We start from the raw sequence: 52,819 nt of genomic DNA, 5'->3' as shown, positions 1-52,819 counted from the left end.
GGGCTGCCCCGCCGCGACGCTCGTCCGGGATGCGGCGCTCACCGGTTGATCCCCAGGTCCGCGTAGACGGTGTCGGCGAGCTCGGCGGCGGAGATGCTGGAGTCGATGTAGCCGGTGAGCTTGAAGTCCTCGATACCCGGCTCGATGGCCTCGCGGAAGGCGGTGGCCGAGGCCTCCCAGCCGTAGGTCTCCAGCACCTGCTCCACCAGGGACTGATCGGCGGCCACGTAGTTGTTGTCGACCTCGAGCTTGGCGATCTCCTTGCGGTTGGCCTCGGAGGCGGCCAGGTAGTCCGAGCCCTTCAGCCACGCCTCGGTCAGTGCCTTGGCGTCGTCGGGTCGGTTGGCGACGAAGTCGCCGTTCAGGGCCACCGAGCAGCAGAAGGGCTCGGACTCGTTGGACTCGATCACGTGGGCGGTGCCGTTGAATACGGGCAGCAGCGGGGCCGGGTCGGAGCCCATGATGGCGTCGACGTCGCCGTTGGTCAGGCGAGTGCCCAGGGAGTCCTCGTCGATGGTGGTCCAGGTGATGTCGCCGTGCTCGGGGTCCACGTCGATACCGGCCTTGGCCAGGCCGATCGAGAAGTAGGCGAAGGCCGAGGAGGACAGTGAGGGAACGCCGATGGTGGCGCCCCTCAGGTCCGCGTAGGAGGAGATCGGGGAGTCGTTGTTGACCACGAGTTCCAGGCAGCCGGAGTGGAAGCCCGCGGTCAGCTTGGCGTTGATGCCGTTGTAGATGGGCTCCAGCCAGGAGAAGAAGATGCCGGGGGCGCCGATGTACTTCCCGGCGCTGAGGGCGTCCTTGGTGTCCTCGGTGCGCTGGGTGCGGGCGAGGGTGACGTTCAGGCCGGCGTCGTCGAAGTAGCCCTGGTGGTAGGCGGCGTACAGCGGGGCGGCGCAGATGTCGCCGCCGATGACCAGCGGCAGCTCCTCGGCGGCGCCGACGACGCCGGAGTTGGTGCGCCGCAGGGTCAGCCAGGCAGCCCCGCCGGCCACGGCCGCGGCGGCGAGTCCGCCGACGGTGAGCAAACGCCGCCGGGTAAGGCGCGAGGTTTTGGAGGACTCCGCGGCGTCGGTGTCGTCTGCGGCGAGGATGTCGGCGGCGTTCTCGGCGGTGACGTCGCCGGCCTGGGGATCAGGGGTGCCGCCGACCTGGGGTTCGGGGGGCGAGTCGGGCGTGTGCTCGGGGTTGTTGACGGGGTTGGAGGGAGTGGACATGGAGGTTCTCCTCAAGGCGCATCGACGTGATCGTTGCGCGGCTGCGGACGGAAATGGCGTTGTCCGAAAGGGAGGATCGCTGTCAGGCACAGGCGGACGGCGGCAGCAATGGCTCGTCCCAAGGTTTCCGCGGCGCTCGATCCAGGTCGGGTATGCGCCCCGGCGGGGCTCCGAATGGTGCAGAAGTCGCGCGGAGTTGAGTTGGGGTTGAGTCGGGCTAGCGGCGGGCGTCGCGCCTCACGGACAGGGTCAGCGTGCCTGACAGCACCGACACATGCACACCTGACACATGACCGCGAGCGCCTGGGCGCTGCCAGCGGTCCGGGTCATCAGGTGAGTGTCAGCCATGGCCCGGACGCTAGCCCTCGCGATCCGAGCCGTGCAAACTGTCGGGCCGAACTCCGGCCGATCTCACACCAGCGCGACCAGGGCGACGGCCAGGACCACGCCGTAGGCCAGCTCGTACAGACCGGCGTCGCGCAGCGCGGGGATCAGCGCCCGGCCGGTGGCCCCGGCCAGCACCGGCCGCAGCGTGCGAGCAGCCATGGCGGTAAGCACCACGAGCAGCACCGCGACGAGGGCGAGCAGCCTCCACACCGAGCCAGGCTCCGCTGCCCCCGCAGTCAGGTCGGCGCGCGCCCAGACCGGCACGAGGACGGCCATCACCACCGGGGTACACACCATGACGACGAAGGCCCGCCGCGCGCCGCGCTCCCCCAGGCGCACCGCCAGTGTGCGCTTGCCGTGCTGCGGATCGGTGTCGATGTCCCGCAGATTGTTGACCATCAGCAGGGAGCAGGCGATCAGGCCGATCCCGCTCGCGGCCAGCCACACCCACCCGGGCACGCTCCCGGTCTGCACGTACACGGTGCCGCCGGTGGCCATGAGCCCGAAGAAGATGAATACGAAGACCTCGCCGAGTCCCATGTAGCCGTACGGGTGGGAGCCGCCGGTGTAGAACCAGGCGGCCGCGACCGCGGCGGCGCCGGCTGCCACCAACCACCACTGACCGGAGAGCGCCACGAGGGCCAGTCCGAACAGCGCGCCAAGGCCGAAACACCCGAAGGCCGCGTACTTCACGCGGCGCGGAGCGACCTGGCCGGAGGCGGTGAGCCGGGGCGGACCGGTGCGGTCATCATCGGTGCCGCGCACGCCATCGGAGTAGTCGTTGGCCAGGTTGGAGCCGATCTGCAGCGCCAGGGCCACGCCCGCGGCCAGCAGGGTGCGCACCAGCGAGAAACCGCCCAGGGCCGCGGCGGCACCGGCGCCGAGAATGACCGGGGCGACGGCAGCGGGCAGTGTGCGCAGGCGCACGACCTCCATCCAACTGGTGGCGGCCGGGCCCGTGGGGCTCTGACCACCGCGCCGTGTGGATCGGTTGCCTTCCGACGCCTGCCGCTCGCTCATGGTTTCCTTTCTCCGGTACGGGCAGAGCCTACTCGCAGAGCAAAGTGTCACAATCTGCACCACTTTCCCGCGCGGACCGCTCGCGCCACACCAGGAAACCCCGTAATCACGCGGGTCAAGCGGTGATCTGCACCTACAGGGACGGCGAAAGTGGTGCATTTCGTGTCACCGCGTCGGCCAATCCGGGGCATCGCCTTGCCGCAGGGGGTGCTCGAAGTCCTCGTGCTCGAAGCATGGATGCGGACCTCTGAGAGACTCGCATTACCTCCCGTTCCCGATTCGTGATTTTGTGGGCGGTCGGTTAGGGTGAAGCGCCGCAAACCATTCGGAGGTCCTCTCATGACCAGTGGTCCCCTGCCAGACCAGCAGTCCCCGTACACGAACAACGGCGGACGGCCGCGCAGCTATGACGTGCCGACCTGGCGCAAGGCCGCCTACTACGGCGGGGCCGTGCTCCAGGGCGTGGGACTGATCATGTTCTTCAGCGTCTTCTTTATCGGCTTCAGCGCCTTCTCCGGGTTCGGTACTTCGGACACGGGCCAAGACATCGGCCGCATGTTCCGGTCCTTCCCCGTCTCACTCGTCGGTTTCATCCTGATCGGGATCGGCCAGTGGATCCGACGCGTCGGCAAGGAGGGTCTGGCCGGCTCCGGCGTGGTGCTGTCGCCCCAGGGAGAGGCCCGCGACGCCGAACCGTGGAAGCGCTCGGAAGGCGCCCAGGATCAGATGCGGCTGGAGGAGGTTCCTACCCTGCAGACCGCACTCGGCGGCTCTTCCAAGGCGGCGGGCGCCCCGGCCGAGGTGGTCCGGCTGCGCTGCCGCTCCTGCGGATACCTGGAGACCGAGGACGCCACCTTCTGCTCCCACTGCGGCCAACCGATCTGAGATCGCTCGAGGTCGGCACGCAACTCTGCCCGCAAGCACACCGTCCGGTCCGGCCGCGCCCGCTACGAGTCAGAGCCCGGGCCTGACTCCGTGGCAACGAGTCACTGGTCATAATCCCGGCCCGCCCCTACGGTGGGGGCATGAGCGAGCACACCGACTCCCCCACGAACACCAATCCCTACCTCGGCCTGCTGGAGGCCTCACTGGATCGCTCCCGCGAGCGCTTCGACCGCGCCCTGAACGGGGTCACCGTGGAACAGGCGAACACTCAACCCACCCCGGAGCTCGCTCCGCGCATCGACTCCCTCAGCTGGCTGGCCTGGCACACCGCCCGCGAGATCGACATGCAGATCTCCGCCCTGGCGGGCACCGAAATGCTGTGGACCGCCGCCGGCTTCAAGGAACGGTTCGCTCTGCCGCTGCCGGACGACACCGAGGACTGGCGCCACACACCGGCTCAGGCCGCGCTCGTGCGCGTGGCCGACCTGACGGTTCTGACCGACTACCTCGACGCCGCCTACTCCCTGGCGCGCGACTACCTGCGTTCTCTGTCGCCGCAGGCGCTTGAAGAGGTCATTGACCGGGCCTGGACGCCGCCGGTCACTCGCGGGGTGCGGCTGGCCTCGATCATCGACGACGCCGCCCAGCACTCCGGGCAGGCCGTCTACACCCACAGGCTCCTGGGCCTGCCCGGCTGACCAGTTCCCGCGGCCCCGATGGGGACGGCCCGAACCGGCACTAGCTGCACGCCGCCCGGCCCACGGGTCAGTCCACGACCTCACCGCGGCGGATCACGGTCACCGGGCGCAGGTCCGCGTCGGTGACCACGACGTCGGCCCATAGGCCGGGTTCCAGTGCGCCGATGGAGTCGTCACCGAGGATCTCAGCGCCCTGGCAGGAGGCGGCGAAGACCGCGTCGACCAGGTCAACCCCGCCGCGCCAAGTGGTGCGCACGACGTCGAGCAGGTGCGCCGTGCTGCCGGCCAGCGCCCCGCCCTCGGTCAGGCGGGCCACCCCGCCGGAAACCGTGACGGCCTGGGAGCCGAGCACGTAGTCGCCGTCGGGCACGCCGGCGGCGGCGAGCGCGTCGGTGATCAGCACGACGTTCTCCCGCCCCAGCGTCTCGAACATGTCGCGCACGATGGCGGGGTCCAGGTGGACGCCGTCGCCGATCAGCTCCACGATGCACTCCCCGCCCGCGGCGGCGGCGAGGAACTCCGGCACGGGTCCGGGCTTGCGGTGGTGCATGGGGCGCATGCCGTTGAACAGGTGGGTGGCGGTGGCGCGGGCGGAGCGGACCGGAGCGCCGGCCTCAGCGCGTGCGGCGATACGGGCGGAGGCGTCGGCCAGGGCGGCGCGCACCGGGGCGGCCTCGGCATCGGTGTGCCCGAAGGAGGGCAACGCGCCGCCGTCGATCAGCGCGGCGACCACGCCGTCGTCGCCGGTGATGTACGGCTTCTCGGGGGCGATCGTCATGGTGGCCACGTGTCCGCGGCCGAGTGCGATCAGCTCGCGGGCGAGGGCGGCATCGGGGTCCGTGATGTAGGTGGGGTCCTGGGCGCCGCAGCGCTCGACGGACACGAATGGTCCCTCGAAGTGGATCCCGGCGAGCTCCCCGGCGTCGCACAGGTCGGCCAGTACTCGCGTGCGCGCCTTGAGCACCTCCGGGGCGGCGGTGACGCAGGAGGCGACCAGGCTGGTGGTGCCGTGCCGGCGGTGCTCGCGGACGGCGGTCATGGCCTGGGCAGGGGTTTCCGCGTTGGGGAAGGACTCGCCGCCGCCGCCGTGGCAGTGCACGTCCACCAGGCCGGGCAGCAGGTAGCCGCCCGCCGGTGCGCTGCGGGCGGTGGCGAGCAGGTCCGCCCAGCCCGCCCGCGCGGCCTCCGTGGCCGGACCCACCCAGGCGATGTGGCGTTCGGCGAGGACGACGATGCCGTCGTCGATGATCTGCATCGGGGTGACGACCCGGCCGCGCAGCGCCGAGGGGGCAACCGGTGCCGCGGCGGAGCCCGCGGAGGCCGAGGTGGAGCACGGATTGGAGGAGGCCGACGCGGAGTCGGCGGGCATGGCGGCGTTGCTCATGCCGTGAGTCTATCGCATAAACCACGCAGACATCAGACGTCTGCTGTCTCGCGGGGTTGGTGCGGATGAGACGGCCACATCCGGGCCACTCAGTGGCTCAGACGCCGCTCCACACGCCGCACCGCCCGGTCCACCGCGGCCTCCAGCCGGGCCGAGCGGCGGGCGCCGTCGGCCCACAGCAGCCCCTCCCCCACGGGCCGCACGGCCACCACCCGTCCGCGGTCCACCAGCAGCGGGCGGAACATGCCGTTACTCGCCGGGCAGATCAGCCGCTCCCCGGCGGCGTCGGTCAGGCACAACCGGTCCTTGTAGCCCACATGCAGCTCATCGAAGGAGGGCAGGAACAGCGTGCGGGCGACGGCGCGCCGATTCGCCTCCAGCAGCTCGGGCAGGTCGGCGCGCAGGTAGAGCACGTCGCGCCCGGACGTCACCCCGACACCCGCATCGAGCAGCCGTACGCTCCCCCGCAGCCCGCCCTCGGTCCGAGCGCGCACCAGCGGCACGCGGGCCGTGGCCGGGTCCACCGGGTAGTCGGCGGCGTTCGTGATCTCGACGGCGTCCTCCAGGGCCCGGGCGGCCTCGGCCTGCGGCAGGGTGGTCCAGCGGGCGAGGTCGGCGGCGCTCACCGGCCCGTGGCTGGTGGCGTAGCGGCGGGCGATCTCCGCCAAGGCGGCGCGGTGTCCGGCGGCGCCGTGAGCGGCTCCCCCGCTGCCGCCGGGGCCGGTGTCTGCGCCGGGCAGGTCACGGGCGTCCATGATCAGGTGCTCGTTGCCGCGCCGGGGCCCCTGTACCAGCAGCCCCTCACGCTGCAACCGCACCAGCAGGTGTCGCCGCCGCCAGGAACCGCTGGCGGCCGGGTCGGAATCGAGCAGGCCGGCATCCTGCCAGGCCCTGATCAGCCGGGTGCGGGCAACCGGCCCCTCCCGGCCGATGAGCCCCAACGCGGCATCGGCGGCGCGCCCCAGGACGGCGTCGTCAATCCCCAGACGCGCCTCGGTCTGTCGCGTCCAGGCGTCCGAGCGGTGCATGAGTGCCTCGCGCAGCCAGTGGTGGTCGGCGGCGGTGGTGATGTGGATCGTGCCGCGCATCGGCCAGGAGCGCACCAGGCGCCCGGAGGCGAAGGCGGCGTCGACTGCCGAGCCCGTGGCGCCGTCGGCCCGCAGAATCAGCGCGTGCGGTACGGCGGAGGGCTGCTGCCCCTGCACGGCGAGTTGACGGCGCACCGCCTCGACTACGTCGGGGGCGATGGTGGCGGGGACGAGCCCCTGGGCGAGGATGCGCAGGTAGGACATCTCGCGCGGGGCTGCGGAGCGGGTGGCGGGCATGGACAGATGCTAAGCGCCCGGCGAGGGTGCGGCACGACGGGGAGGGAACGCCGCACGCGCCGTGACTCGGGCCCGGTCCCGCGCCGCCGGGCTACGCCGCCCCGTCAGAACAGCCGGGAGGAGGGATCGTCCAGGCCGCGCATGGCGTCGTAGTCCAGCACCACGCAGCGGATACCGCGGTCCTCGGCCAGCACGCGCGCCTGCGGCTTGATCTGCTGGGCGGCGAACACCCCGCGCACCGGGGTCAGCAACGGGTCGCGGTCGAGCATGTCCAGGTAGCGGGTCAGCTGCTCGACGCCGTCAATGCCGCCCACGCGCTTGACCTCCACGGCGACGGCGGCGCCGGCCCCGTCACGCACGAGCAGGTCGACCGGGCCGATGGGGGTGGGGTACTCGCGGCGCACCAGGCGGAAGCCGGGGCCGAGCAACTCCACCTGCTCTGCGAGCAGCTCCTGCAGGTGGGCCTCGACCCCGTCCTTGGTCAGCCCGGGGTCGACGCCGAGCTCCACACTGGTATCTGAGACGATCTCGAACAGGCGGATGACCAGGCGGTCGTCGGTCTTGGCGGCGGTCACCTCCCAGCGAGCGGTGACGCCGGCCTCGGCGTCCTCCTCGTCCGGGGCGACCTCCGCCAGGCGGGCGGGCGGGCTCATCCAGTTCAGTGGCTTGTAGGAGCCGCCGTCGGAGTGGACCAGTACCGAGCCGTCGGCCTTGACCATGATCAGGCGGGTGGCCCGGGGCAGGTGGGCGTCCAGACGGCCGGAGTAGTCCACGGAGCAGGAAGCGATGACGACGCGCACCCCGGCAGCCTACCCGCTTCCCCCTCACCGAGGTCGGTTGAAGTTACGCGCCGAGATCGGTTGTACTTACGCGCCGAGATCGGTTGAAGTTACGCGCCGAGATCGGTTGAAGTTACGCGCCGAGATCGGTTGTACTTACGCGCCGAGGTCGGTTGAAGTTACGTGCCGAGGTCGGTTGATATGACACGGCGCATCCGGCTCAGTTCGCCCCGCCCGCGGACAGCGGCCCGTAGTACCAGGAGGCGGTGACGCCGCCGTCGGCCAGCACGTCCGTGCCGTTGATGTAGCCGGCCTCCGGCCCCATGAGGAAAGCGGCCAGCGCGGCGATCTCATCGGGCGTGCCGGCGCGCCCGGCCGGGGAGAGCTCGAGCTGCTTGCGGTAGCCGGCGCCGCGCGGCCCCTCGAGCTCGTCGCGCGCCAGCGGCGTGATGACGATGCCGGGACTGATCGCATTGATACGCGCGCCGCGCTCCCCCCAGGTGACGGCGTTCGCCCGCACGCGCAGGCCGTTGGCCCGCTTGGACATCTGGTAGGCGTGCAGCGTGGAGGTGATGGCGCCGTCGGCGAGCAGCGGCAGGTCGAGCAGCTTGTCGACGGGGGTGGTCGCCAGCAGGGCGTCCTGCTCACGGGTGAGCGCGGGCATGCGGTAGCCGGACTGGCTGGAGATGACGACGCCGGAGCCGCCCGGGGCGATCACCTTGCCGAACTCCTCCAGGGCGACGGCGAAGCCGTACAGGTCTACCCGCAGGATGGTGGGGATGTCGGCCTGCGACGGCGAGACTCCTCCGGCGAGGATCACGCGGCTGACCGATCCGAGCGTGGCGGCGTGCTCCGCCAGGGCCCGGATGGAGGCGGGGTCGGCCAGGTTCGTCGTCGTTGCCTCGGCGCTGTAACCGGCGTCGAGGAGTTGCTCGCGGACCTTCTGCGCGTTCTCGAGCCGCAGGTCGGCGACGACGATGTGACCGCCGTTCGTGACGCGCCGGGCGATGGCGGTGCCGATGGCTCCGGCGCCGAGCAGGACAGTAACGGGACGTTTTGTGCTCATGAAAGCGATTGTCCGCCTCGGCGCGCCCTCGAGGCAGGCCGTGTCACAGGGGGTCCGAGGGACCCTCCCTATCCTCGTGCGCGGACCGTCCGCTCTGGCGCCGCTGCGCCGTACGTCATCTCTTCCAGATTGGCTACAGCCTGATCGACCACTTCGAGTACCTCGGGCAGCAGTCGTTCACACTGTGATATGGTTGGCGCAGTGTCGGGCTCCAGCAGTTGACGGATTGTGCGGGCCAACACGGCGGCCGGGTCGATCACCGCAGAGTCCGCGCGCTCCGTCACCTTGCCTACGACGAAACCGGTCATCACGGCGTTGAAGACGTAGGCCTGTTCGTGCGCATCAGTATCACTGCGCACAAGTCCCTCCCGGCGCATCAGAGGCAGCACACGCACACACAGTTCCATCGGCATGGATCGTTCCAGGAGCTCTCGAGAACCCCGGTGCGCGGCGAGGACTCGACGCAGGTATAAGTCGGAGGCAATGAGTTCAACCACTTCATGGCGCCAAGAGTCCAGCAGCAGCACCGCCAGACGGGACAGGCGCAACCGCTCGGGATCGTGCACCACCTCGGCGCGCACGGATCGGATCCACACCACCAGCTCGTGGGCGAGCAGCGCCAGCAGCAACTTCTCCTTGCTGGGCCAGTACAGGTAGGCCGTCCCCTTGCCGACGCCGGCCGCTCGGGCGATCTCGGCGACGGTGGTCTTCTGGGGGCCGTGCTGATCGACGAGTTCCGCGGCGGCCGTGAGGATCCGCTCGGGGAGGGCAGAAGCGGCGGTCGGCACCCCGACGTCGGATGCGTGCCGGGTATTGCGCATGGGGCGATCATATTGCCGCTGGATGCCTCGACTGTCCGGCCCCCAGGACCGGTTCGGTGAAGTTGAGCCTTCGGGCGCCCGGCGCCGCCCAGCGAGCCCACTTCGCCGTCAACCAAGGTTGCCGTTGGGTCCCTCCGCCGGTGCGGGTTAAGGGATTGATGGTTCGGCCATCGCCGACATCCGGGTGACGACGCCGGCCGAACCGTCCACCTCGATCAGTTCGCCGTCGCTAATCCGCGCGGTGGCGCCGTTGACTCCGAGCACGGCGGGTATGCCGTACTCCCGGGCGATGATCGCAGCGTGCGACAGAGGCCCTCCCGCGTCCGCGACGACGCCGGCGGCCAGCGAGAACAGCGGTGTCCACGACGGGTCGGTGAATGGGCACACCAGTACCTCCCCGGCGTTCAAGCGCCCGAAGTCCCGCGGCTCGATGATCACCCGCGCGCGCCCGCGTACCCTGCCCGCCGCGGACGGAAACCCGCGCAGCGCCAATCGGTCTGCAGGTCGAGAGCCGACCGACTCAACCGCGTCTGTTGCGCCGCAACTGCGCAGCCAGGCCTCCCGGGCCCGCGCACGGGCGTTCTTGCGTCGATTGACCAGGTTTGTCAGCCCCACCTCCGTGGGATGAGCCAACGCCCGACGCATCTCGCCGTCGTAGAGCAGGACCACATCCTCCGCCTCTTCCAGCACACCGCCGGCCACCAGCCTGCCGGCGATCTCATCCATGACCCGGCGGGCCTGGAAGAAGAACTCCTCGATCAGGTAGAGGGTGCCCTCCCGTCCGACGTGCAGGGCGCGCTGCCGCGCCACGGATCGGTGCCAGCAGCCACGCAGCGGCGCAGGCAACCGGGCCGTCACGTCCTGCATCACGGCGGGCCGGGACGGAGGCTCAATCTCCGTCCGCTCGCGGGCCGAGGCGTTCATTCCGCGCAGTTGCACCGCGATGAGCCCGATCAGGTCCTCGGGACGCTCACGCCATGATCTGGCGGAGAACGCGAGATAGGGCGAGCCGGCTCGCGCACCGTAGTCATCGAGGAACTGGTGCAGTTCGGCGAGAAGTTTGCGTCCCGCAGGCGTGGCGTCGAGCCCGTTCAGGAAAGGTCGCGGCCCGTCCTGAAGCAGCCTCCGCTCCAGTCCGAGTGAACGCATCCGCTCGGCGAGGCGGGAGATTCCCGCGTTAGCCGCAGCGGTTGCATAGGACAGATCCCCGTAGAGGTCCTCCTCCTGCACACCGTCTCCCAGGCCCGCCATCGCCGCCAGCCGCATGGTGACCGCCCGGTTCACGGCGAGAGGCACGAGATAGTTGCGGTAGCGGTCGTGCAGGACGTGGGCGGCGGCGTCGACCGCTTGATCCAGAAGTCGCAGGAGCGTTGCCGAATCGGCTTCGGCGCGTCGATCGATGCACCGGGTGAGACGACTAAGGCGTCTGCGGACGGCGGCCTCCTCTTGGCGCCAACGCATGGGATCGTGGCGCAGGCTGCGCCCCACGACGGCGGGCAGGCGCGTGAGCCCCCACAGACTCTGCGGCGGCAGGGACGCATGCAGGCGTATGACGCCGTCGGCGTCGCCTTTAAGCAGTGCCTCCGGGGCGGGAGGATTGAAGCCGGCGCGGGACAGCAGCGCCGCTACGGCCTCGACGAGCCTGTGCGCGGCGCGCAAGTCGAGGGGGTAGGGGCAGGGCAGGTGCTCAGCCACGTCCGCCCGGATCAACTCCTCCGCTCGGGCGCGCATGGATTGCGGTCCGGCAGGCGGTGCGGCGGAGCCGGCCCGGCCGGCGAAGGCGGTGACCGGCCTGGCCTGGAGGAGCGCGACCTCGCCGTCGCACAGCGCCCACTCGACGTCCTGCGCGCACCCGTAGTACTCCTCCAGGCGCATACCGATATCGAGCAGGCGGAGCAGTTGATCGTCGTCGAGGCACAGTCGGTTGCGCTCCGCCGGAGGGACCTGAGTGGTGACAACGCCCTGCGGGCCCTGGTCCATCCGAGTCTCCTTGGACCCCATGGTTCGGCTGAGGATTCGCGGCGGGCTGGCACTCAGCCTGAAGACATCGGGCACCGCGTGACCGGAGACCACGCTCTCCCCGAGCCCATACGAGGCGCTCACCACCGCCGCATCCGCTGCCCCGGAGACCGGGTCGCGGGTGAATAGCACGCCGGAGACTGCGGGATCCACCATCCTTTGGACGACGACGGCAATGGGCGCCGCCTCCGTGATCTCCCGGCGGCGGCGGTACTCGGCGGCCCGCTCGTTGAAGGCGGATGCCCAGCAGGTGCGTACGGCATCGAGCAGTGCGGCCGCGCCCGACACGCCCAGGACAGTGTCGTGCTGCCCGGCCAGGCTGGTTTCGCGGCCGTCCTCATCGGCGCCCGAGGAGCGCACCGCGACTGCGGGCCGTCCCAGACGGCCATAGGCGTCAAGCAGGGCGGACTCAAACCCGGGAGGAAGTGGCAGCGGGTGCATGCCATTCGTCTGCCCATCAACTGCACTCGACCGGCTGGCGGCTAGGAATGCCTCGGTGGTGACGCAGAAGCCGTCGGGGACGGGCAGACCGAGCCGCCGACACTGCGCCAGGGACGCGCCCTTGCCGCCCGTCAGCGAGCGATTAGAGGCTTCGGCGTCGTCGAGCCAGAGAATCATGGCGCCTCCATTCAGCGGTCGGGGCGCGGGGTACACCACAACCAATTCTGACCGGCTGACCAAACCGCGTCAATCGGTCAGTCAAAAGGGCGGTGCCATACCCGTTCACGAACCGTACTGGTGGCCCCACCAACCGCATGAACCGACTTCGGCACGTAACTTCAACCGATCTCGGTACGTAACTTCAACCGATCTCGGCGAAGGTGGGGGAGCTAGAAGAGGGTGGGCTGGGAGGGGGCCGCCGATTCGATCCAGGCAACCAGCGCGGAGTGGGAGTCCTCCACCATGGCCAGCTCGAAGCGCTCGCCGCGGTAGCGGCAGGGCACGTCCACGACGTGCCCGCCCTCACCGCGGTGGTGCACCGGGCCCAGCTCGAGGTCTTCGCGCAGCAGCCGCTGACGCGGCCGCAGCGATAACGACACCAGCCGATGCCACTCCAGGTCGTCGTCGCCGAAGATGGCGATACCGCTGATCCAGTGCCGCCCGCCGGTGGGACGCAGTGCGCACTCGAAGGCGCCGACGCGCCCCGCCAGATGACGCAGCCGCGTGAGGAACAGGCCGGCGAGGATGATCACCACCAGCGCTATCGCACCGACAATCCCCCACACCGGCATGCTCATGATCAGTCCCGTATACCCACGCCGGGGATGACAATGGTCTCGGCGATCACGTCCGTGACCTGGGCGCTGGACTTGGTGGCCTCCGCCCCGGCCACGTCGGCCGCCACGGTGACCACATCGCCGTCGACCGAACAGAAGCCGCCGGCCACCGGCACCGCGACCGGCTCGCCGTCGACCGGCGTGATGCGCACGTTGCCGCGTCCGAGCACCGCCAGGATCGGCTGGCGCCCGGGCAGTACGCCGAGCTCGCCGTCGGGCAGCGGGACCGAGACCCGAGTGGCTGCGCCGACCCAGGCCTCGCCCCCGAACCGGGAGACCACCTCCACACTCAGGCTGTGCTCGCCGGGCATATCAGGCGTCCGCCATTTCGGCCGCGCGGCGCTCGAGGTCGTCGATGCCGCCAATGTTGAAGAAGGCCTGTTCGGGCAGGTGGTCGTACTCGCCCTCGGTGATGCGGCGGAAGGCCTCGATGGTCTCCGCCAGCGGCACCGTGGAACCGGGCACACCCGTGAACTTCTCCGCCATGTAGGTGTTCTGGGACAGGAACTGCTCGATGCGCCGGGCCCGGCCCACCGTCACCCGGTCCTCCTCGCTGAGCTCGTCCACACCAAGGATGGCGATGATGTCCTGCAGCTCCCGGTTCTTCTGCAGAATCGACTTCACGCGGGTGGCGACGTCGTAGTGCTCCTGCCCCACGTACTGGGGGGCGAGCAGCCGGGAGGTGGAGGCCAGCGGGTCCACCGCCGGGTAGATGCCGCGGGAGGCGATGTCGCGCGACAGCTCCGTGGTGGCGTCCAGGTGGGCGAAGGTGGTGGCCGGGGCGGGGTCGGTGTAGTCGTCGGCGGGCACGTAGATCGCCTGCAGGGAGGTGATGGAGTGGCCGCCGGCGGAGGTGATGCGCTCCTGCAGCTGTCCCATCTCATCGGCCAGGTTCGGCTGGTAGCCCACGGCCGACGGCATGCGGCCCAGCAGGGTGGAGACCTCGGAGCCGGCCTGGGTGAAGCGGAAGATGTTGTCGATGAACAGCAGCACGTCCTGGTGCTGCACGTCGCGGAAGTACTCCGCCATGGTCAGCGCGCTCAGGGCCACGCGCAGACGCGTGCCCGGCGGCTCGTCCATCTGTCCGAACACCAGCGCGGTCTTGTCGAACACGCCGGCCTCGTCCATCTCCCCGATCAGGTCGTTGCCCTCACGGGTGCGCTCGCCGACACCGGCGAACACGGACACGCCACCGTGGTTCTGGGCGACGCGCTGAATCATCTCCTGGATCAGGACCGTCTTGCCGACGCCGGCGCCGCCGAACAGGCCGATCTTGCCGCCCTGCACGTAGGGGGTCAGCAGGTCGATGACCTTGATGCCGGTCTCGAACATCTGCTCCTTGGCCTCGAGCTGCTCGAAGGCCGGCGGCTGGCGGTGGATGGGCCAGCGCTCCTTGATCTCCAGGTGCTCACCCGGTTCAAGGTTGAGCACCTCGCCGGTGACGTTGAAGACGTGCCCGAGGGTGACGTCCCCTACGGGCACGGAGATGGGGGCGCCGGTGTCGCGCACCTCGGTGCCGCGCACCAGGCCGTCGGTGGGCTTGAGCGAGACGGTGCGCACGATGTTGTCGCCCAGGTGCTGGGCCACCTCGAGGGTGATCTCGTGGGTCTCGTCGCCCTCACCGGTGGAGTTCACGGTCACCTTCAGGGCGTTGTACATCGCGGGGATCGCGTCCGGCGGGAACTCGACGTCGACGACGGCGCCGATGATCCGGGTGACGTGCCCGATGGCGGGGATGGTCCCTTGGGGGGTCGTGTCGGTCATGATGCGTTCTTCCGTGTCCGTTCTGCCAGAAGCTACTGGGGTTGGTTGACTGTGATCGAGTGGGGCGGCCGTTATTGCGAGCCGAGGGCGTCGGCGCCCGAGACGATCTCGGTGATCTCCTGGGTGATGTCGCCCTGGCGGGCGGCATTGGCCAGGCGGGTGTAGGTCGCGATGAGGTCCTCGGCGTTCGAGGTGGCCGTGTGCATGGCCTGCTGCCGGCTGGCCAGCTCGGAGGCGGCCGCCTGCAGCAGGGCGTTGCGGATGCGGCTGCGCACATAGCGGGTGAGCAGGGCGTCCAGCACGGCGTCGGCGCTGGGCGAGAACTCATACAGGGGCTGGGCGCCGGTCCGCTCGGCCCGCACCCGCTCGACGTCGGCGGCCAGGTCCTCGCGGCTGAGTTCGCCGGGCCCGTCGACGTCGACGACGGTCAGCGGCAGCATGCGGCGCACCTCGGGCACCTGGGAGACCATCGACACGAAGCGGGTGAAGACGATGTGCACCTCGGCCACGCCCCCGGCCTCCACGCTGGACAGGAAGTAGTCCAGCATGACGGTGGCCACCTCCTCGATGGAGGTGTCGCTGGGGCGGTCGGACTCGCCGGTCCAGGAGAACTCCACGGGCCGCCCGCGGAAGGCGAAGTAGGCGCTCGCGCGGCGCCCGTAGGTGAACAGGACGGGCTCCTTGCCGTCCTCCATCAGCTGCTCGATCAGCCGCTCGGTCTCACGCAGGATGGTGGCGGAGTAGGCGCCGGCCATGCCGCGGTCGGAGGTGAGCACCAGGACGGCCACCCGATTGGTGTCCTCCCGCTCCCGGGTCAGCGGGTGGTCCAAGACGGCGTGGGTGCCGACGGCGGCAACCGCCTGACTCAGGGCGTGGTCGTAGGGGCCGGCCTCCTGGGCGTTGTGGCGTGCGGAACCGATCCGGGAGGAGGCGATCAGCTCCATGGCCCGGAAGACCTTCTGCAGCGTCTCGGTGGACCGGATGCGCTGCTTGTAGATGCGCTGGTTCCCTGCCACGGCGGTCAGCTCCTCTTGACCACGATCTGCTCGGCGGTGTGCTCCGCGGGCACCTCTTCCTCGGGCGCCTCGACCTCGCCGGACAGCATGCGCCCGCCGGACAGGTAGGTGGTGCGGAAGGACTCCACGGCCTGGCGCAACGCCGCCTCGGTGTCGTCGTCGAGCTGGCCGGTGTCCCGGATGGTGTCCAGGATGGAGGTGTTGCGGCGCAGGTAGTCCAGCAGCGCGCGCTCGAAGGGCAGCACGTCGGCGACGGGGAGGTCGTCGAGGTAACCGTTGGTGCCCGCCCACACGCTGGCGACCTGCTCCTGCACCGGGTAGGGGGTGAACTGGGGCTGCTTGAGCAGCTCCATGAGCCGCTCGCCGCGGGTCAGCTGCTGACGAGTGGCCGAGTCCAGGTCGGAGGCGAACATGGCGAAGGCCTGCATGGAGCGGTACTGGGCCAGCGTGATCTTGAGCGTGCCGGCGACCTTCTTCATCGCCTTGATCTGCGCGTCACCACCGACGCGGGACACCGAGATGCCCACGTCGACGGCGGGGCGCTGGTCGGCGTTGAACAGGTCGGACTGCAGGAAGATCTGCCCGTCGGTGATGGAGATGACGTTGGTGGGGATGTAGGCGGAGACGTCGTTGGCCTTCGTCTCGATGATCGGCAGGCCGGTCATGGAGCCGCCCCCCAGCTCGTCGGACAGCTTGGCGCAGCGCTCCAGCAGCCGGGAGTGGAGGTAGAAGACGTCACCGGGGTAGGCCTCGCGGCCCGGCGGACGGCGCAGCAGCAGCGATACGGCGCGGTAGGCCTCCGCCTGCTTGGACAGGTCGTCGAAGACGATCAGCACGTGCTTGCCGCCGTACATCCAGTGCTGTCCGATCGCCGAGCCGGTGTAGGGCGACAGGTACTTGAATCCGGCCGGGTCGGAGGCCGGGGAGGCGACGATGGTGGTGTACTCCAGGGCGCCGCGCTCCTCCAGGGTGGCGCGCACCGAGGCGATGGTGGAGCCCTTCTGGCCGGTGGCCACGTAGATGCAGCGCACCTGCTGGTTCGGGTCGCCGGTCTCCCAGGCGGCCTTCTGGTTCAGGATCGTGTCCAGGGCGATGGCGGTCTTGCCCGTCTTGCGGTCGCCGATGATCAGCTGCCGCTGTCCGCGACCGATCGGAATCATGGAGTCGATGGCCTTCAGGCCGGTCTGCAGCGGCTCGTGCACGGACTTGCGGGCCATCACGCCGGGGGCCTGCAACTCCAGGGCGCGGCGTCCCTCGGCGGCGATCTCACCGAGCCCGTCGATGGGCCGGCCCAGCGGATCGACGACGCGCCCGAGGAAGCCGTCCCCCACCGGTACCGAGAGCACCTCACCGGTGCGGTGCACGACCTGTCCCTCGTCGATGTCGGAGTAGTCGCCCAGGATCACCACGCCGATCTGGCGCTCGTCCAGGTTCATGGCCAGTCCGGCGGTGCCGTCCTCGAAGGTGAGCAGCTCGTTGGCCATGGCCCCGGGCAGGCCCTCCACGTGGGCGATGCCGTCGGCGGCGAAGACCACGTGCCCGATCTCGTCGGCGGCGACTTCCGCCGGCCGGTAGGAATCGACGAACTCGTCCAGGGCGGAGCGAACGTCCTCCGCGGCGATGGTCATATCAGCCATCTGTCGTCTCCTTCGCTGTGGCTGGCTGCGTTATCGCAGCGGTTCGTTTGGCTTGTATGTGGCGTCGGCGCCGGGAGGCGGTCATCCGGTCAGTGCGGTGCGCAGCCCGGCGAGCGAGTGGCGCACGGTGGAGTCCATGACGAGGTCGCGCACCATGACCCGCACGCCGCCGATGACCTCCGGATCGACCTGCAGGTTGAGTTCGACGTCGTATCCCAGCCGCCGGGCCAGGATGTCGCGCAGCCGGGTCTGCTGCCGGGTGGTCAGCGGCACGGCCGTGACGACGTCGGCGATCACCCGGTTCTGCATGGCGGCGGCCAGCTCGGTGACGCGGCGCAGGTTGTAGGGCACCCCGCCGACGGCGACCTCCGGCTGGTGTCGCACGCACCAGACCACCAGGGTCATGGCGGGGTGGGAGATGCGAGAGGCGAACAGCCGCTGGGCCAGGCGCACACGAGCCTCGGTACTGGTGCGGCGGGCCGGCTCGAGCGCCTGCCGGATCTCCCGGTTGGCGGCGACCTGGCGGGAGACGGCGAAGACCTCCTGCTCGACGTCGTCGAGGGTGCCACCCGCCCGGGCGCCGGCCAGAATCGACTGGATGCCCAGGTCGTGCAGCGCACTGATCAGGTCGACGGGCCGGGACCAGCGGCCCCGCGCCATGCCCTGCAGCAGTTCCACCACGCGCGCGTCCACACGTCCTGTGAACAGGCGGGCGGCCAGCGCGGCCTTGTGCTCCGGCTCGCGATTGGGGTCCGTCAGGGGGCCGCGCAGCGGGTTGGAGGCGATCGCGTGGGCCATGGTGAGGATCTGTTCGCCGAGTTCCTGCCCCTGCGCACCGGCGGCGGCCAGGACCGGCGCCCAGGCCTCCTCGGCTTGGGCGCGGGTGGTGGCGGTTCCGGCTTTCACCGGACCGACCCCGCTCTGGCGGACCAGGCCGGGCTCACCGGCGCGTTCTCGAGTTCGTCAAGGAAGCGGTCGATGACGCGACCGGACAGCTCCGTGTCTGACAGGTGCTCACCGACGAGCTTCTCCGCCAGGTCCGTGGCCAGCAGGCCGACGTCGGAGCGCAGCGAGATCTGGGCGGCCTGCTTGTCCGCCTGGATCTGCCGCTCGGCGGCCTCCATGGCGCGGCCGGCCTCGCCGGCGGCCTCGGCACGGGCGTCGGCAATGATCTTGTCCGCCTCCGCCTGAGCGTTCTCGCGGATCTTGGCGGCCTCCAGGCGGGCGTCCTCCACAAGCCGGGCCGCACGGGCCTCGGCCCCGGACTGCTCCTCCTTGGCCTTCTCCGTCAGGGCCAGTCCCTCCTCGATCTTCGCGGTGCGCTCGTCGAGCACCGCGTTGAATCGCGGCAGGGCGTACTTGATCAGGACGACGGCGATGATCAGGAAGCAGATCGTGCCCCAAACCAGGTCTGCCAGGTGCGGCACGAATAGGAAGATCCCTTCCGGGGTCCCGGCCGCCGGCAGCACGACGGTACCGACAGACATGCTGGTCACTCCGTAACGATCACTAGAAGATGAAGCCGGCGACGAAGCCGAGCAGGCCGAGGGCCTCGATCAGGGCGGCACCGATGAACATGTTGGTGCGCAGCACGCCGGCGACCTCGGGCTGCCGGGCGGTGGACTCCTGGGTCTTGGCCACGACCATGCCGATGCCGAGGGCGGGACCGACGGTCGCCAGGGCGTAGCCGATCGTCGCGATAGAACCGGTGATTCCCATGGGGTTTCTCCTCAGTGTTGGTAGGTGGGTGGGTTGTTCGGGGGTGGGTCAGTGCAGGTGCACCGACGATTCGATGTAGACGGCGGACAGCAGGGCGAAGATGTAGGCCTGCAGCGCGGCGATGAACGTCTCGAACAGGATGAAGACGATACCCGCCGCCAGAGTGACCACGCCAACGGCCTTCAGCTGCGCCGACGCGTACACGAAAAGTGCGTTGGTGGCCAGGAACCACAGCGACAGCAGCAGGTGCCCGGAGATCATGTTCGCCATGAGTCGGACGGTCAGCGTGAACGGGCGCATCACGAAGGTGGACAGGAACTCGACCGGGACGATCAGGGGATACAGGAAGCCGGGCACGCCCGCCGGCACCAGCGAGCGCAGGGTGAACTTCCCGACCCCGTTCGTGCGCACACCCGCGTAAATGAAGGCGATGTAGGAGACGATGGCGAAGACCAGCGGCATGCCCACCACGCCGGTGGAGGCGATCTGCAGGCCGGGGATCACGCCCGAGAGGTTCAGGAAGAACACGCCCAGGAAGATCGTGGTGATGATCGGGGTGTAGCGCTTGCCGTATTTCTCGCCGAGGATCTCCACCGCAATGTTCTTGCGGACGAACTCCAGCAGCATCTCCAGCACGTTCTGCATCCGCCCGGGCACCACCTTGGCGCGGGACGCGCCAATGCCGAACAGGGCCACCAGCACCAGCGTCATGATGATGCGCACCAGCATGACCCGGTTGAGCTCGAAGGGCGTGCCCAGGAAGGCGAAGGCCTCGGGATAGAAGTCGTCGATCGAGGGGGGCTCGAAGCCGCCCTCGTCCGCTGCCGGGACGATCGCGGCCAGACCGGATGCGAGGATCGCGCTCGTTGTCACCGGACCTCCTCAGGAACGATTGCGGACTGCGGGATGTTACCGCGGCGCACCGCAGCGGCAGCGCCCGATGGCATCTGCCACCGCATCCAGCGCCGACACCTGGCGGTCATGGTACTCCCCTCATGGGGCAGTGACCCTACCCCGCTTCGGCGCCGATCGCACGCCCGTACCGCCGAATTCCGTTGCATGGCGGTCGAGGAGCACGCCTCCCGGATGCAGGTGACGGTGCCGGGCACGCTTCGGCACGCCGACGCGCCTGAGTCTCTAAGTCTCATCATCCGAGTCGTTGCCTGCCTCGGGACGCCCGGAGGGCGCATGGCTGCCGGAGCCGAGCGAGACGACCTCGACGGCGGTCACCCCCAGCAGCACCGCGGCGAAGGCGCAGAAGAACCAGCCCGGCGCCAGCGCATCGCGGTGCGCTCCGAGCAACAGCACCACGCCGATCACCACGAGGATCTTAGCGGCGAAGGAGACCATTACCCCGGCGGAGGCCAACATGGGGAAGCGGTCCCAGGGGATGAGCAGGGCGATTACGGTGACGGCGGTCAGCAGAACCCCGGTCAGGGCACCCCACGCCGCCCCGACCCAGGCACCGCCACCAGCCAGGGCGCCGGCAATCAACGCGACTGCGGCAATCACACCGCCCACCCAGGCGACGCGCACCGCGGTGCGGCGGAACAGCGACTGCTGCGACATCCGTTGCGAAGTGGACTGCATCTGGCTCGGCCCCCGCCTCCGCTTCAACGTCGCTCCCCCCTGCCGCGTCGGGGGCGGGCGTGGCGGGCGCCCAGGTGACGCGTCCAGGCGATGCGGACGCCGGGCATCAGGTCCGCCGTCACCACCAGGGCGAGGGCCACACCGACGGCGGCGCCCGCCAGGACCCAGCGCAGGGGGAAGAAGGCCATGGCCGCCACGGAGTACGCGGCGACGGCGGCCCACACGTACATCACCAGCACGGCGCGGCGGTGGGAGTGGCCGGCGGCGAGCAGACGATGGTGCATGTGCATGCGGTCGGGGTGGAAGGGGCTGTGGCCGGCGCGGGTGCGGCGCACGATCGCCATGATCATGTCCATCAGCGGCAGCAGCAGCACCGCCAGGGGGATGAGCACCGGCAGGAACACGGGCACCGCCGTCGGGCCCCCGAGCGTGCCCGGGTCAATCTGCCCAGTGATGATGATGGTGCCGGCGGCACTGATCAGCCCCAGCTGCATGGAGCCGGAGTCGCCCATGAAGATGGTGGCGGGATGAAAGTTGTGGGGCAGGAATCCCAGGCAGATGCCGATCAGGGCCGCCATCACGGTGGCCGCCAGGGAGGTGTAGGACTCCGGGGAGGTGTGGCGGGTCAGCACGTAGACGTACAGGAAGAAGGCGGAGGCGCCGATGCCGATGATGCCGGCGGCCAGCCCGTCCAGGCCGTCGACGAAGTTGACGGCGTTGATGACCGCCAGGACCACGATGATGGTCGAGAACAGGGACAGCCGCGAGGAGCCGATGGTCAGCCCGCCGACGGGGAAGGTGATCAGCTGCACGCCCTGCCACGCCATGACGCCGGCGGCCAGCACCTGCCCCACGAGCTTCGTCATCCAGTCCAGCTCCCACAGGTCGTCGATAACCCCGAGGACGCACACCAGGCCGGCCCCCAGCACCACCGCCCAGGCCGAGGAGTCGATGACGCGGGACAGGTAGGGCACCTGGGAGGCGACCACCATCGCGGTGGCGAAGCCGGCGAACATGGCCACACCCCCCAGCCGCGGGATCGGCTTGGAGTGCACATCCCGCGCCCGTACCGGGGTGAGGGCACCACTGACCAGGGCGAGGTGACGCACGATCGGCACGGCCACATAGGTGACGGCCGCCGCGACCAGCAGCACGAGCAGATAGACCCTCATGCGCCCACGCCCTCCAATTGCGCGCGGGTGATGACACCCTCCCGCAGCACCGCGGGGGCCTGCGCGGCCGTCCCGGCCAGGGAGACGATGGTGGAGGGTACCGAGCCTGGGGTGGGGCCGCCGTCGAGCAGGAGTATGTCCGCGGTTGCGGGCCCGCCTGCGGCAGCGTCCCCGGCGTCGACGACGCGCCCCGGGAAGGCGGCGCGCACTCCGGCGGCGTCGGTGGCCGGGGGCCGTCCCGTGGCATTAGCGCTGGTGACGGCCATGGGGCCGGTGGCGTGCAGCAGGGCCAGGGCCAGAGGGTGGTCGGGCATGCGCACGGCGATCGTGCCGCCGGTCTCCCCAAGGTCCCAGCCGAGGCTCGGCGCGGCGTCGAGTACGAGGGTGAGCGCTCCGGGCCAGAAGGTCTCCATGAGGGCACGGGCCCCCTCCGGGACGTGGGCGACGACGCCGTCGAGCTGGGACACGCCGGCGATCAGCACGGGCGGCGGCATGCTGCGGCCACGGCCCTTGGCGGCCAGCAGGCGGGAGACGGCGTCCGCGTCGTCGGCGCGCACGCCCAGGCCGTAGACGGTGTCGGTGGGCAGTGCCAGTAGTCCGCCGGCGGCGACGTGTGCGGCGGCCCTGGCGATCTGCTCGGGCATCGAGTCCGAAGGGGCCTGCTGGGTCACGGCCGTCATCTTCGCACGATTCACCCCGTCACGCGCGCACGCACCGTAATGCGTGTGGACGTTGCGTCCAAGCGGTCACCCACCCAAGCATCTCGGTAACGTTCAGCGCTTGGCCGAGTGCCTGTCCGCGGTCAACGCCGCATACCAGATCAGGGCAATGCCGAGAATCGACTGGAGCACGAATACTACGCACGGGAACATGAACGGAACGATTTCAGGCAATAACGCCTGAATCAGGAACAGCACCGCGCAGTCGAAGAATATGAAGCCCATCAGCAGGGTGGCGTTCGCGGAGGCAGACTGGATCTGATACCAGTCCTCCTCGGAGCGGTAGGCGCGAGGGATGCGCACGCCCGCGAAGGAGTTCGGTTTGAGGGTGCCTCGTTTCATCTTGGCGCCGATGATGGTGATCAAGAGTCCGCCTATGGCGCATGCAACCGCCAACAGCACGCTTGCCAGGAAATCCGCCATGTCCTCACCTCTTCCGCTCAGGGCACGGCATTGCGGTACGGACCACAGTTTACCGTCCGCCGGGTCGCCTACACGATGCGGCGGGCGGCGGCCCAGCGGGTTAGCTCATTGCGGTTGGACAGCTGCAGCTTGCGCAATACGGCGGACACGTGGGTCTCCACCGTCTTGACGGAGATGAACAGCTCTGCGGCGCACTCCTTGTAGGTGTAGCCGCGGGCGATCAGGCGCATGACCTCGCGCTCGCGGGCGGAGAGCCGATCCAGTTCGGAGTCGGCCACCGCGACCTCCCCCGCCCCGGCCCCGAAGGCGTCCAGCACGAAGCCGGCGAGCCGCGGGGAGAAGGCGGCGTCCCCCGCGGCGACGCGCCGCACCGCCTGCGCCAGGTCGGTTGAGGAGATGGCCTTGGTGACGTAGCCGCGAGCGCCGGCACGGATCACGCCCACGACGTCCTCGGAGGCGTCGGATACCGACAGGGCCAGGAAGCGGGTGGCGGGCACGTCCCGGCAGGCGGTGACGACCTCGGCCCCTCCCCCGCCGTTGCCGCCGGGCAGGTGCACGTCCAGCAGGACCACGTCGGGGGTCAGGGCGTGAACGGCGGCGATGGCGCCCTCGACGTCGTCGGCCTCGGCGATCACCTCCAGGTCCGGGGCGTCGGCGGCGAGCTCGGCGCGCACGCCGGCGCGCACCAGGGCATGGTCGTCGACGACGAGGATACGCAGCGGGGGCTGTTCGGGCTGATCGGAGGCGGGCGGCTGGGTCACGGGGAACTCCTGGTTCTGGATGGGAGTGGGCGGCTGCGTTCTGGACGAGGGCGGGCGACGACGTGGGCCGTCAGTGCGGGGAGGCCGGCCCGGCCGAGGCTCCGGACGCGGGCGACGGCGAGGCGGGCGTGGCCGGGCCGACCGGTGTGGCCAGGGACAGGTGTACCTCGGTGCCGCTCTCGCGGCAGCGCACGGTGGCGTGGCCGCCATGGCGTTCCATGCGCCCGATGATCGACTCCTTCACGCCGTGACGGTCGGGGGCGACCTCCGCCAGGTCGAAGCCGGCACCACGGTCGCGGACGAACACGTCCAGGTGGTCGGCGGCGATCTCGGCGTAGGCGCTCACCGGCGGGGCGCCGTGACGCACGGCGTTGGACAGCGCCTCCCGGGCGGCGGCGACCACGACCTCCGTTGCCGCGTCCGGGGGCCGGTCCCCCACGGTCACGAGCTCAACCTCGACGCCGTGGCGATCCTCGATCTCGGCCGCCAGCTCGCGCAGGACGTCGGCGGTGGAGGTGGCGGCCTCGGGGCGGTCGGTGTACAGCCAGGCGCGCAGTTCGCGCTCCTGGGAGCGGGCCAGACGCGCCACCGTCTCGGGATCGTCGGCGCACTTGCGGATCAGGGTGAGGGTTTGCAGCACGGAGTCGTGCAGGTGGGCGGCGATGTCGGCGCGCTCGGCCTCACGGGCCTCGGCGGCACGGGTGTCCGACAGGGCGCGGTTGGTGCGCAGCCACAGGGGCGCCAGAACCAGGCCGATGCCCGCCACCAGGGCGCCGCCGGTCAGGGCGCCTTTGACCAGCTCACGCGGCGGGACGTCGTCGCCGATCAGCAGCAGGACGCCGGCCGCCGCCAGCAGTACGCCCCCGGCCAGACGCACGATGGTGCCGGAGTCCCGTTCCGGGCCGGTGACGGCGTCGGCCTGGGACCAGGCCAGGGCGGCGCCGGAGGCGATCAGAATCAGCGGTAGCAGCAGGCCGGCGCCACCGGTGAACACGCCCTCCCGCCAGGCGGCAATCATGGCGGCGGCCAGCAGTAGGGAGCCGCCGCCGACCAGGCCGCGCAGCCTGGGCGTCAGCAGCGGGCGGTCGGCGGTGCGGCCCGTCAACCGGGCGGCCAGTCGGGCTCGCGCGGGAGGCAGCGGTGCCGGGCGAAGGGGGTTGCCGGTGGGCACGAAGGCCCACAGCAGCAGGTACAGCAGGACGCCGGCGCCGCTCATGGTCGCCGCCAGCACCATGGCCAGCCGCACGACGCCGACCGGCAGCCCCAGGTGAACGGCCATCCCCGCGCATACGCCGGCGACGACCCGCGACGGGCACGGCGCTGCGGCCCGGTAGGGCGGGCGCAGCAGCGGGGGATGACCGGGCGACGGCGTCCCCGTGCCGGCGCCCACCGGAGCAGCGGTCGGCGTCGGCCGCTGCTGCGAGGGCGCGGACGCAGACCGGTCCCCGAATGCGGAGGGCGCGCCGGAGGCGGTCTGGGTCATGCCCCCATGTTGGCACGCCGAACCGTCCTCCAGGCAGCTCCGTTAACGGAATTCAGGGACCTCGGGGGCCGGAATCGGGGGCGACTCAGGGGAGCCCCCCATCGCGTCGGAGCCGCCGGGGCGCCGAGGATGGGGCCATGAGTGAAGTGCCCCCTCCCGAGCCGTCCGCCGAGCAGCCGCAAGACCGGGCGCCCAGCCCCGGTGCCGGACAACCCGAGCCCTCCGGTGGGCCGGTGCCTCCGCCGGGTGCCGTACCCACGGGCGACATGCCGCCGGGCGCTGTGCCACCTGGGACTGTGCCGCCGCAGGGAGCCTTCCCGCCCGACGCCGGCGCGCCCGTGTCCCCGCACCGGCCGGCATCGGCGGGGTTCTTCGAGTCTCTGCGCCGCACCGGCCTGGTGCGCACCAATGAGCGCTGGATCGGTGGCGTCGCCGGCGGGGTCGCCCGCCGCCTCGGCCTGGATCCCACCCTGGTGCGTTGCATCTGGCTGGTGTTGACCATCTTCAGCGGCATCGGGCTGGTGCTGTACGGCCTGGGCTGGGCGCTCATGCCCGAGGAGTCCGACGGCCGCATCCACCTGGAGCAGGCTGTCGGCGGCGACTTCGACGCCGGACTCGCCGGAGCGCTGGCCACCTTCATCGCCGGCTGGGTGCTGCTCGACCACGGCCTGGTCCCCTCCTGGTACATCACCGGCCTGGCCGAATCGGACCTGTACAACGGGTTCTGGCCCGTGGTGTGGACCTGCCTGGTGGTGGGGCTGGTGTATTGGGCCTACCGCGTCTTCCAGCGACGACAGCACCAAAAGCCGCCGACTCCGGGCGCCCCGGGCTCACCGACGCCGGGCGCCGGCATGCCCTACGCCGCTCCACCGGCAGCGGGGCCGCAGGTGAGGACGCCGCCCCCAGCGCCACACGCCACCCCCTACGCCGCTGCCGCGCAGGCAGCCGGTGGGAAAGACGGCGCCGTGCGCGCAGACGCGGGGCACAACGCACCCGCGGGCATGCCCGGCCCGACGGCGTCGGGTCCCACTCGCCCCATGCCCGCACAGGCCGGTGCCGGCCACGCCGCGACCAGGCCGACGGCCGCGCCCGGCGCACCGGCGTCGGCGGCACCCCGGCCGGCCTACGTCGCTCCCCGTCCCGTCCGGCCGGTGCGGCCCCGTCGTCCCGGGCCGGGTCGACGCCTGGGGCTGGCGATTATGGGCATTGCCTGCTGCTGCATCGCCGTGATCGTGATGATCTGTTCGACCGGCGGCATGGGGCCGCTGGCGGCGGGCTTCGCCATGGTCGGCACCGTCACCGCGCTGCTGGGAGCGGGCGTCATCATCAGTGCCCTGCGTGGGCGCCGCGGCGGCTGGATGACCGCCACGGGCTGGCTCGCCGTGATGGTGGCCGTGCCCGTGCTGGCGATCGGCACCAGCATGCCAGAGGGCGCCCTGAGCGCACGCAGCACCACCCACGGTGGCACCACCAACACCGTCACGTTGACCTGGGCCGACCTGGAGCCGCAGCTGACCGCTGGCGACGGCAACGCGACCGTGGTGCTGGGCGATTACGCCGCCGGGCGAGTCGTCCTCGACCTGACCGACATGCCCGCCGACGCGGAGCCGCACACGCGGGCGTCGCTCAGCATCGGCGCCGGCGCCGTCACGATCCGCACGGTCACGGGGCAGAGCCTCGTAGTGGACTCCACAGTGGGGCTCGGCACCACGTACGCCGACACGACAAGCGACTGGCTGGTAGACGGCGAAGCCATCAGCAATTACGGCGGCTGGCAGCAGAACCGCTACACGGCCGATGGCGCCCCTGTGACCTATTACCACTCCGAGCGCTGGCATCCCAGTGAACAGGTCTCGCTCGAATCTCCAGCCGCGCAGGAGGCCAACACCGTCATTACCTTGGGCATCGAAGTAGGCGTCGGAACCGTGAACATCGATGAGCGACCCGACCAGGTGACCTGGTACGGCGTCCAGGACGACACGGCGTGGATCGTGGAGTTCTGGGTCGATGAGCACGGCAAGTCGCACGAGTCCCTCCCCGTCACCGACATGACGCACGCGGCGATTGACACTGACACCGCCACGACGTGCGCCGAGGCCGTCACCATCGCCCTGGATGATGCCTCCGACGAGGTCTCCGATTCAGAAGATACGGACGAGGCGGATACCAATGACTGGGAGGACCAGGAGTCGTGGTACGGCGACTGGTATGACGTCTCCAACTTGACGGGTGCAGGCCGCGAGGCCTGGGACAACTGCGTGAGTGAGGCCCTGGAGGCCGGGGCCGCCGCCGACGGGCAGGCCGAGGCGTCAGCCCCGGCCTCGGCGCAGCCTTCCGATGAGCCGTCGGCCGGGCCCTCGACCTCGTCGTCGGCCGCGGAGCCCACGCCTACCCCGACTCACTGACCTGCGGCCGGATGTTTAAGGAGAAGACCATGAACGAGAACACGAGTGAGATCACCACAGACCCGGATGACCGGCCCGCGGAGGTCGCGGACACCACCGACGCTGGGCGTAACGAGTCCGGCGTCGCCCCGGACGCGAGCCCGGAGGAGTCGACCCGCAAGCTGGACGCCACCACCCCCGACGAGCCCCCTACCGCCCCGCTGCCCCTGACGGCGCCGGACTCGCCCGACCCGGCGACCACCTGGCAGCTGCCGGCCGGTAAACCGCCCGAGTCCCCCGCCGCGCGGCCGCCTCACGACCTGCCGCCGCTCACCCCGGAGCGCGATGTCTGGAGCGCGCCGCGCAAGGGCACGCCCAACCAGGGCGCCGACGCGCAGCAGAAGAACGGCGCGAACACCGCCTCGGCCCCGGCCGCCCCGCGGGGCGTGCGGGCCAGCACCCTGGTGTGGGGACTGATTCTGCTGGTGCTGGGCGGGCTGTTGCTCGCCGTCGCCGTGGGCGTGGAAGTCGATCCGGTCACCGCGCTGATTGTGCTGCTGGCAGGAATCGGCGTCGCGCTGCTCATCATCGCGCTGCTGCCACACCGCAAGGCGGACGGACAGCAGTAACGGTCAGTCACGGTCAGTAGGCCTGGCAGGTGGGGCACCAGAACAGGCGCCGCCCGCCAACCTCCCGCTCGGCGATGCGAGTGCCGCAGCGCAGGCAGGGCCGCAGCGCGCGGTGGTAGACGTACCAGCGCCCGGCCTCCGCGTCGCCCTCGGGTAACGGCTCGGGCGCCTCCGCGGCGTCGACCGTGGTGATGAAACCTGTGGCGACCCCGTATTCCATGAGCGGCACCAGGTCGTCCCAAATCTCCTGCAGCCGCTTGGCGCTGATCCGCTTGCCCTGTCGGAATGGGGACAGCCCCACCCGGAACAGGACCTCGGCGCGGTAGATATTGCCAACCCCGGCCAGAATCGATTGATCCATGAGTAACTCGCCGATGGTGCGCTTGCGGCGGCGAACACCGGTGATGAAGTCCTTGGGGTCGGCATCCGGGCGCAGCGGGTCCGGCCCCAGGCGACGGCGCACCGCGGCCACGCCGTCGGCATCCAGCAACTCGCAGGCGGTCGGGCCGGTCAGGTCCGCCACCCCATGCTCCCCGGCGAGCCGCAGCCGGACGGCACCGCGTGGCTCGGGCGGGGTCCACTGTCCGGACGCGGCGGGAGCCGGCTCCCGCCCGTCTAGGCCGGACAACGCGGAACCGCCGCCGTGGGCGAGGGCGTGCTCGCCCCGCTCCCCCACTCTGCGGCGGGGCGCGCCAATGGAATGGGGCGCGGTGAAGGAGCTGTCGCCGGCGAAGGTCCACGAGCCGTACAGGCCCAGATGGATGCGCACCCAGGTCACGTCCGGGGCGTCCTGGGGCAGGTCGGGAGCCGGGGCGAAGGGCAGGAACAACTGCTTGCCGTGCGCCTGCGCGCCCAGGAGTATCTGCCCGTTCAGGCGGGCGGCTCCGGCGGCGAAGCGCCCCTGCGGCGAGGACACCTCCAGGCGCTGGCCGCCGTACAACTCGGTGAGGGCGTCGGCGAGGCGGTGGACGGTGTGACCTTCGGGCATACCGGGAACGCTACACGCTGGTTAAGGCGCCGCAGCGGTTGGTCTCAATCCTGGGGATGGCTGCGGCGCGCCTCGTAGGCGGCCATCTGGTCGATACGGTTCTGGTGGCGCTGGTCGCCGCTGAAGGGCTCGGCGATGAAGGCGTCCAGGATCCGCACCGCCTCGTCGGTGCTGTGCATGCGGGCGCCCAGCCCGGCCACATTGGCGTCGTTGTGCTGACGGGCGAGCCGCGCGACCTCCTCGTTCCACACGAGCGCGGCGCGCACGCCGTCGACGAGGTTGGCGGCGATCTGCTCGCCATTGCCGGAGCCGCCGAGTACCACGCCCAGGCTGCCCGGGTCGGCCACCACCGCCTCGGCGCAGGCGATGCAGAACTCCGGGTAGTCGTCCATGCGGTCGTAGACGTAGCAGCCGTGGTCGACGACCTCGTGTCCGGCCTGTCGCCAGTGGTCCACGAGAATGCCCTTGAGCTCGAATCCGGCGTGGTCGGTACCGATGTGAATGCGCATAAGGAGATTGTGCCCCACGCGAACAGCTCCGACGCCCTCAGCTAGCGAATACGGGCGGATGTGCAACCGCGGGCTAGCGTTGCGCCATGACTGAACCGACTGCTTCCCCCGCCAGCGCCGACGCCCCGACGGCGCCCGCCGACTCCGACGCCGCCGTACTGGCGGGCGTGTACGAGATCGCCGCCGCCGACGCCTCCGTGCGGCCGCAGGACGACCTGTACCGCCACGTCAACGGGAGCTGGCTGAGCAACACGCGGATCCCCGCCGACCGCCCGGCCACCGGCTCCTTCCTGGTGCTGCGCGACGCCGCCGAGGCCGCCTGCCGCGACATTCTCCAGGAGTTGGCGGACGCCCCGCACGACGACGTTCCCACCACCTCCGCGGGCAAGCTCGGCGCCCTGTACGCCGCCTTCCTCGATGAGGAGCACGTCGAGCAGCTCGGTGCCGGCCCGTTGGCACCCGAGCTGGAACCGGTCCTTGCGGCGGCGGACAAGGAGGCGCTTGCCCGTGCCCTGGGCGCGCACCTGGCCGCAGGTTTTGTCGGGCCGGTAGCCATCGACGTCGAGGTCGACCTGAACGACCCGGACCGCTACACCACCTGGATGGCTCAGTCGGGCTTGGGCCTGCCGGACGAGTCCTACTACCGGGAGGAGAACCGCGCCGAGATCCGCCAGGCGTACGTAGCCCACGTGGCGCGCATGCTGGAGCTGGCGGGTCTGCCGGAGCAGTTGGGGGCCGGCGCGGACGCGCTCGCCGGGCGCATCATGGCGTTGGAGACGGCGTTGGCCAAGGGGCACTGGGATGTGGTGGCCTGCCGCGACATTGAGAAGATCAACAACCCCACGACCTGGGATGACCTGGCGGCTTCCGCACCCGCCTTCCCCTGGCGGGTCTGGCGCGAGGGCGTGGCCGAGGCCGTCGCGGCCGCGGGTGCGCCGTTGGGGACCCTGCTGGGGCACACGATCGTCGAGCAGCCCGACTACCTGGCGCACCTGGCGCAGGTGTGGCAGGACACGCCGCTGGCGGACCTGCGCGCCTGGGCGGCCTGGCATGTGGTGCACGGCCGCGCCACCCTGCTGTCGAAGGACTTCGTGGAGGAGAACTTCGACTTCTACTCCCACAGGCTGCAGGGCGTGGACGAGCTGCGGGCCCGCTGGAAGCGCGGAGTGGGTCTGATCGAGGGAACGTTGGGGGAGGCGCTGGGCGAGCTGTACGTGGCCCGGCACTTCCCGCCCGCCCACAAGGCGCGCATGGAGCAGCTGGTCGCCCGCCTGATCGAGGCCTACCGCCAGTCGATCTCCGCCCTGGACTGGATGAGCCCGGCCACGCGCGAGCGCGCCCTGGAGAAGCTGTCCCTGTTCACGCCGAAGATCGGCTACCCGAGCAAGTGGCGCGACTACGCCGCCGTCACGGTCACGCCCGGCGACGTCGTCGGCTCGGTGCGCTCGGTTGAGGCCTTCGAGCTGGCCCGCGCCCTGCGCAAACTGGGCGGCCCGGTGGACCGGGACGAATGGCACATGACCCCGCAGACGGTCAACGCCTACTACAACCCGACCATGAATGAGATCGTCTTCCCGGCGGCGATCCTGCAGCCGCCCTTCTTCGACCCGGACGCCGACGACGCCATCAACTACGCCGGCATCGGCGCCGTGATCGGTCACGAGATCGGCCATGGCTTCGACGACCAGGGCTCCACCTTCGACGGGCACGGCAAGGTGACCGACTGGTGGACCCAGGCCGACCGGGAGGCCTTCGAGGCCCGCACCCATGCGCTGATTGCCCAGTACGACGCCTACCGTCCGGCGGCGCTGGTGGCGCGGGCGCAGGCCGAGGGCAAGGACGGTGACACCGTCCCCCATGTCAACGGGGAGCTCACGATCGGGGAGAACATCGGCGACCTGGGCGGCTTGGGCATCGCTCTGAAGGCCTATGCGCTGGCCCTGGCCGACGCCGGCATCGGTTCGGTGGCCGAGGCGCCGGTGATCGACGGTCTCACCGGCCTGGAGCGCTTCTTCTACTCCTGGGCCCGCATTTGGCGCAACAAGAGCCGGGACGACTACGCCGAGCTGCTGCTGACGATCGACCCGCACTCCCCCGCGGAGTTCCGCTGCAACGGAATTGTGCGCAACGTGGACGCCTTCTACGAGGCCTTCAACGTCACCGATCACGATGCGCTGTGGCTCCCGCCCGAGGAGCGCGTGAGCATCTGGTGAGGCGCCGGGCCGGGCGAGGCGGCGTGAGGCGAAGTCAGCCGGCCTGGCGGGGCGGTCCCGCTGGCGCGGGCCCGAGATGGGCGGCTGTCCGCGCATTGGGGCGGGCCAACCCCCGCAGGCGCGGGGGTGCCCCTACTTGGACCGCCCTCTTCCAGTTGGACCCCTGTTCCCCCGTTGGACCGCCGTAGCCGCCGGTTACAGCGGTCCAACGGGGCGCGGGAGGTCCAACGGGGCGCGGGCGGTCCAACGGGCCGGTGCCAGCCCCACAGGGGCAAGCCCCCGCCACCCGCCGGCCAACCACACGCCCAAACGCGAAGCGCCAGACTGGCCGGGCCCTAGGTCCCAGCCTTGAGGCTGATGTGACACACGTGATGTCGCACAAAACCCGAATCACAAATAGATCACACAAAAGGCGCTTGTCTTCAAACCGAGATCAAGGAAGGCTGAGCTCAGTCCGGTGCCACCCCGCGCCGCACCACGTCTATCCCACCTGGAGGATCCATGCGTCTCGGACGCTCCATCACCACCATCGGCGCCGCCGCGCTCGTTGCCGCCGGCGTCGTCGTATCGACTCCGGCATTCGCCTACACCACCGATTCCGGCTTCACGCTCGACGCACCCGACAGCCGCGTCGTCGACCCCAACTCGTCCATCACCGTGACCGGCTCCGGCTGCGGCAACTCGGAGAACCCGGGCGCCGTGGCCGTCGCCCTCACCAACGACGTGAACGGCTCCACCTACTCCACGCCCGTGACGGTTGAGGCCGGTACCGACGGCACCTGGACCGCCACCGTGGACCTGTCCACCGCCGTCGCCGAGGTAGGCGGCAACCCCAACGAAGACCCCTGGTACCTGGCCGCTCAGTGCACCACCTACAACGGCGACACGAGCGACACGGCCGGCGAGCAGATCATCCTGGACGGTACCGACTTCACCGGCAAGTACACGCTCAGTGGTGAAGCCGGCTCCCAGACCTTCGCGATCACGGCCTCGGGCCTGACCCCGGGCGAGACCGCCACCGCCACCCTGATCCGCCAGGCCGACGCCGATTCTGCCGACGCCACCCCCGTGGCCACCATCGGCTCCGGCGCCGTTGACGCCGATGGCAACTTCAACGGCACCTTCCCCGCCCCCTCCGTCCCCGACGGAACCTACGTGATGCGACTGACCGGCTCCCGCTACGGCGAGGGCGGCGACTCCACCTCCCTGATCACCGTCACGAACGGTGCGTACAACCTCTCCGCCCGCGACGACAGCTCCGACGACACCGAGATCGCCCAGAACGACCCCACCACGACGACGGCGGACAACACCTCCGCCACCGTTGCGGTCGCCGCCGTTCCGGCCAAGGCCTCCGACAAGGAACTGGCCAAGACCGGTGGCGAGGGCCTAGCCCCGGTCATCCTCGCGGCCGGCCTGATCGCCTCCGGCGCCGTGCTGCTGCGCACCCGCCGTCACGCGTGACTGCTGACTAGTCTGCCCGGGTGATGACCTCCTCGGAGACCTCGCCCACTACGGCAGGCATACGCGCCCGCGCCCACCAAGCGCCTTCCGCCTGGTGGGCGCGGGCGCGTGCATGGGGGCACAGGCACCCGCTGCGCGCCACCGTCTGCACTGTCCTTGCCGCACTACTGGTCATCGGAATGGGAGACCTCGGTCTGCTGTGGGCCCGCCTGGACCGCTTCGACGTCGATCTGCCCGGCAGTGACCCCGGGAGTGCCACCGCTGTGGGGGATACCGCGGAGACCTGGCTGATTATCGGCACCGACTCGCGCACCAACCTTCCCGACGGGCCCGCCCGCTACGGCGGCGTAGCGGACGTGGGCGATGGAGCCCGCGCCGACGTCGTCACGCTGGTGCAGACGACCGCCTCCGGCGTGAACGTGCTGGTGCTGCCGCGCGACCTGACCGTGTCACAAGGCCAGCTGTTCGACGAGCGCCTGGCCACGTCCTTCCTGCAGGGACCGCAGTACACGGTCGATTCCCTATGCTCCGCCTATGGTGTGGGCGCCGACCACGTAGTCACGGTCGATATGGCCCAGTTCGCGGACATCGTCGACGCCCTGGGCGGGATCGACGTCGAGATCGACGAGCCGGTACGCGACGCCTACTCCGGGCTCCAGATCGACGCCGCGGGCATGCAGCATCTCAGCGGCGTGGATGCCCTGGCACTGGTGCGCTCGCGCCACCCAGAGGTCCTGCGCGACGGGCGGTGGGTGACGCTGTCGGAACAGGAGGGAGCCGAGCGGCGCAGCCGCTTCACCGGCGTTGTCATGCACGCCGTACTGGCAGGGATATTGGAGCGGGCCCGCAATCCCCTGGCGATGCAGTCACTCGCCTGGACGCTGACCGGAGACCTCGGAACCGATGCCGGCACCGGGCTGCTCGACCTGGCGCGTCTGGCTCGTGCCGTGCGCAACGGCGCGATGACGGATGCGGACGGCGGAGTTAACCTGGTGACCGTCCCCGCGGGGCCGGTCGGGGACGGCTTCACCGCGCCCCCGACCGACGAGACCTATGCGACCCTGGCGGAATACGGATACACGCCGGGGGCATGCACTCCCGCCGACTAACTCGCCGCGATCACTAGAAGTTACGCACCGCCGCTTTACGACCCCCGGGGCTGATTTACGACCCCGGGGTGGTCGTGAAACGGACCCCAGGGTCGTAAATCGACGACGGGTCGCTGTCCCCGCACCTACTACTGGGGTCAACGCCGCAGGTAGTCGCCGACGGCGCGACGCAGGTTGTCCGGGCCGTGGCGCAACGCCTGTTCCAGGGGCTCGTCGGGGGAACCGACCTTCACCAAGTCGCGCACCCCGTGTTCGAGCAGGTTTTCGGCCCCGGCCTTGATGCGCCCGGCGAAGACGACGCAGGGCACGCCCGCCCCTGCGGCGAGGCGGGCGACCCCGGCGGGCGTCTTGCCCGCCAGGGTCTGGGCGTCCACGGACCCCTCCCCCGTCAGCACCAGGTCCGCCCCGACGACGGCGTCGGCGAGGCCGACCGCCTGGGCCACCAGCTCAACTCCGGGCTCGAGCTCCGCGCCGAGGAAGACCCGCAGGGCGAAGCCGAGCCCGCCTGCGGCTCCCGCCCCGGGCGTGTCCGCCTCCGGCCCGTGGCCGGATACCCGGGCGACGTGGGCCAGGGCACGGTCCAGAACCGGCACCATCTCGGAGGTGACGCCCTTCTGCGGTCCGAACACGGCGGTGGCGCCGGTAGGGCCGGTGAGTGGGTTGGTCACGTCGCAGGCGACCTGGAAGCGGGTCTCGGCAAGCTGCGGGACGAGCCCGGAGGTGTCGATCTCGACGATCCGCGCAAACCGCCCCGGGTAGGGAGCGATCTGCGCTCCGTGTTCGTCCCGCAGCCCAGCTCCGAGGGCGGTGAGCATGCCCAGGCCGGCGTCGTTGGTGGCCGAGCCGCCGATGCCCAGGATGATGCGTCGCGCCCCGCGGCCCACGGCGTCCCTGATGAGTACTCCCAGACCGGCGGTGTTGGAATGCAGGACGTCGCGGTCGGCGGGGGCGATGAGCTCCAGGCCGGCGCAGCTGGCCACGTCCATGACGGCGCGATCGCCGTCGAGCCCGTAGGTGGCGCGGATGGGCCGGCCCAGGGCGTCGACGGTGGACACCTCCACGAGCTCGGCGCCCCAGGCGGCGGTGACCGCGTCCACGAAGCCCTCCCCGCCGTCGGACATCGGCACCATGACCGTCTCGGCGTCGGGATACACGTCGAGGACGCCGCGACGCATCGCCTGTGCGGCCTCGCGTGCCGTCATGTTCTCCTTGAAGGAGTCGGGTGCCAGAACCAGTTTCATTGGGCTGCCCTTTCGGTCTCGTGTACGCGGTGCCCGCCGCCCGGTCACGACGCTTTGACCGGGGTGAGCGGCTCACGCCCGTCCAGCACGGCGAGGACATTGTCGACGGCGAGGCGGCACATGCGGTCGCGGGTCGCCTCACCGGCACTGGCGGTGTGCGGGGTGAGCACGACCTGTGGCCGGGCGATCAGTTCGGGGTTGACGCGCGGCTCGCCCTCGAAGGTGTCGATGGCGGCGCCGCGCAGGTGTCCGGAGTCGATCGCCTCGATCAGCGCCTGCTCGTCGACGATGCCGCCGCGGGCACAGTTGACCAGGTAGGCGCCCGGCTTCATCAGGGCAAGCGTCTCGGCGTTGATCAGGTGTCGGGTTGAGGGCAGCAGCGGCACGTGCAGGGTGACCACGTCGGCGGTGGCCAGCAACTCCTCCTGACTGACGATCTCTACGCCGTCGACGCTGCTGCCCAGAGGTCGGGTGGCATCGGTGGCGATGACGCGCATGTCGAAGGCACGCGCACGCCGGGCCACCGCGCGGCCGATGCGGCCCAGGCCGATGATGCCCAGGGTCGCGCCGGCGGAGATGTCCAGGCCGACGAACATGCGCGGCCCCCACACCCAGTCATTGCCCTCGCGGATGAACCGGTCGGCCTCGACGATGCGCCGACCGAGCGCCAGGATGAGGGCGAAGGTGTGATCGGCGGTGGCGCCGTCCAGGACGCCGGGCGTGTTGGTGACCGTGACCCCGTGACGGGCGGCGGCGTCCAGGTCGATGTTGTCGAAGCCGACGGCCACGTTGGCCACCACCTTCAGGCTCGGTCCGGCGGCGGTGAAGAACTCCTCGTCGATGCGCTCGGTGAGCGTGACAATGGCGGCGTCCTTCCCGGCCACCCGTTCCAGGAGCTCCGCCCGGGCGGGCGGCGCCTCCTGGCCGATGTCGAAGCTGAGCCCGGCGTGGGAGTTGAGCTCGCGAGTGACGGCGTCGGTCAGTAGCCGGGCGACGTACACGGACTTGGTCGGCTTCACAGCCTCCACACTATTTGTCGAAGTGGTCATGGAACTGCCTTTCGTGAGGGAATGACAAATGGAGTTGAGTGGTCGGAGTGGTCAGATCTCCGGCAGGGGTTCGCGTCCGGTCGCGTCGGTCCAGGAGGCGCGGAAGGCCTCCCAGCGGTCGTCGTTGATGGCCACCCAGTCCGGCCGGGGACTCACTCGCCGGGAGACGACCTCCGGAAGCACCGCGTCGGCGACCGTCGCACCGCACATGCCCGCCGCGCCGATGGCCGGCAGGTAGGACTCGTCCACCAGGTCCAGTTCGGCATCCAGGATGTCGGCGAGCATCTGAGGGAAGGCCTCGTCCGCCCCGAAGGCCCCGGTGACGTAGATGGAGCCCGAGCCCTTGGGCACGCAGGATCCGAGCACCATGCGATCCACCAACAGCACGCCGTCGACGATGCCCCGGGCCACCTGTGCGCGGCTGGTCTCGCGGGTGATGTCCACCAGCCGGGCACAGGGCGCCTCGAACCACAGCGGCCCCCGTTCCCGCATGACATGCGGAATGAAGAACGGGGCGGTGACCGCGTCCTCGCGGGAGATGTCGTAGGCGGTGCGGATCATGCCGGCCACGCCGCCGTCGGCCTCGCCGAAGCCGGCCACCAGCGCACCGGTGGCCAGGGCGTCCCCACCGTTGGTAACCCCGTTGATCAGCCATTCGCCCGGCCGGTTGCCGCAGCGCTGCAGGGCGGTGGCGCGGGTGTCCGGAGCGGCCAGGCAGGAGTTGATCACGTGAGTGGTGCCCATGATGAAGAAGGGCTTGGTGCCGGGCCTGGTCCCCAGGGCATAGGAGGCAGCCGGGGTGTCCGCCGAGCCGACCGACACGGGGATGCCGGTGGGCAGGCCGAAGTCGGAGGCCGCCGCCGGGGTGACCGTGCCGAGGATCTCCACCGCGTGCTTGACCGGCGGCAGCGTGCCCGGATCGACCTCCAGCAGGTCGACCGTCTCCTGGATCCACCCCTGGGCCGGGTCCAGCGTGTTGAAGATGCCGGAGTAGGAGGCCTGCGTGGGGTCCAGAGCGGTCTCCCCGGTGAGCAGCGCGCCGAGCCAGGTGCCGGCCATCCCGAAGGCGGCCATGCCCGCGAAGGCGTCGGTGTCATGGTTGCGCAGATAGGGGTATGCCAACGCCATGAAGGTCGACTGCGAGGGGTGGTTCCCGGTAGCCGCCAACGCCTGCGGCGAGCGCTGATCCGAATACTGGTTGAAGTAGTAGCGCAGGATGTTGTTGTCCCACACCACCCCCAGCCCGCAGGCCTTGCCGGCGGCATCCAACGGAACGGCGACCGGGCAGTGGACGTCGATACCGACGCCGGCGGCGCCGGCAAGGGCCGTCCCCAGATCGGCCAGCGCGCCGCGGATGGACTCCTCCCAGGCCCGGGGGTCAACGCGGCCCTGCACGGAGCGGGAGCGCGGGTGGGCGCAGCGGGCGCGCGCGATCACCTCCCCGCCGGCGTCGACGACGACGGCCTTGGTGGCCGAGGTCCCCAAATCGATTCCGACGAATGTGCTCATCATTGAACCTCCGTCTTCCTATCGTCTTGGCTGACGTCGACCGCCGTCAGTCCAGCAGCTTGACGGCCTCGGACGGGGCGACGCCGTCGTGCACCACCGCGCGCAGGGCCCGGACCATCTTGGCGGGGTCCTCGGCCTGCCAGATGTTGCGCCCGCAGGTCATGCCCACGCCGCCGGCCTCCATCACCGCGGCGGCCTGCTCGAGGACGTTGATGGGCTTGGGGGCGGGGGCGCCACCGGCGGCGACCACGGGTGTGGGGACGGCGTCGACGACCTGCTTGAACTCCGCGGCGGAGCCGGTGTACCAGGTCTTGACGATGTCGGTGCCGCATTCGGCGGCGGCCCGGGCCGCGTAGACCACGGACTCGGTGGAGCCCTTGCGGTCTCCCCACAGCTCCCCGGAGGGGTAGGCGTGGCAGATGACCGGCATGCCCCACTTGTGAGCCTCCTCAGTGGTGGCGGACATCATCTCCAGCATGGCGACCTGGTTCTCCGAGCCCGCGGAGATGCCGATGGCCAGGGCGTCAGCGCCCAGGCGGATGGCATCGTGAACAGACGCGACGGTGGCGTCGTAGGTGGGGTGGAAGTCGACGCAGAAGGTCGATCCCTTGATGATCAGCGGGACGGTGATGTCGGTGTTCCACAGCAGGTGGCCGGCGATCCCCTTGAAGACGGTGAAGGCGTCGGGGCCGCCCTCGATGATCCGGTTGAAGGTGTTCCTGATATCGGCCAGGCGGGGTGCAACGCCGCGCGGGACCGCCTGGTCCAGGGCCACCGACATCATCCGGCCGTCCGTGCCGAGCAGACGGCGCATACGCAGCTGGCGCCCCAGGGCGGGAGTGGTGCCGACGGGGTTGATGGAGTAGACGGACATGGTTTTCTCCTTGTTGTCATGTGGCCTGGCCCTGCGCCGGGTCACTTGGGTGAAGTTGAGTCAGTGAGTCGAAAAAGGGTGCGTTGGCCGGGACTCGCGTCGTGAACGCGAGTCGGAGGGGTGGTTGAGAAGCGTCGCCGGGCGTTAGGCCCAGACGTCGACGCCGACGCGCATGTCGGCACCGGAGGCGGCCAGATCGATGGCCTCCGTGGCCCGATCGAGCGGCAGCTGAGTGCCGATCAGATCGGCCACCTTCAGCCGACCGTCATTGATCATTGGGGCGACCTGCTGGAAGTTCTCCAGACGGCAGGAGGATGCGCCCACGATCTCGTACTCGTTGTAGTGGATGTCGTTGGCGACGAACTCGAGCTTGGCCTCGGAGTTGAAGCCGGCGAACACCGAGATGCGAGCTCCCGGAGCCAGTACTCCGAGGTAGGGGGTCATGGCCTCGGGACGGCCGATGGCCATGATCACCACGTCGATGCCGTCGGGGGCGAAGTCCCGGATGCGGTCGGCGATGTCGTCCGACGGCGCGAGCACCAGGTCCGCCCCGGAGGCGTGGGCGATGTCGTGGCGGGCCTGGTTGGGCTCGACGGAGATGACCTGGCGCACGCCCTGCGCCTTGGCCAGGCGGATGTGGATCAGGCCGAGCGGCCCCGCTCCGGCCACCAGCACCGTGTCGGCCCCGGCCACCTTGGCCAGGTTCTGGCCGTTCAAGGCGCACGAGACGGGCTCGACGATGGCAGCCTCCCTGGGGGAGACGTTGTTGATCGGGATGAGGTTCTCGCGCGCCTGGGCGGGGACCCGCACATACTGGGACAGCCCGCCGTCGAGCTGGTAGCCGAAGGCGACGCGGTTGCGGCAAATGTTGGGGTGCCCCTTGGAGCAGGCCGAGCAGGTCCCGCACGGGACGAGCGGGTAGACACAGACCTGGTCACCCATGGACACGCCGTCGGGCAGCTCGCCATTCACGGCCACCACTTCCCCGGCGAACTCGTGCCCGAGTGTGGAGGGCAGAGTCACGTTGCGGGTCTTTCGGCCGGTGTAGATGCGCACATCCGTGCCACACAGAAGGGCCCCGGTGACCTTGAGCAGGACGTCCCCCGGCGCAAGTTCGGGGATCGGCACCTGCTCGATTCGCATGTCGTTGGGGGCGTGCAGTACCGCCTTCCTCATGGCGGTGTTCAGGTCGACGGTCGTGTTGACAGTCATGGTTGTTCCTTAGGATTACGTGAGTCTTTGGGGATCTGCTCGCCGGCGAGCAGAATGGTGGTGGCGCCGCACTCTTCAAGGGCATCGATCTGCTCCGAGGAGGCGTTGGCGTCGGTGATGAGTCCCCATTCATGGGGAAGTGGAGACCAGTAGGGATAATCGTTCGTGTCGTCGAGCTTGGAGGAGTCGGCGATGACATAGACCTGGGCGGCCTGCCGGAGCATCATCGACTTCAGCCGTGACTGGTCGTAGGTGCGAGACGCGATACCGCGTTCGGTGTTAACGGCTTCGGCGCCGACGAAGGCGATGTTCCCGTAAATATGGGAGAGTGTCATCTCGGCGTCACCGCCGCAGATCGTCTCGTTGAAGCCGCGCAGATTGCCGCCCAGGACCAGCACGCGGACGCGCTCCTGCCCCACCAACCGGTTGATGCAGCGCAGCCCGTTGGTGACCACGGTGAGTTCAAAGCGGTTGTCGATGGCGGCGGCAATGCGTTCCGCGGTGGAGCCGGCGTCGAGGATCACCAGGTCGCCGTCGTGCAGCAGAGACACCGCGACTTGAGCGATCGCCTCCTTCTCGACGACGTTGGAGACCTCCCGCTGCGCCATGGTCATTTCGCGCCGCCCCGGGGCCAGCGAGGCGCCCCCATAGGTACGGGAAATGACCTCCTCCTTCTCCAGTAGGGCCAAGTCCCGACGGATCGTGACTACGGAGACGTCCAGCGCCTCGGCGAGCTCGTTCACCGACGCGCGCTTGTCCGTGCCCTCGCCGAGCATTTCAACGAGCCGGGCTCGCCGCCGATCCCCCTTGGTGCGGGGCTCGGCAGTCGCATTCGAGCGAACGGTGATAGCCATGGTGTCTCCCTGGTCGTTTAAGACGGTCTCTAGGCGCATCGTTCCACCTCCCTTCGTCGTTGTCGTTCGTTCGTGTCGTGTGCCGCAATGGACTCACGTGGAGCGCATCTCTCAACTGCGGGGCCGAGGCCCTTCTGCCTCCGGTACTCGTCTGTTGCTGCGCTTACACGGTGACCAAGTCCCTGGAGAAGTCGATCTGTTCGACCTTGGGAAGCATGAAGGCGAAGACCAGGGCGCCGAGGACGGATACCGCCCCGGACAACAGCAGCGGCAGGCCGAAGGCTCCGGTAGCCCCATACAGGAAGCCGATGACGATCGGGTTGAGCGCGGAGCCGATGTTGGAGAAGAAGTTCTGAGTGCCGCCCAGCACTCCGACGGTGGAGGCGGGGACGAAGTCAGCCGGTAGGCACCAGATGGTCACGATGGTGAAGGCCGAACCGAAGTAGGACACGGACATGAGCGCAAGCGCCAGTCCCGCTGTGGGGACGAAGGCCGCTCCACCGATCACGGCACACAGCAGCATGCCGACGACCAGGCAGGTCTTGCGGACCCTGGTGACACCCCAGCCGCGCTTGAGCAATGCGTCGTTGATCAGACCACCGCTCCAAGAGCCGATGATGGAGCAGATCGGGGGAATCGCGCCGAAGGCTCCAAGCTTGAGCAGGTCGAAGCCACGCTCGTCCACAAGGTAGGTGGGGAACCAGGTGAGGAAGAAGGTCACCGCGAAGTTCACGCAGAAGAAGCCGATCATCATGGCCCACACGGCGCGCTTGCGCAGCAGGATGAGTACCGGGACGGCCTTCTCGGTACCGGCCGCAGCCGCTTCGCGCTCCTCCTCATCGCGCCCCTCGTTGATGATCGCCATCTCCTCCTCACCGATTGAGCCGACAAGCTCCGGGCGGCGATAGAGCGCCCACCAGCCGAGCGACCACAGGATCCCGAGCACGCCTGCGATCAAGAAGACCCACCGCCAGCCCCACAGGCCGATGATCCCGGCGATCACAGGAGTCGCGATGGCCGAGCCGATACGCGCGCCTGAGTCATAGACGGAGGTGGCGCGAGCACGCTCCCGCTGGGGGAACCAACGGGAGACGGTCTTTGCAGATGCCGGGTAGGCACCCGACTCACCGATACCGAGGCCGAGTCTCAGCCCGAACAGCATGGCGAAGCTACTGACCAGGAAGGTGGCACCGGTGCACACCGACCACACGAACACCGACGCGCCGAACATGACGCGCTCGCCGAACTTGTCGATCAGTGAGCCCGCGGGGATCTGCATGATCGCGTACGACCAGGAGAAGGCGGACAGGATCAGGCCCTGTTCACCGGGCGTGATGTGGAAGTCCTTGGTCATATAGGGCAGCGACACCGAGATCGCAGAGCGATCGATGTAGTTGATGGCGAGCCCGATAGCACAGACGACGGCGACCACCCACCGCCAGTTGGTCTTGCCAGACCGGCGTACCGGTACTCCAGTTGAAGTCGTCATGGATACCTCCTCGTATCTAAGTGATGATCGATGCGATCATCTTCGACTTCAATACGATCGTTCCGATCGTTCTTGCGAGATCAATGATCGTGCGACGCAGGCACTCACGTCAACCCAGATCGACTCGATCGATCGATTTTTCGAACGAATCGATCATTATCTGGCATGCCTTTAGGACCTTAGTCGCACTTCCGCGCGTGTGCGACGGTCGCGATGACCAACACCTGCCCGCTACGCAGCACCCCACTCACGGAGCTCCGCAGCCCACACGCCAGGGTTGGAGCAGCCAAGTCTGACATCGCCGCCGTCGGCCGTCCCGCTAAGTTTCCTGTGCCACCGCTGCGGTGAGACACTGGCCGCCGCACCGGTCGCCCCTGCGGGCGACCGGCCGTCTCATCGCCCATCTGGATATAAGGAGCTTTTGTGCCCGGTCAGAACCTCACCCGCGAGGAGGCGGCGGCACGCGCCGCCATCGTCTCCACCGACAGCTACGACGTCGTCCTGGATCTGTCCGGCGCCGCGGATCCCGCCAACGCCACCTTCCGCTCCACTACGACGGTCCGCTTCACCGCCACCCCGGGAGCCTCCACCTTCATCGACCTGATCGCCCCGACCGTCCACGCGGTGACGCTCAACGGCACCGCCCTGGACCCGGAGCGGGTGTTCGCCGACTCCCGCATCGCGCTGGCGGACCTGCGCGCGGACAATGAACTGACCGTGGTTGCCGACTGCGCCTACATGCACACCGGCGAGGGCCTGCACCGCTTCACCGACCCGGCCGACGGCGAGACCTACCTGTACACGCAGTTCGAGGTGCCCGACGCCCGTCGCATGTACACCGTGTTCGAGCAGCCCGACCTGAAGGCCACCTTCCGCTTCACCGTCACCGTGCCCGAGAACTGGACGGTGCTGTCCAACTCCCCCACCCCCGCGCCCACGCCGGCCGCCGCAGGCACGCACACCTTCGCCTTCGAGCCCTGCGAGCGCATCAGCTCCTACATCACGGCGATCGTGGCCGGCCCCTATGTGGGGGCCACCGACGTCTACACGGCCGCCGATGGCCGCACCGTCCCCCTGGGCGTGTACTGCCGCAAGAGCCTGGCGGAGTTCATGGACTCCGAGGAGATCCTGTCGATCACCAAGAACGGCTTCGCCTACTACGAGGAGCTGTTCGGAACCCCGTACGCCTTCACCAAGTACGACCAGGCCTTCGTGCCCGAGTTCAACGCCGGCGCCATGGAGAACGCCGGCATCGTCACCCACCGCGACGACTACATCTTCCGTTCCCGCCCCGTGCAGGCACGCGTCGAGCGCCGCGCCGAGACCATCCTCCACGAGCTGGCACACATGTGGTTCGGGGACCTGGTCACCATGAAGTGGTGGGACGACCTGTGGCTGAACGAGTCCTTCGCCGAGTACTGCTCCACGCTCGCCGTTGCCGAGACCACCCGCTGGACCGATGCCTGGACCACCTTCCAGGTACTGGAGAAGAACTGGGCCTACAACCAGGACCAGCTCTCCTCCACCCACCCGATCGCCGCGGACATCAACGACCTGCACGATGTGGAGGTCAACTTCGACGGCATCACCTACGCCAAGGGCGCCTCCGTGCTGTCCGCGCTGGTGGCCTATGTGGGACGCGAGTCCTTCTTCGCCGGCATCAAGAACTACCTGGCCGCCCACGCCTACGCCAACGCCACCCTGGCCGACCTGCTCGGTGAACTGGAGCAGGTCTCCGGCCGCGACCTGTCCGCCTGGACCCGCGTGTGGCTGCAGGAGGCGGGCGTGACCACGCTGCGCCTGGAGCTGAACACGAACGCCGACGGCGTGATCACCTCCGCGGCGATCGTGCAGGAGATCCCGGCGGCCTCCCCCGCGTCGCTGCGCCCCCACCGGGCGGTGCTGGGCGCCTACACGCTCGGCGCCCAGACCCCGGCCACCCTTGAGCGCACCGGCCGCATTGAGCTCGACGTCGCCGGCGCGCGCACCGAGGTGCCCGAGCTGGTCGGCACCGTCCGCCCCGACGTCCTGCTGCTGAACGACGACGATCTCACCTACGCCAAGGTGCGCCTGGACGCCGCCTCGCTCGCCACCGGGTTGGCGCACGTGGACGCCTTCACCGCCTCACTGCCGCGTTCGGTGCTGGTGGCCAGCGCCTGGGACATGGTGCGCGACGGCGAGCTGCCGGCCACCGACTTCCTGGCTGCCGCACTGCGCGCGCTGCGCACCGAGACGCATTCGAGCGTGGTGCAGGGGCTGCTGGCGCGGGTGGCGACCTGCCTGTCGGCCTATCTGCCCCCGGCCACGCGTCGGGATGCGGCCGCATCGACTACCGATACGCTGCTGGACCTGGCGCGTGCGGCCGAGGCTGGCAGCGACACCCAGCTGCAGCTGGTGCGCGCCGTCGCCGCCCACGCCGTCACCGCCCCCCAGCTCGACGTCGTCGCCGCCTGGCTGGACGGATCCGCCACCCTGCCGGGCCTGGTTGTGGATCAGGACCTGCGCTGGGAGCTGCTGGTGGGGCTGGTCGCCGCCGGCCGGTGTGGCGAGGCGGAGATCGCCGCCGAGGAGGCGCGCGACCGCACCACCACGGGCCGCGAGCGCGCCGCCCAGGCACGCGCCGCCGTCCCCACCGCGGAGGCGAAGGCCGCCGCCTGGCGCGAGCTGGTGGACAACGCCGGCCTGCCCAATGAGACGCAGGTGAAGATGCTCGCCGGCTTCAACATGGTGGAGCGCAACCCCGAGCTGCTGGCCCCCTACGTCTCCGAGTACGTCAAGGAGGCCGACGGCATCTGGAACTCTCGCACCTTCCACATGGCCGAGAACCTGCTGGAGCGCCTGTGGTCGTCCGCCACGGTGGGACTGCCCGACGTCGCCCCGGCCGCGGCGCTGGAGAGCTGGCTGGCCGCCCACGCGGATGCGCCCGCGGCCTTCCGCCGCATCGTCAGCGAGAACCTGGACGACACGCGCCGCGTGATGAGCGTGCAGGCCTGCGCCCGCCCCGCCGAGGACTGATACTCACCGGCCCAATCGCGCGTGCCGCCGAGGGCGTGGAATCCGGAGACTCGGGTTCCACGCCCTCGGCCCCTCTACGGCTCTGGGGAGCGGATTTCCCGGAACACGTGGGCTGCAACGCGCACCGGTCAACGGGCCGCGGACTTACCGGAGTTCTTCGCCGCGGCGTCCTGGGCGGCCGCAAAGGCGTCGGCGTCGTCCGCCTCGCGGCCGGGGGTCTTGAAGCCGAACCGGGCAATCAGGAAGCGGAACAGGAAGTAGTAGATGGTGAAATAAACCAGGCCCACGAGGATCAGGAGGATCGGGCCCTGGAATACTCCGCCGGACAGCTCGGCGGACTTGCCGAAGTTGAGCAGGTAGTCGATGCCGCCCGCCGAGAACGCGAAGCCGTCCTTGATCCCGAGGGCGTTGACCACCGCCAGGCAGGTGCCGGTGAGCACAGCGTGGACCGCGTACAGCGGGAAGGCGACATAGGCGAAGGCGTACTCCAGCGGCTCGGTGATGCCGGTGACAAAGGCGGTCAGGGCCACGGAGATCATCAGTGCACCGGTGGCCTTCCGCTTGGCGGGCAGGGCGCTGCGCCAAATCGCCAGGGCCGCGCCGGGCAGGGCGAACATCATGATCGGGAAGAATCCGGTCATGAAGGAGCCGGTCCAGGCGTTTGTGCCGTCTACGCCGGAGAAGAAGCAGGTCAGGTCGCCGTGGAGGGTCTCGCCCGCCGCATTGGTGCAGCTCCCCAGCTGGAACCATGGGATGGAGTTGAGCAGGTGGTGCAGGCCGAAGGGGATGAGCAGCCGGTTGACGGTGCCGAACACGAAGGCCGCCAGGGCTGCGGCAACGCCTCCCTCCGTTCCGGCCGTCATCAGCCAGCCGCCCAGTTGCTCGTTGATGAGCCAGTTGAAGGCGGGATACAGGGCGCCCATGACCAGGGCGACGCCGATCGCGGCCACCGAGGTGATGATCGGGACGAAGCGGCGACCGCCGAAGAAGGCAAGCCAGTCGGGCAGTTTGATGCGGTAGTACCGCTGCCACAGCCTGGCCGCCACGATGCCGATGACGATGCCGCCGAGCACGCCGTAGTTAATGGTGTTCTCCGCCGGCGTCTCGCCGCCCGCGCCCCAGTAGGGTGCCAGTGCGCCGAACACGCCCTGGAGCACCAGGTAGCCGAACAGGCCCGCAATGGCGGTGGAGCCATCCGACTTCCTCGCGAAGCCGATGGCCACGCCGACCGCGAAAATCAGGGCCAGATTGTCGAAGACGGCGTTGCCGGCGGCAGCCAGCACATCTGCCACGGGCTGCATCCAGGCCACGTGCGCGGCCAGCCCGTCGGCGCCGAGCATGTCCGCCTGGCCGAGCCGGAGCAGCAAGCCGGCGGCGGGAAGCGTGGCGATGGGCAGCATGAGCGAACGCCCCAGGCGCTGAGCGACTATGAGGGCTTCACCCGAGTTCTTCTTGTCAGACACGATCAATCCCTCCAGTTATGTGAGGGTGCGGCACCGGTGCCGCACCAATTGGACACCTCGTGTGATCGCCGGCCTGGAGGCTCATCCTTGAACACGTTCGGACCGGCGCTTCCAGTGCAAGCCCAGCGCCACTGATTGTCAAGGACGGGGCGTGTGGCCCTGCCGCTACCATGGCCGGGAGCGCCGGTCACTTCCAGGCGACTGGGCGCCGGCGCCATGCACGCCGTCGACCGGCCCGCACCGTCACGGCCGACATGCGGCAAACCAAGGAGGACACACATGTTTCAGGCTTCGAGCGGCGTTGGTATCCCGACCGGATCGGACGGCGATGCGGCAGGCACCTTCGCCGCAGGCGCCGAGGACGCGGAGAGCGCCGTCGTCCGCTCGCCCCTGGCCGGGCGCGTGATCGCCGTCGGCGATGTTCCCGACCCGGTCTTCGCCACCGGCATGCTCGGTCCCGGAGTGGCGATCGACCCCGACCGCGCGGGCGGAGGCGAGGTCAGCGCACTCGCCCCCGTCGCCGGGACGGTCGCCAAGATTCACCCCCACGCCTTCATCGTGACCGGCACTGCGGGACGCAGTGTCCTGGTGCACCTGGGGCTGGACACGGTTCAGCTCGAAGGCGCCGGCTTCACGCTGCACGTCGCCGAGGGCGACGCCGTCGCCGTCGGCGACCCCGTGGTCACCTGGTGCCCGGCCGCCGTCGAGGCCGGTGGCCGCAACCCGATCGTGCCGGTCATCGCCCTCCAGGCCGAGGGCGCGCAGGTCACCACCGGTGCCGCGGGCGGACACGTGGAGGCCGGCATGCCCCTGTTCACCTGGGCCTGAGGGGCCACGGCCGCGCGACCGCCGCCGGTTGCCAGCCGAAACCGCCGCCATATCGACCGGTCTCGGCGTTAGCGTCGGCCGACCTCAATGCGTCAGTGGTTGAACTCGTCGCGCACGGCCCCCAGCAGGCTGGCCAGGCGCACGTTTTCCGGCAAGTCCTCCATCAGCACCACTTCACCCGACCCGTCCGCCAGCGGCATCTTCCAGTTCGGGTACTCCTTGTCGGTGCCGGGCTGGTTCTGGGCGCGGCGCTCGCCGACACCGTCTACCAGTGACACGCCGACCAGCGCCGAGGGGGTGCGCACCACATAGCGGTACAGCGCCTCCACGGTCTCACGTTCGGAGGGATTGTCCCCCAGCAGGTTGTGCTCGCGCAGGCGCGTCAGCATGCGCTCACGCTCGATGCGGGCCTCGGTGCGCACCTGCTCGACGGACTCGGTGAGCAGCCCGAGCCGCTCGCGCAGCGTCACGTGCTCGTCGGCCAGATAGCCGGCGGTGGGCGGCAGGTCGTGGGTGTTCACGGTGGACAGGGCCAGGTGCCGATAGGCGCCCGGCTCCAGCGGCCAGTCGTCCTCGTCCTTCTCGAACCAGAGCACGGAGGTACCCAGCACGCCGCGGCTGGCCAGGTACTCGCGGGCCCACGGCTCCACGGTGCCCAGGTCCTCGCCAATGATGACGGCGCCGGCACGGTGCGCCTCCAACAGGACGACGCCGATCATCGCCTCGTGGTCATAGCGCACGTAGGCGCCCTGATCGGCGCGCAGGCCGTCGGGAATCCACCACAGGCGGAACAGGCCGATCACGTGGTCGATGCGCAGTGCCCCCGCGTGCCGCAGCACCGTGCCGACCATCTCCCGCAGCGGGGCATAGGCGGTCTCCGCCAACCGGTTCGGGTCCCACGGCGGCTGGGACCAGTTCTGGCCCAGCTGGTTGTACATGTCCGGCGGGGCGCCAACCCCGACGCCGGAAGCGAAGGCGTCCGGCTCGGCCCACACGTCCGCACCCTGCGGGTGCACGCCGACAGCAAGGTCGTCCATCAGTCCCAGGCTCATGCCGGAGGCCTTGGCCTGGGCCTGGGCCCGGCCCAGCTGCTCATCGACGATCCACTGCAGCCAGGCGTAGAAGTCGATGCGGTCCGCCAGCGTGCGGGCCTCGTTCGCGACGAAGGCGCTGGAGGCGTCCTTGAGGTTGTCGGGCCAGTCCGCGAAGCTGCCGTACTTCTCCATCAGCGCGCACCACAGGGCGAAGCGCTCCAGCCCCACGCCCTGGGCGTCGCGGAAGCGCTCGAAGTCGCGCTGACGGGAGCGGGAGCGGCCGGCGGCGAAGATGACCTCCAGGGCCTCACGCTTGGCCTTCCAGGCGGTGTCGCGGTCGATGGCGTCGGCGCTGAGGTTGGCCTCGGCCACCTCCTCATGCGCCCACTGCACCAAGGAGCGGCGCGGCCCGGACAGGCGCGAGACCTCCAGGATGTTCTCGGGCCGGATGTAGATGGGGTTGACGAAGCGGCGGGTGACCGGCAGATAGGGCGAGGGCGTCATCTCGCCGACGGGCTCGGCGGCGTGCATCGGGTTGATGAGCAGGAAGTCGGCGCCCTCGTCACCCAGGAAGCCGACCAGCTCGGTGAGATCATCGGCGTCGCCGATGCCCCAGGAGCCGTGGGAGCGTATGGAGTACAGCTGGGCCATGACGCCCCAGCCGCGGCCTCCCAAGGAGGAGGGCAGGTCGAGGTGGTCGGGGGTGACGGCCAACGCGGCACTCGCCGAGGAGCTGCCGCCGTCCGGGCCGGCGTCGACGTCGGCGATGATCGTGTGCCAACCCAGCGGCAGATCGTCGGGGATGACGAAGGAGGCCTGGCCGGTGAGCACACCATCGACCTCGCGGGGAGCGGTCCAGTCGTCGGCCTGCAGCAGCTGCAGGGTGTCGCCCTCCTCCAGCTTGATGTGCACCCGGACGTGAGCGCCGTCGGGCAGGTGCACGGGGATGGTCGACTGCGTGCCGACCCGCACCACCACAGTGGGGGGAAGGGTGCGCCGCCAGGGGGCGATATCAACCTCACGCAGGGACTCCTCGACCTCCTGCGGGTCGCCCGCCTTGACGCCCAGGGCAGCCAGGACGGCGACCAGGGTGGTGCGGGAGGGTGCGGCGAGGTTGCCGTGATAGTCCCAGTACTCGGTGGAGACCCCGTGGGCCTCGGCAAGCTGCTTCAGGCGCTCGTCGGGGATGTCGGATGCGGCGTTGGAGTCGGTCATGGCGGTTGCCTCGTGCTCGGTCGCGCGTGCGCGCGAGGGCGTCCCCGGTTGCATGGGGCGCGGGAAGGTGGTTTCAAGGGATGGTCCGCCGGCTGCACCGATGCGACCGCGCGGTCGGCCCGGCAGGCGGGAACATCTCTTGCAGCAAGCGTTTCACACGATCCGCGCCAACGCCAGTCGCCCACGCCGACGACGGCGAGCCGGGCTCCTTCTCAGCCCCCGCCCACTGCTGGCGTTGGGCGGGTTCCGGCGGCCGAGCGGGTCGGCCGCCGGGAAGGAAGCGGCGGCCGACCAACCGAATCAGTCGAGTTCGGCGATCTCCTGTGCGAGGGTGTCCGCGGTCGGGCCGACAACCACCTGCACCACGCGGCCAGAGCGGACCACGCCGAAGGCGCCGGTGGCGCGCAGAGCCTCCTCGTCGACCTTGTCCTGGTCAACCACCTCCACCCGCAGACGGGTGATGCAGGGCTCCAGGTCGGAAATGTTCTCGCGCCCACCCAGGCCGGCGACGATCTCAGCTGCAGTACTCATGCGTGCTCCTCGGGGTTCCTCGTGCTCGCCGTCACTTTATCGCAGTTCGGGGCACTCAGGGGACGGGCGCGGGGCCCGCTTATCTGTCAATCGTCATTCATCCGATGGCAAAATCGTTCCCCAAGCGCCCGAGTCGGTGCACAATGAGCCGTGACACTCATCTCCATCGCCGTTGAGGAGAACCGCATGGCCCCGTCCGCCGCAAACCCCAACTCTCTAGCCGGTATTGGCGTGAGCCCTGGGCTCATCGCCGGCCCCGTCGCTCGCATGGCCCCCGGCATTTCCGAGCCCGAGATCGCCACGCTGGATCCGAGCCGTGACACCGAGAAGGAGTGTGACCGCGTTGCCGCGGCCGCACAGACCGTGAAGAAGAGCCTCGAGCTGTCCGCCGCCGAGGCCAAGGGCGACGGCCGCACCCTGCTGGAGACCACCGCACAGATGGCCGCCGACCCGACCCTGACCTCCTCGGCGCAAGCCATGATCCGCGAGCGCCGCCTGGTGCCCGAGCGGGCCGTGTGGGAAGCGGCGGGGACGCTCGCCTCCATGTTGGAGTCGCTCGGCGGCTACATGGCCGAGCGCACGCGCGACGTGCAGGACGTGCGCGACCGCATCGTCGCAGTGCTGACCGACTCCCCCATGCCCGGCATTCCCCGCCTGCCCGAGCCCTTCGTGCTCGTAGCCGAGGACCTCGCCCCCGCCGACACGGCCCTGCTGGACCCGGAGAAGGTCGTCGCCTTCGTGACCTCCGAGGGCGGCCCGACCTCCCACACCGCGATCCTCGCCCGCGCCCTGGGCATCCCCGCGATCGTCGGCACCGGCTCCGCCGTCACCGATCAGCTGTCCGACGGCGACATCGTCCTGGTGGACGGCACCAAGGGCACCATCGTCGTCGACCCCAGTGAGGATCAGCTGCGGCGCGCCCGCGAGCTGGCCAGCCGCGTGCGCGTATTCAACGGGGACGGTGCCACCAAGGACGGCCACGAGGTGCAGTTGCTCGCCAACGTGGGCGACGGCGCCGCCGCCCGCTCGGCCGCAGAGGCCAACGCCATGGGCGTGGGCCTGTTCCGCACCGAGTTCTGCTTCCTGGACCAGTCCGAGGAGCCCAGCGTCGACGACCAGGTCGAGGCTTACAAGGCGGTCCTGGCGGCCTTCCCCGGCAAGAAGGTGGTGGTGCGCACGCTGGACGCCGGCGCCGACAAGCCACTGCCCTTCCTCACCGACGCCACCGAGGCCAACCCGGCCCTGGGCGTGCGCGCCTACCGCACCACCCGCCGCGACCCGGAGGTGCTGGACCATCAGCTGGAGGCCCTGGCCAAGGCCGAGGCCGAGACCAACGCCAAGGTATGGGTGATGGCCCCCATGATCTCCACGGCGGAGGAGGCCAAGGCCTTCACCGAGAAGGCCCACTCCTACGGCCTGCAGACGGCCGGCATGATGATCGAGGTGCCGTCGGCGGCGATCATGGCGGACAAGATGTTCGAGTACGCCGACTTCGGCTCCATCGGCACCAACGACCTGACCCAGTACGTGATGGCCGCCGACCGGCTGCTGTCCTCGCTGGCGGACCTCTCCACCGCCTGGCAGCCGGCCGTGCTGCGCCTGATCAAGCAGGCCTGCGACGGCGCCGCCCCGCACGGGCGCCCGGTGGGCGTGTGCGGTGAGGCCGCCGCCGACCCGGCACTGGCGACGGTGCTGGTGGGCCTGGGCGTTGCCAGCCTGTCCATGACCGCCCGTGCCTTGCCCGACGTCGACGCCGTGCTGAAGTCGGTGGATCTGGCCGAGTGCCAACGGCTTGCCGGCATCGCGACCAGCTCGGCGACCGCCGAGGAGGCCCGGCAGGCGGTGCGCGCCGAACTGCCCATCCTGGAGGAGCTCGGTCTTTGACGCATCCGTATCCCGTTCCCCCCGCCACCACCGAACCGCTCGGGTCCGTCACACGGATCCTCGCTCTTGAGGAGGTGGTCGGCGCGGGGGACGGGACGGAGGCGTTCACGGGTTCTTCGCTTCCCCAGATCTCCGGGCGCATCTACGGCGGGCAGGTAGTTGC

General features: G+C 70.0%; 45 protein-coding genes and 1 pseudogene. 11 read left to right on the top strand and 35 right to left on the bottom strand.

What is annotated here, in order from left to right; all coding sequences use genetic code 11:
- Positions 1–38: 38 nt before the first annotated feature.
- Together BN1056_RS00525 and BN1056_RS00520 are read right to left on the bottom strand one after the other, a co-directional pair.
- Positions 39–1,217, bottom strand: coding sequence for an ABC transporter substrate-binding protein (locus BN1056_RS00525; RefSeq protein WP_210578233.1), 1,179 nt, complete (start codon positions 1,215–1,217; stop codon positions 39–41).
- A 411-nt stretch (positions 1,218–1,628) separates the two neighbouring features.
- Positions 1,629–2,624, bottom strand: coding sequence for a 1,4-dihydroxy-2-naphthoate polyprenyltransferase (locus tag BN1056_RS00520; RefSeq protein WP_210578231.1), 996 nt, complete (start codon positions 2,622–2,624; stop codon positions 1,629–1,631).
- A 339-nt stretch (positions 2,625–2,963) separates the two neighbouring features.
- Here BN1056_RS00520 and BN1056_RS00515 point away from each other — a divergent pair, with 339 nt between their 5' ends.
- Both BN1056_RS00515 and BN1056_RS00510 read left to right on the top strand, forming a co-directional pair.
- Positions 2,964–3,509: a zinc ribbon domain-containing protein gene (locus BN1056_RS00515; protein WP_210578229.1), complete on the top strand. Its 546-nt coding sequence runs from the start codon at positions 2,964–2,966 to the stop codon at positions 3,507–3,509.
- A 140-nt stretch (positions 3,510–3,649) separates the two neighbouring features.
- Complete coding sequence (locus BN1056_RS00510) at positions 3,650–4,207, top strand: mycothiol transferase (RefSeq protein WP_210578227.1); 558 nt, start codon at positions 3,650–3,652, stop codon at positions 4,205–4,207.
- A gap of 67 nt (positions 4,208–4,274) precedes the next feature.
- Here the strand turns inward: BN1056_RS00510 and BN1056_RS00505 are convergent, their stop codons facing one another.
- From BN1056_RS00505 to BN1056_RS00405, 21 genes are all read right to left on the bottom strand, one after another.
- The gene (locus tag BN1056_RS00505) at positions 4,275–5,462 is read right to left on the bottom strand and encodes an N-acetylglucosamine-6-phosphate deacetylase (protein WP_244671418.1); all 1,188 of its coding nucleotides are present in this window, start codon (positions 5,460–5,462) and stop codon (positions 4,275–4,277) included.
- A gap of 218 nt (positions 5,463–5,680) precedes the next feature.
- Positions 5,681–6,916: a DNA glycosylase AlkZ-like family protein gene (locus tag BN1056_RS00500; RefSeq protein WP_210578224.1), complete on the bottom strand. Its 1,236-nt coding sequence runs from the start codon at positions 6,914–6,916 to the stop codon at positions 5,681–5,683.
- A 104-nt stretch (positions 6,917–7,020) separates the two neighbouring features.
- Positions 7,021–7,716 (bottom strand): endonuclease NucS, encoded by a 696-nt coding sequence (gene nucS, locus BN1056_RS00495; RefSeq protein ID WP_073328730.1) that lies wholly within the window; start codon positions 7,714–7,716, stop codon positions 7,021–7,023.
- 199 nt (positions 7,717–7,915) lie between these two features.
- Entirely contained in the window at positions 7,916–8,761 is an 846-nt protein-coding gene (locus BN1056_RS00490) for an SDR family oxidoreductase (RefSeq protein WP_210578222.1), read from the bottom strand.
- A 68-nt stretch (positions 8,762–8,829) separates the two neighbouring features.
- Positions 8,830–9,582, bottom strand: coding sequence for a TetR/AcrR family transcriptional regulator (locus BN1056_RS00485; protein ID WP_210578220.1), 753 nt, complete (start codon positions 9,580–9,582; stop codon positions 8,830–8,832).
- A 147-nt stretch (positions 9,583–9,729) separates the two neighbouring features.
- Positions 9,730–12,219 (bottom strand): PEP/pyruvate-binding domain-containing protein, encoded by a 2,490-nt coding sequence (locus BN1056_RS00480; RefSeq protein WP_210578219.1) that lies wholly within the window; start codon positions 12,217–12,219, stop codon positions 9,730–9,732.
- Positions 12,220–12,431: 212 nt separating this feature from the next.
- On the bottom strand, positions 12,432–12,839 hold the full coding sequence (locus BN1056_RS00475; RefSeq protein ID WP_170866463.1) for a DUF2550 domain-containing protein: 408 nt from the start codon (positions 12,837–12,839) through the stop codon (positions 12,432–12,434).
- Positions 12,840–12,841: 2 nt separating this feature from the next.
- On the bottom strand, positions 12,842–13,189 hold the full coding sequence (locus BN1056_RS00470) for a F0F1 ATP synthase subunit delta/epsilon (RefSeq protein WP_210578218.1): 348 nt from the start codon (positions 13,187–13,189) through the stop codon (positions 12,842–12,844).
- Position 13,190: 1 nt separating this feature from the next.
- The gene (atpD, locus tag BN1056_RS00465; protein WP_073328715.1) at positions 13,191–14,642 is read right to left on the bottom strand and encodes a F0F1 ATP synthase subunit beta; all 1,452 of its coding nucleotides are present in this window, start codon (positions 14,640–14,642) and stop codon (positions 13,191–13,193) included.
- Between the two features lie 71 nt (positions 14,643–14,713).
- Positions 14,714–15,658 carry a F0F1 ATP synthase subunit gamma gene (locus BN1056_RS00460; protein WP_210578217.1) on the bottom strand — a complete coding sequence of 315 codons (945 nt, stop codon included), beginning with the start codon at positions 15,656–15,658 and terminating at the stop codon, positions 14,714–14,716.
- A 5-nt stretch (positions 15,659–15,663) separates the two neighbouring features.
- Positions 15,664–17,295: a F0F1 ATP synthase subunit alpha gene (gene atpA / locus BN1056_RS00455; RefSeq protein WP_073328710.1), complete on the bottom strand. Its 1,632-nt coding sequence runs from the start codon at positions 17,293–17,295 to the stop codon at positions 15,664–15,666.
- A gap of 81 nt (positions 17,296–17,376) precedes the next feature.
- Positions 17,377–18,201 (bottom strand): F0F1 ATP synthase subunit delta, encoded by an 825-nt coding sequence (locus BN1056_RS00450; RefSeq protein WP_210578216.1) that lies wholly within the window; start codon positions 18,199–18,201, stop codon positions 17,377–17,379.
- Entirely contained in the window at positions 18,198–18,782 is a 585-nt protein-coding gene (locus BN1056_RS00445; protein ID WP_210578215.1) for a F0F1 ATP synthase subunit B, read from the bottom strand. Before BN1056_RS00445 ends, BN1056_RS00450 begins: the two co-directional genes overlap by 4 nt.
- A gap of 22 nt (positions 18,783–18,804) precedes the next feature.
- Positions 18,805–19,008, bottom strand: a complete 204-nt coding sequence (atpE, locus tag BN1056_RS00440) for an ATP synthase F0 subunit C (protein WP_273041780.1) — start codon at positions 19,006–19,008, stop codon at positions 18,805–18,807.
- Between the two features lie 54 nt (positions 19,009–19,062).
- Complete coding sequence (gene atpB, locus BN1056_RS00435) at positions 19,063–19,887, bottom strand: F0F1 ATP synthase subunit A (RefSeq protein WP_210578212.1); 825 nt, start codon at positions 19,885–19,887, stop codon at positions 19,063–19,065.
- 264 nt (positions 19,888–20,151) lie between these two features.
- Positions 20,152–20,583: a hypothetical protein gene (locus BN1056_RS00430; protein ID WP_210578210.1), complete on the bottom strand. Its 432-nt coding sequence runs from the start codon at positions 20,581–20,583 to the stop codon at positions 20,152–20,154.
- Between the two features lie 44 nt (positions 20,584–20,627).
- A complete protein-coding gene (locus BN1056_RS00425) occupies positions 20,628–21,776 on the bottom strand; it encodes an MraY family glycosyltransferase (protein ID WP_210578208.1) in 1,149 nt (382 codons plus the stop codon).
- Complete coding sequence (locus BN1056_RS00420) at positions 21,773–22,456, bottom strand: L-threonylcarbamoyladenylate synthase (protein ID WP_210578206.1); 684 nt, start codon at positions 22,454–22,456, stop codon at positions 21,773–21,775. The genes BN1056_RS00425 and BN1056_RS00420 overlap by 4 nt, the downstream gene beginning before the upstream one ends.
- Positions 22,457–22,549: 93 nt before the next feature.
- Positions 22,550–22,918: an SdpI family protein gene (locus tag BN1056_RS00415; protein WP_210578203.1), complete on the bottom strand. Its 369-nt coding sequence runs from the start codon at positions 22,916–22,918 to the stop codon at positions 22,550–22,552.
- Between the two features lie 68 nt (positions 22,919–22,986).
- Positions 22,987–23,679, bottom strand: a complete 693-nt coding sequence (locus tag BN1056_RS00410) for a LuxR C-terminal-related transcriptional regulator (RefSeq protein ID WP_108968136.1) — start codon at positions 23,677–23,679, stop codon at positions 22,987–22,989.
- Between the two features lie 70 nt (positions 23,680–23,749).
- Positions 23,750–25,162: an ATP-binding protein gene (locus BN1056_RS00405; protein ID WP_210578201.1), complete on the bottom strand. Its 1,413-nt coding sequence runs from the start codon at positions 25,160–25,162 to the stop codon at positions 23,750–23,752.
- A 137-nt stretch (positions 25,163–25,299) separates the two neighbouring features.
- Here BN1056_RS00405 and BN1056_RS00400 point away from each other — a divergent pair, with 137 nt between their 5' ends.
- A complete protein-coding gene (locus BN1056_RS00400) occupies positions 25,300–27,567 on the top strand; it encodes a PspC domain-containing protein (RefSeq protein ID WP_210578199.1) in 2,268 nt (755 codons plus the stop codon).
- Positions 27,568–27,596: 29 nt separating this feature from the next.
- A complete protein-coding gene (locus BN1056_RS00395; protein WP_210578197.1) occupies positions 27,597–28,175 on the top strand; it encodes a prolipoprotein diacylglyceryl transferase in 579 nt (192 codons plus the stop codon).
- 13 nt (positions 28,176–28,188) lie between these two features.
- Here BN1056_RS00395 and BN1056_RS00390 read toward each other — a convergent pair whose 3' ends face one another.
- Complete coding sequence (locus BN1056_RS00390) at positions 28,189–29,163, bottom strand: Fpg/Nei family DNA glycosylase (RefSeq protein ID WP_210578196.1); 975 nt, start codon at positions 29,161–29,163, stop codon at positions 28,189–28,191.
- 44 nt (positions 29,164–29,207) lie between these two features.
- Positions 29,208–29,672, bottom strand: coding sequence for a ribose-5-phosphate isomerase (locus BN1056_RS00385; protein ID WP_108968147.1), 465 nt, complete (start codon positions 29,670–29,672; stop codon positions 29,208–29,210).
- A gap of 86 nt (positions 29,673–29,758) precedes the next feature.
- Between BN1056_RS00385 and BN1056_RS00380 the strand changes: the two genes are divergently transcribed.
- From BN1056_RS00380 to BN1056_RS00370, 3 genes are all read left to right on the top strand, one after another.
- Positions 29,759–31,885: a M13 family metallopeptidase gene (locus BN1056_RS00380; RefSeq protein ID WP_210578195.1), complete on the top strand. Its 2,127-nt coding sequence runs from the start codon at positions 29,759–29,761 to the stop codon at positions 31,883–31,885.
- Positions 31,886–32,386: 501 nt separating this feature from the next.
- Positions 32,387–33,349 (top strand): hypothetical protein, encoded by a 963-nt coding sequence (locus tag BN1056_RS00375; protein ID WP_210578194.1) that lies wholly within the window; start codon positions 32,387–32,389, stop codon positions 33,347–33,349.
- A gap of 23 nt (positions 33,350–33,372) precedes the next feature.
- Complete coding sequence (locus tag BN1056_RS00370; RefSeq protein WP_210578267.1) at positions 33,373–34,458, top strand: LCP family protein; 1,086 nt, start codon at positions 33,373–33,375, stop codon at positions 34,456–34,458.
- 137 nt (positions 34,459–34,595) lie between these two features.
- Here the strand turns inward: BN1056_RS00370 and BN1056_RS00365 are convergent, their stop codons facing one another.
- From BN1056_RS00365 to BN1056_RS00335, 7 genes are all read right to left on the bottom strand, one after another.
- Entirely contained in the window at positions 34,596–35,699 is a 1,104-nt protein-coding gene (locus tag BN1056_RS00365) for a glycerate kinase (protein ID WP_210578193.1), read from the bottom strand.
- A gap of 44 nt (positions 35,700–35,743) precedes the next feature.
- The gene (locus BN1056_RS00360) at positions 35,744–36,748 is read right to left on the bottom strand and encodes a 2-hydroxyacid dehydrogenase (RefSeq protein WP_210578191.1); all 1,005 of its coding nucleotides are present in this window, start codon (positions 36,746–36,748) and stop codon (positions 35,744–35,746) included.
- 51 nt (positions 36,749–36,799) lie between these two features.
- Positions 36,800–38,257, bottom strand: a complete 1,458-nt coding sequence (locus BN1056_RS00355) for a xylulokinase (protein WP_210578189.1) — start codon at positions 38,255–38,257, stop codon at positions 36,800–36,802.
- 46 nt (positions 38,258–38,303) lie between these two features.
- Positions 38,304–39,131, bottom strand: coding sequence for a class I fructose-bisphosphate aldolase (locus BN1056_RS00350; RefSeq protein WP_210578187.1), 828 nt, complete (start codon positions 39,129–39,131; stop codon positions 38,304–38,306).
- Between the two features lie 144 nt (positions 39,132–39,275).
- A complete protein-coding gene (locus BN1056_RS00345; RefSeq protein WP_210578185.1) occupies positions 39,276–40,343 on the bottom strand; it encodes an alcohol dehydrogenase catalytic domain-containing protein in 1,068 nt (355 codons plus the stop codon).
- Entirely contained in the window at positions 40,340–41,197 is an 858-nt protein-coding gene (locus BN1056_RS00340; RefSeq protein ID WP_210578183.1) for a DeoR/GlpR family DNA-binding transcription regulator, read from the bottom strand. Before BN1056_RS00340 ends, BN1056_RS00345 begins: the two co-directional genes overlap by 4 nt.
- A gap of 163 nt (positions 41,198–41,360) precedes the next feature.
- Positions 41,361–42,686 carry an MFS transporter gene (locus BN1056_RS00335; protein ID WP_073328661.1) on the bottom strand — a complete coding sequence of 442 codons (1,326 nt, stop codon included), beginning with the start codon at positions 42,684–42,686 and terminating at the stop codon, positions 41,361–41,363.
- Between the two features lie 423 nt (positions 42,687–43,109).
- Here BN1056_RS00335 and pepN point away from each other — a divergent pair, with 423 nt between their 5' ends.
- Positions 43,110–45,701: an aminopeptidase N gene (gene pepN / locus BN1056_RS00330; protein ID WP_210578182.1), complete on the top strand. Its 2,592-nt coding sequence runs from the start codon at positions 43,110–43,112 to the stop codon at positions 45,699–45,701.
- A 128-nt stretch (positions 45,702–45,829) separates the two neighbouring features.
- Here the strand turns inward: pepN and BN1056_RS00325 are convergent, their stop codons facing one another.
- Entirely contained in the window at positions 45,830–47,164 is a 1,335-nt protein-coding gene (locus BN1056_RS00325) for a PTS transporter subunit EIIC (RefSeq protein ID WP_210578181.1), read from the bottom strand.
- 279 nt (positions 47,165–47,443) lie between these two features.
- Here BN1056_RS00325 and BN1056_RS00320 point away from each other — a divergent pair, with 279 nt between their 5' ends.
- Positions 47,444–47,992, top strand: a complete 549-nt coding sequence (locus tag BN1056_RS00320) for a PTS sugar transporter subunit IIA (RefSeq protein WP_210578180.1) — start codon at positions 47,444–47,446, stop codon at positions 47,990–47,992.
- A 92-nt stretch (positions 47,993–48,084) separates the two neighbouring features.
- On the opposite strand, the gene malQ is transcribed toward BN1056_RS00320, so the two are convergent.
- Positions 48,085–50,241 (bottom strand): 4-alpha-glucanotransferase, encoded by a 2,157-nt coding sequence (gene malQ / locus BN1056_RS00315; protein ID WP_210578179.1) that lies wholly within the window; start codon positions 50,239–50,241, stop codon positions 48,085–48,087.
- Positions 50,242–50,541: 300 nt separating this feature from the next.
- Positions 50,542–50,772, bottom strand: coding sequence for a PTS sugar transporter subunit IIB (locus tag BN1056_RS00310; RefSeq protein WP_073328637.1), 231 nt, complete (start codon positions 50,770–50,772; stop codon positions 50,542–50,544).
- Positions 50,773–50,958: 186 nt separating this feature from the next.
- On the opposite strand from BN1056_RS00310, the gene ptsP reads away from it, so the two are divergent.
- Entirely contained in the window at positions 50,959–52,656 is a 1,698-nt protein-coding gene (gene ptsP / locus BN1056_RS00305; RefSeq protein WP_210578266.1) for a phosphoenolpyruvate--protein phosphotransferase, read from the top strand.
- Positions 52,653–52,819: pseudogene (locus tag BN1056_RS14490) on the top strand (acyl-CoA thioesterase); the annotation flags it as partial. The gene ptsP and the pseudogene BN1056_RS14490, both read left to right, overlap by 4 nt.

Source organism: Actinomyces succiniciruminis (assembly GCF_900002405.1).
Lineage (GTDB): Bacteria > Actinomycetota > Actinomycetes > Actinomycetales > Actinomycetaceae > Actinomyces > Actinomyces succiniciruminis.
Note: the sequence above shows the minus strand (reverse complement) of the source record. Positions and strands in the feature narration are given on the sequence as shown.

What these genes read in the sequence shown, in the direction of transcription:
- BN1056_RS00525 (WP_210578233.1), bottom strand. Translation starts at nt 1,217, where the DNA reads ATGTCCACTCCCTCCAACCCCGTCAACAACCCCGAGCACACGCCCGAC.
- BN1056_RS00520 (WP_210578231.1), bottom strand. Translation starts at nt 2,624, where the DNA reads ATGAGCGAGCGGCAGGCGTCGGAAGGCAACCGATCCACACGGCGCGGT.
- BN1056_RS00515 (WP_210578229.1), top strand. Translation starts at nt 2,964, where the DNA reads ATGACCAGTGGTCCCCTGCCAGACCAGCAGTCCCCGTACACGAACAAC.
- BN1056_RS00510 (WP_210578227.1), top strand. Translation starts at nt 3,650, where the DNA reads ATGAGCGAGCACACCGACTCCCCCACGAACACCAATCCCTACCTCGGC.
- BN1056_RS00505 (WP_244671418.1), bottom strand. Translation starts at nt 5,462, where the DNA reads ATGCAGATCATCGACGACGGCATCGTCGTCCTCGCCGAACGCCACATC.
- BN1056_RS00500 (WP_210578224.1), bottom strand. Translation starts at nt 6,916, where the DNA reads ATGCCCGCCACCCGCTCCGCAGCCCCGCGCGAGATGTCCTACCTGCGC.
- BN1056_RS00490 (WP_210578222.1), bottom strand. Translation starts at nt 8,761, where the DNA reads ATGAGCACAAAACGTCCCGTTACTGTCCTGCTCGGCGCCGGAGCCATC.
- BN1056_RS00485 (WP_210578220.1), bottom strand. Translation starts at nt 9,582, where the DNA reads ATGCGCAATACCCGGCACGCATCCGACGTCGGGGTGCCGACCGCCGCT.
- BN1056_RS00480 (WP_210578219.1), bottom strand. Translation starts at nt 12,219, where the DNA reads ATGATTCTCTGGCTCGACGACGCCGAAGCCTCTAATCGCTCGCTGACG.
- BN1056_RS00475 (WP_170866463.1), bottom strand. Translation starts at nt 12,839, where the DNA reads ATGAGCATGCCGGTGTGGGGGATTGTCGGTGCGATAGCGCTGGTGGTG.
- BN1056_RS00470 (WP_210578218.1), bottom strand. Translation starts at nt 13,189, where the DNA reads ATGCCCGGCGAGCACAGCCTGAGTGTGGAGGTGGTCTCCCGGTTCGGG.
- atpD (WP_073328715.1), bottom strand. Translation starts at nt 14,642, where the DNA reads ATGACCGACACGACCCCCCAAGGGACCATCCCCGCCATCGGGCACGTC.
- atpA (WP_073328710.1), bottom strand. Translation starts at nt 17,295, where the DNA reads ATGGCTGATATGACCATCGCCGCGGAGGACGTTCGCTCCGCCCTGGAC.
- BN1056_RS00445 (WP_210578215.1), bottom strand. Translation starts at nt 18,782, where the DNA reads ATGTCTGTCGGTACCGTCGTGCTGCCGGCGGCCGGGACCCCGGAAGGG.
- BN1056_RS00430 (WP_210578210.1), bottom strand. Translation starts at nt 20,583, where the DNA reads ATGTCGCAGCAGTCGCTGTTCCGCCGCACCGCGGTGCGCGTCGCCTGG.
- BN1056_RS00425 (WP_210578208.1), bottom strand. Translation starts at nt 21,776, where the DNA reads ATGAGGGTCTATCTGCTCGTGCTGCTGGTCGCGGCGGCCGTCACCTAT.
- BN1056_RS00420 (WP_210578206.1), bottom strand. Translation starts at nt 22,456, where the DNA reads ATGACGGCCGTGACCCAGCAGGCCCCTTCGGACTCGATGCCCGAGCAG.
- BN1056_RS00415 (WP_210578203.1), bottom strand. Translation starts at nt 22,918, where the DNA reads ATGGCGGATTTCCTGGCAAGCGTGCTGTTGGCGGTTGCATGCGCCATA.
- BN1056_RS00405 (WP_210578201.1), bottom strand. Translation starts at nt 25,162, where the DNA reads ATGACCCAGACCGCCTCCGGCGCGCCCTCCGCATTCGGGGACCGGTCT.
- BN1056_RS00400 (WP_210578199.1), top strand. Translation starts at nt 25,300, where the DNA reads ATGAGTGAAGTGCCCCCTCCCGAGCCGTCCGCCGAGCAGCCGCAAGAC.
- BN1056_RS00395 (WP_210578197.1), top strand. Translation starts at nt 27,597, where the DNA reads ATGAACGAGAACACGAGTGAGATCACCACAGACCCGGATGACCGGCCC.
- BN1056_RS00390 (WP_210578196.1), bottom strand. Translation starts at nt 29,163, where the DNA reads ATGCCCGAAGGTCACACCGTCCACCGCCTCGCCGACGCCCTCACCGAG.
- BN1056_RS00385 (WP_108968147.1), bottom strand. Translation starts at nt 29,672, where the DNA reads ATGCGCATTCACATCGGTACCGACCACGCCGGATTCGAGCTCAAGGGC.
- BN1056_RS00380 (WP_210578195.1), top strand. Translation starts at nt 29,759, where the DNA reads ATGACTGAACCGACTGCTTCCCCCGCCAGCGCCGACGCCCCGACGGCG.
- BN1056_RS00375 (WP_210578194.1), top strand. Translation starts at nt 32,387, where the DNA reads ATGCGTCTCGGACGCTCCATCACCACCATCGGCGCCGCCGCGCTCGTT.
- BN1056_RS00370 (WP_210578267.1), top strand. Translation starts at nt 33,373, where the DNA reads ATGACCTCCTCGGAGACCTCGCCCACTACGGCAGGCATACGCGCCCGC.
- BN1056_RS00365 (WP_210578193.1), bottom strand. Translation starts at nt 35,699, where the DNA reads ATGAAACTGGTTCTGGCACCCGACTCCTTCAAGGAGAACATGACGGCA.
- BN1056_RS00360 (WP_210578191.1), bottom strand. Translation starts at nt 36,748, where the DNA reads ATGACCACTTCGACAAATAGTGTGGAGGCTGTGAAGCCGACCAAGTCC.
- BN1056_RS00355 (WP_210578189.1), bottom strand. Translation starts at nt 38,257, where the DNA reads ATGAGCACATTCGTCGGAATCGATTTGGGGACCTCGGCCACCAAGGCC.
- BN1056_RS00350 (WP_210578187.1), bottom strand. Translation starts at nt 39,131, where the DNA reads ATGTCCGTCTACTCCATCAACCCCGTCGGCACCACTCCCGCCCTGGGG.
- BN1056_RS00345 (WP_210578185.1), bottom strand. Translation starts at nt 40,343, where the DNA reads ATGACTGTCAACACGACCGTCGACCTGAACACCGCCATGAGGAAGGCG.
- BN1056_RS00340 (WP_210578183.1), bottom strand. Translation starts at nt 41,197, where the DNA reads ATGGCTATCACCGTTCGCTCGAATGCGACTGCCGAGCCCCGCACCAAG.
- BN1056_RS00335 (WP_073328661.1), bottom strand. Translation starts at nt 42,686, where the DNA reads ATGACGACTTCAACTGGAGTACCGGTACGCCGGTCTGGCAAGACCAAC.
- BN1056_RS00320 (WP_210578180.1), top strand. Translation starts at nt 47,444, where the DNA reads ATGTTTCAGGCTTCGAGCGGCGTTGGTATCCCGACCGGATCGGACGGC.
- malQ (WP_210578179.1), bottom strand. Translation starts at nt 50,241, where the DNA reads ATGACCGACTCCAACGCCGCATCCGACATCCCCGACGAGCGCCTGAAG.
- BN1056_RS00310 (WP_073328637.1), bottom strand. Translation starts at nt 50,772, where the DNA reads ATGAGTACTGCAGCTGAGATCGTCGCCGGCCTGGGTGGGCGCGAGAAC.
- ptsP (WP_210578266.1), top strand. Translation starts at nt 50,959, where the DNA reads ATGGCCCCGTCCGCCGCAAACCCCAACTCTCTAGCCGGTATTGGCGTG.